This is a genomic window from Vibrio sp. E150_018 (assembly GCF_053544035.1).
In genome coordinates, this window is the sequence record NZ_JBHGNY010000010.1 from 57,672 (window position 1) to 115,342 (window position 57,671).

The window sequence follows — 57,671 nt, forward strand, 5'->3', positions numbered from 1 at the left end:
GTTTATTACCTTCAGTTAGAGCATTGATTGACTTCCTCGTTGATCGCTATGCCAGCTTTGATGAAGAGTAGAGTGATAGATTTTTTGAGGTGGTATTTTTTATTGGTTTATTTGATTAGGGACTTTAATAATTATGTGGTTAACATTCGCTCTAAAAAAGACGCGAAAATAAGAATATGACGAGAGTGGCCAATTAAAACGGTTATGGTTAAGTTGTAACTTGTTAATGGTCATAACTTCGTGAGAGTTGCCATTTAATTTAGTAAAAATGGATTAAATCAGGTATGGGAAAATCCATAATCACGGCTGACAGTGTGGTTGTTTATATAGCGTAGATTAATACTAGAACTCTCATCCGCATTGAATGAGAGTTCTATTGTATAAATTTAGTGGCTAGTTTTTAGAACAGAAATTTATAACCCAGTGAAATCATCAGTAGACTGAGTGATACTGAAATGGTTCTTTATTATTCGCACATACTCGTACTTTACTGTTTCAATATTTTTATATATTGGTTTGGGAGGTACTGGGTTCGCTATCGATATAACGATCAACAAGCTGTCGCCACTCATCAGGCCTACCATAAAACTCAGTGTGAGGAAGTTTTATCCACTTATTGTTCAGTTCAAGGATCAGAGTTGGGTATCCATGAACTTGTAGCTTCTGCATCAGCTGTTGGCTTTTATTTATTTCTTCCTGTTCAATGCCTAAATTTGCAGTCATAGTTTTACGCCACAGTTCATCATCTAGTCCCAAGTTTACTGATAGTTCCTTGAGTACTTCTGGGTGATTGACCGGCTTACCCTCAAAATAGTGAGCATGCTGAATGGCTTTCAACATTTCTAGCGGCGGGAGACCCAATTGTTCTGCCGTTAAAATTGCGCGTGCTGTAATGAAAGAGTCTAAGACTATTTCTTCGTTACTTTGCACCCGCTGAATATAACCATCTCCAAATGTTGCTCCCGTCAATTTATCAATTCGTTTGTCATGCTCGAGGATATGCTTACGAAAAGAGGGGTCGATAGCCTTGTTGTTAATCATGCCGCCAGGGTGAAACTCTAACTTAATTTCAGAGTTCGCAGCCATTGCGGATAATAGAGAAGTCGCACCATAGCACCAACCACACATCGGATCGAAAAAGTAGTGTACTTTTACCATTTCATTTCTCCCATATGTACCTTCGCACCCACTTGTAGAGCCATAGGCAGCTGTGCATCAGGGTAGATTGCCATCATTTTATCTATCACTTCAGTACTATTTTTACTGTGACTTTTCACCTCTTGGAAGTCTGTTAGGTATTGCAGCGAGTAACGGATAGTGCTCGCATTAAGCTTAGTTCCAGCTTTCATGTGTCCTGGAATGACTATCTCTGGATTTAGCTTTTGCATTTCTTTCAACTGTTTTACCCATGCTTTCTGACTATCGTTAGACTGCGCATCAGCCATCCATAAGTGCAGATTTCCATATATGGCAACATTGCCTACAATGGCTTTGCTAGAAGGAATCCATAGATATGGGCGGTGAGCTAACTCGCCTTGAGTGCCACGAATTTCGATTTTGTGTCCATCGACTGTCAATGTGTTGTTTTCAGTTGCTTGTGGAACGTATGGATTAACAGGAGCATTGGAGCCCATTTGTGGCGTCCAGTAAGCTAATTTACCTGCTAGCTTACTCTTAATTGTCTCTACAACTTCTGGGGTGCTTAGCACTTGTGCATTAGGGAATAATGCATGTAACTCTTCTGCACCAAAGTAATAATCTGGATCAGCCTGACTAATAAAAATAGTTTTGAGTTCTTTGCCACTATCAAGAACTTTTGCGGCGATACGTAGAGCATCAGCTTTGGTGAAGCCTGTGTCGACCACCATAACTTCACTCTCACCGATGATTAATGTTGAATTTACGTAGAAGCTATTCTCGTCAGCGTTATAAATATCAAAAGTTAATGGTGTGTTTTCGGCTGCAGTTGCGGTTGCTGCCAATAAGATAGATGCAGCCATTAGAATGAATTTTTTCATACCGTTCTCCTTTAGTGTGTTTGGGTATGAAAAGGATAATAAGGAATTGACATGTGCATATAAATACACCAAAGTGAACATCATTGTTTCTTAATTCGAACAAATGTATGGATAGACTAACAGCCGCAACCGTATTTGTTGAGGTTGCTAAGACGGGGAGTTTTACCGCTACAGCAGACAGGCTAAATATGTCTCGTCCTATGGTAACGAGATATATTGAGGCAATGGAAGCTTGGCTTAATACCCGCCTGTTACATAGAACAACACGAAAAGTGTCTTTGACAACCGCGGGCGAAACATGCCTTGATGAAGTTAAACAATGGCTTAGACAAGCAGAAAGCTTAAGCGGGCTGGCAGACATCAGTGGTCAATTATCAGGTACCGTTAGGTTGGCAACCAGCATGTCATTTGGTTATTCTCAATTGGTTCCCGCTATTCAAGCGTTTATGTCAGAACACCCCAATGTAAATGTCGATATTGATTTGCAAGATTCAGTAGCTGATTTGACTGAGAGGCAAATAGATCTCGCTATCCGAATTGCCTCGGCGCCTGATCCTTCTTTGATAGGTAAGCCTATATCGGTATGTGAGTCTGTTGTCGTGGCTTCTCCGGGATATTTAGGTAATAGTCGCACTATTTCAAAGCCACACGACTTAATGAATCATACTTGTCTTGGATATAAAAATTTCCAACAACATATCTGGCATTTGACGCAAGACAGTTCTCAACAATCAGTAGAAGTTAAGTGTAATCTCACCGCGAATGAAACAACAACCTTACTGCACGCAGTATTGTGTGGCGCAGGGATAGCTATTCAACCGACTTACCTCGTAAACCAATATCTTAAAAGTGGTCAGCTTAAGCAGGTTTTACCGAATTGGAAACCAGATGATTTAACCATTTACGCGCTCTATTCTTCCAGAAAGTACATGTCCCCCACTGTCCGTGCTCTGATTGATTATTTGTCAGATTATTTTTCTGAACCTCGTTGGTAATGTGTGGTTTGTTGTCATGACAAGATGCTCAGTGGATCTTTCTACATGGTGTCTCTTTCCAACTTATATTGATCATAATGCCCAACAGCATACCCTTATCTGATATTGCGATGGAGGTGGAGCAAACCCAAATTATACGGGTATGGCGGTTGATTAAGGTAATAAATCAGGTAAATAAAAAGGGGACGCAAACAAAATATCTAGTTCTCATAAATGCATTCTAAATAGGATTTATTATCAAAAAAGCATATTACTGATGTTAATGTCCTGTTATGATTTATACGTAATAGTCGGGGAGCCAATATTGGCTGAGATCGAAATTCGAGACCCGTAGAACCTGATTCAGTTAGCACTGACGTAGGGAACTATCACGCTTTGCCATTCGCCGAATCACTTCGGAAACCTTGGATAATCGGGTCTTCGATCTTTCCCAATGACGGCCAAAGCCAGTTCCTATACGTCGGTAATAGGAGTGGTAATGGCGAATTCTTCAATACAGTGTAATCCTCAAAAAATATCTTCATTAAAAGAATCTAATGCACCTGTGATTTCTGGATCCTACGACGTTGATTTTAATCACTTATCGCTCATCCCTAACACTATCGCGAGTAAGCTGGGCGTTAGCGATGTCTATTAAAGCTACGTCTTCTAGAGCAATGCCAGCTAAAACCATCGGCATCCAAATTACAAACGCTTGTTTGCAATATAAAGATAGTCAAACTCCGACGCTTTCAGGCATCAATATGCAGATCCCAGCCGGGCAATGGACGGTATTGCTAGGTCGAAGTGGTTGCGGAAAAACGACGATTCTTCGTTACTTAGCGGGTTTATTAGCTGACAAAGTGGAGTGGCAAGGCGAGCTGACGACTACCGATAACTTACTGTTAACCGAGCATATTGCTTATATGGCTCAACAAGATTTACTGCTGCCGTGGCTCAATGTGTTGGATAACGTTTGTTTAAGTTCGCGTTTTAATCATTCTCAAAGCGATTCACAGCAAGAACAGCAACGTGCGCTGAAATTATTGCAGCAAGTTGGGCTGGTGGATTATTGCTATGCCAAGCCGGACCAACTTTCTGGTGGAATGAAGCAACGTGTGGCACTTGCTCGTACTTTAATGCAAGACAAGCCAGTGGTATTGATGGATGAACCTTTCTCTGCGTTAGATGCCGTAACTCGCCATAAATTACAGACCTTGTCTGCCGAGTTATTGAAAGAGAAAACCGTGGTTTTGATCACCCATGATCCACAAGAAGCTGTCCGGCTAGCCAATCAATTGTATGTACTGCAAGGAACACCAGCTAAAGCGCAATCTCTTGCGGTGCCAGAATCGCCGACTCCCCGAGTATTGGATGGCGAATGCGCCGCGTTACAACAAGCCATTTTGCAGCAATTGGAGAAAGATTATGAGTGAGATGACTCAATACCAATCGCTTTCTTGCCGAGTGAATCAAAAAGAGCGTGTGACACATCCTGCGCTACGTTTGTTAGTTACGGTTGTGGTGATACTCGGCTTATGGCAGTTGGTTGTGGTTATGTTTGATATGCCAAGCTTTATTCTACCTGCGCCTGTCGATGTGCTGGATAAATTACTCACTCGATATGATGTGTTGCTTAAACACACTTGGGTAACCGCACAGGAAATCTTGTTAGGTCTTGCGCTTGGTTTATCGATGGGCCTGCTGTTCGCTTTACAAATGTTGATGTTTGAACCGTTCAAACGTTGGTTATTGCCGATTCTTATTGCCAGCCAGGCGATCCCAGTATTTGCTATCGCGCCAGTGTTGATGCTTTGGCTTGGTTATGGCATCGCATCGAAAGTGATGATGGCGGCCATCATTATATTTTTCCCGGTGACCACTTGTTGTTATGACGGCTTGCGTAATACCCCAACCGGTTACCTTGATCTTGCCAAAACCATGGGCGCTTCTAAGTGGCAATTGTTACGCCATATTCAACTACCGGCAGCCTTACCAACCTTAGCTTCAGGGATTCGTGTCGCGGTAGTGATCGCGCCGATTGGAGCCGTCGTGGGGGAGTGGGTCGGATCCAGTGAAGGCTTGGGCTATCTGATGTTACAAGCTAATGCCCGGATGATTATCGATGAAATGTTTGCCGCGTTATTTATTCTGGCAATGCTCTCGATCGCCTTGTATTTCATCACCGATAAATTATTGAAAGCTGCTATTCCTTGGGAGAGCAAATGATTAAGCCCTTGGGAAAGCAAATAACGCTCTCCAAGTATCGAAAGTTCAACAGAACCTAGTAAATCGTAAACCAACAGGACAATTTAAGAAGGAATGATTCGTGAAAATAAACAAATTGATTAGTGCTGTCACTTTAGTTACCTCGCTTATTTCGACTCATGCGCTGGCCGCAGACAAAGAAATGACCTTAATGCTAGATTGGTTCGTCAATCCAAATCATGGCCCCATAGTGATCGCCAAAGAGCGAGGTTACTTCAAGCAACAAGGTTTAAAAGTCAATATTCAAGAACCAGCCGACCCTAGCACTCCGGCCAAGTTGGTTGCAGCAGGTAAGGTGGATATGGCGATTTCATACCAACCTAGTCTAACCATTGATGTGGCAGCCGGTTTGCCCTTAATTCGCTCTGCAACCCTTATCGCAACGCCTTTAAATACATTGATGGTGCTGGATAATGGAAAGAATCAAAATCTTGCAGACCTTAAAGGTAAGAAGATCGGTATTTCGATTTCCGGTAATGAAGGGGCAACGGTGGGTACTATGTTAGCGCAAGAGGGCGTTGAGCTTTCTGATGTGCAAATGATCAATGTTGGCTGGGCGCTATCGTCTTCATTAGCGTCTGGCAAGGTAGATGCGATTTGGGGTGGCCTACGTAACTTTGAAACTAATCAGCTAGCACTAGAAGGTTATAAAGCGAAATCTTTCTACCCTGAAGAACATGGTGTGCCTGCTTATGATGAGTTGGTATTTGTTGCCAATGCTAAAAGCTACGATAAAGAGAAGATCCAAGCTTTCAATAGCGCATTACAACAAGCTACGACTTATATTGTTAATCATCCTGAAACCTCGTGGAAAGAGTTTGTCGCCTACGCACCGGATACGCTAGATAACGAGCTGAATCATCGTGCGTGGAAAGATACTTTAACTCGTTTTGCATTGCGTCCATCGGCGGTTGATCTCAAACGTTATGACGATTACGCCAAGTTTATGTTTGATAAAAAAATCATCGAGACGCTACCAAAAGCAAAAGATTACGTACCGAGCCTTTAAGCTAAAAAATTGAGTTTATTTAATATTACCCATTTGAGATAACCACTTATGAAATACCAAGATTTGATCGACGCTTGTCAGCAAGATTGGCAGCAATACACCGAACATGCTTTCGTTGAGCAATTGGCAAAAGGTACTCTGGAGCAACCTTGTTTTTTACATTATCTAAAGCAAGATTTCTTATTTTTAAAGCAGTATGCACGAGCTTATGCATTGGCGATTTACAAAGCCCGTACTTTGGATGATATGCGCCGTGCTCTACCGACGGTACAAGGTTTACTTGATTCTGAACTGTCGCATCATGTGACTTATTGTGGCCAGTGGGGATTAACCGAAAGTGATTTGGAAAATGAGCCAGAAGATTTTGGCACCGTTGCCTATACCCGTTATGTCCTTGATGCTGGCATGACCGGCGATCTCGTCGATCTTTATGCTGCTTTAGCGCCTTGTTCGATTGGGTATGCCGTGATTGGTAAAAGGTTGATAGAAGGTGCCGATACTGTTTTGGAAGGTAACCCTTATGCGAGCTGGATAAATTTATACGGCGGCGAAGAGTTTCAGTCTGGTGTAGCAAGTGGAGCGGAGCACTTTAATCAACTGCTAGATGAAATCGATATTAATAGTCAGCGTGGCCGAAACTTGATTGAAGTATTTAAAACTGCAACCCGTATGGAAGTAGCTTTTTGGCAACAAGGTTTAAACGTTAAGCAGGGCTAATTGGAGAACTCACATGTTAATTGAACAAATTACTCAAGCGCTAACTTCGTTACGAGAGCAGAAGCCATTGGTCGTGAACATTACGAATTATGTAGTGATGAATAATACGGCTAATGCGTTATTGGCAATTGGTGCCTCTCCCATCATGGCGCATTCAAAACAAGAAATGGCGGAGATGATGTCATTTGCAGGCGCGCTGGTGGTGAATATCGGCACGCTTGATAGTGCTTGGACAGAGCGAATGATGTTTGCCGTCGAGCAAGCCAATGCCAACAACAAAGTAGTGGTGCTTGATCCTGTGGGTTGTGGTGCCAGCCAGCTACGCACCAACACTTCACGTAAAATTGCTCAGTTAGCCAATAAGTTGATCATTCGTGGCAACGCTTCTGAGGTTATTGCATTAGCCGGTGAACAAGCGCAAAGCAAAGGTGTCGATGCTTTAGATAGTAGTGATGCGGCATTAAGCGCAGCCAGCTTCTTGGTTAATGAGTATGGTGCGAATGTGGTGATCTCCGGTGAAACCGACTACATAGTGAGTAATACACAAACCGTAAAACTCAACAATGGCCACTCAATGATGCCATGCGTAACAGGGATGGGGTGTACGCTTAGCGCTTTGACCGGAGCATTTGCCGCCGTCGGTGATGAGTCTGGTTTAGCAGCCACAGCGGTGCTTGGTGTAGCAGGTGAGATTGCTGCGGAGCAAGCGCGCGGTCCGGGTAGTCTGCAAATGGCATTGTTAGATGAGTTATATCAACTTGATGTGCAAACGCTGAGCCAGCGTCTTAAAGTAAAACGTCTTAAATGAGAATATCTAAACCTAGAGCGTGTTGAATAAGGAAGCGCAATGAGCGACTATCGTTTGTATTTGGTCACCGATGATCAACAAGATTTAGCCACACTGAAACGTGTCGTCAGTGAAGCAGTGTTAGGTGGCATTACCATGCTGCAAGTGCGCGAAAAACATGGTGATGTGCGTGCTTTTATTGAACGGGCACAAGCAGTAAAAGATATTTTAACCGGCAGCGGCGTTCCTTTAATTATCAATGACCGAGTGGATGTTGCACTGGCGATTGATGCTGATGGCGTTCATCTCGGTCAGTCGGATATGCCTGCTGACATCGCTCGTCGGTTAATTGGCCCAGATAAGATCCTTGGCTTGTCGATTGAAAACGAACAACAACTTGCACAAGCCGATACGTTACCAATTGACTACATTGGTTTAAGCGCCATTTTTGCCACCCCGACCAAAACCAATACGAAAAATCATTGGGGAATAGATGGTTTGCAAAAGGCGCTGAATACTACCTCGTTACCGATAGTCGGGATTGGTGGCATTAACCAAGGCAATATTCCTGAGTTAATGGCAACGGGCGTACATGGTTTGGCTTTAGTTTCAGCCATTTGTCATGCGCAAGATCCACAAGCTGCGGCCAAATACTTGTTAGGCTTAATGAGGTAACTGTTATTGAATAGACGTGCAGGTAATACTCTGTTACGTCTATTCACTTTGTTATACCAAGAATCCACTTATCATGATGTGAGTTAATAATACGAGACTCTTAAGGGATAAATTCTTGGAACAAACGTCTACCTTTTCGCACTTTCAGCGAGCTTTCAAACGCATCGATCAAAGCAAAAGCTTTCAATGGTTTGTCATTGCGGTGATCATCATTTCAGCCCTAACGGTTGGAGCCCATACCTATTCTTTACCTCCGACGATGGAGTCGGCACTCAACATTATGGATATCGCGATCACGGTATTCTTTTTAGTGGAATTAGTGATCCGCTACCTCGCCAGTGATGGTATCCGCGCTTTCTTTAAAAAGGGCTGGAATATTTTCGATACCATTATTGTTATCGGTAGCTTATATCCAGCGGCAGGCTCGACCATACTGATCGCGAGGCTACTACGCATCTTCCGTGTGTTGCGTTTGGTATCCATGGTTCCGGAGTTACGAGTACTGGTCAATGCATTGATAAAAGCGATTCCTCAGATGGGGTATATCGGGTTATTAATGTTTGTGATCTTCTACATTTATGCCGCAATAGGCAGCATGTTGTTCGCGCACATTAACCCAACCTTGTGGAGTGATGTGTCGATTTCAATGCTAACCCTGTTCCGAGTGGCGACGTTTGAGGATTGGACCGATGTGATGTATGAAACCATGGAAGTCTATTCACTGAGTTGGATCTACTACCTAACGTTCATCTTCCTTACCGCGTTCATTTTCTTGAATATGATGGTCGGTACGATTTTGGAAGTGATGTCAGAAGAGCATAAGCAACTACGTGAAGAGCAAAACCCGGATGCGGATACCATGGCAACTTCACAGGAAATGCAGATACTTAATGAAAAGTTGGATAAGCTACAAGCAACGCTAGCTGAAATGAATAAAAAGCAACCTTAGTTCAAGTGCTTATCTAAATAGTCGAGCAGTAAACGAACTTTAGTCGATAAATGATGGTTGTGAGGGTAGACCGCCCACACACCATCATTTTTTGTTTGGTGTTGAGGCAATAGTGAGATCAATTGACCTGACTCTAGATAACTTTCTACGTAGTAGTCGGGCAGTTGAACAATGCCAATCCCTTTGAGCGCCGCATCCAGCAATGCATAACCATTGTTGCACTTTAACGAGCCATTTACAGTTAACTTCCTATTATGAAAACGCCAATAGTCTAGGGTTCCTACTAGGCAATTATGATGCTTGAGATCGTTCAGTGATTCCGGTTTACCATATTGGCGTAAATATTTGGGCGAGGCGCAGAGATATTGCTGTCTTGGACGTAATTTTTTCGCCATCATACTCGAATCATCCAACGCACCTAAGCGGATCGCTAAATCGACTTTTTCTTCGGTAAGATCGACTAACTGATTGGTTAGCCAAAGCTCGATATTCAAGTCTGGATATAACAAACAGAAGTCATTAATTAACGGCGCAATATGACTTTCACCGTAGGCGATTGGTACCGAAACTTTAAGCTGACCTTGCAGGCTATGATTGAGGTTGGTGACGGACAGTTCAGCTTCTTTCAATTGCTCTAAAATAGCCTGACATTGTGCAAAGTAATTCTGACCAATGTCGGTAAGCTTAACTTGACGAGTCGTGCGATAAAACAATTTTACCGATAGGCGTTTTTCTAACTGATTCACCTGACGGCTGATTTGCGCTGTCGATACCGATAGGTGTTTGGCGGCCAAAGTAAAGCTGCCGGTTTCAGCGACTGCCACAAATTCCGATATTCCTTGCCACTGCATATTTATCACTTATATGTACTAATTGATGTTATATACTATTAATTATTACACATAAGTAAAAGTGTTTTGCAGATTAGACTCTTATCATTTTAAGTAAGCGGACTATACTGAAAGCATAAAGAATCAATCATTAAGTTATTTATTAATAATGCGATGTATCCCGTAATACAGAGGAATAGAAATGACAGCACAAGTAATTAAGTCACGCGCAGCCGTAGCGTGGAAAGCTGGTGAGCCTTTAAAAATGGAAACCGTTGATGTAATGCCTCCACAAGCAGGTGAAGTGCGCGTGAAAATCATTGCCACTGGTGTTTGTCATACCGATGCATTTACCTTATCGGGTGATGATCCAGAAGGCGTATTTCCAGCCATTTTAGGCCATGAAGGTGGCGGTATTGTTGAGTCTGTGGGGGAAGGGGTTACCTCTGTTCAAGTGGGCGATCATGTTATCCCGTTATACACCGCAGAATGTGGTGAATGTAAATTCTGTACTTCGGGCAAAACCAACTTGTGTTCTTCAGTTCGTGAAACGCAAGGTAAAGGGTTAATGCCTGATGGCACGACCCGTTTTTCTATTAATGGTGAGCCGATTTATCACTACATGGGCACTTCTACTTTCTCTGAATACACGGTTCTACCGGAAGTGTCGTTAGCGAAAATTAATCCACAAGCCGATTTAAAAGAAGTCTGCCTACTCGGTTGTGGCGTGACGACTGGCATGGGCGCCGTCACCAATACCGCAAAAGTTCAGCCGGGTGATACGGTAGCTATCTTTGGCCTTGGTGGCATTGGTCTATCAGCCATCATTGGATCGACCATGGCAAAAGCGGGCCGAATCATTGCCATTGATATCAATGAATCAAAATTCGATTTAGCTAAAAAACTTGGTGCAACCGACGTGGTGAATCCAAAAGATTTCGATAAGCCCATTCAAGAAGTGATCGTTGAAATGACCGATGGTGGTGTTGACTACTCATTTGAATGTGTCGGCAATGTACACCTAATGCGTTCTGCGCTTGAGTGTTGTCACAAAGGTTGGGGGGAGTCGATCATCATTGGTGTAGCCGGTGCCGGACAAGAGATCTCAACTCGTCCTTTCCAACTCGTTACAGGGCGAGTATGGAAAGGTTCAGCATTTGGCGGCGTAAAAGGTCGTTCACAGCTACCCGATTACGTAGAACGTTATATGAAAGGTGAGTTTAAGTTGAATGACTTTATTACTCATACTATGGGCCTGGAAGATATTAACGATGCTTTTGATTTGATGCATGAAGGCAAGAGCATTCGTAGTGTTATTCATTTCTAAAGTTCGTAGCTAGGAAACTCGTTGCTCGTGCCTCGAGGTGAAATACGAAAGATCGAGTTTCTATAATAAGAGTTTTCCTAGTGGTTAGTTCAATGAGTTTGAAGGTTAGATCGTAGTTAGGAAACTCGTTGCTCGTATCTCGAAGTGAAATACGAAAAATCGAGTTTCTATTATTAAGAGCTTTTCTAGTGGTTAGTTCAATGAGCTTGACGATTGAATCGTAGCTAGGACACTCTTTATCGAGACACGAGACACGAGACACGAGACACGAGACACGAGACACGAGACACGAGACACGAGACACGAGACACGAGACACGTAAAAATAACAGATGGATATTTATGAAACAGTTGAATTCAAATCAGTGTTTTGGTGGCCAACAACAGCAATTTGAGCATGAATCGCAAGTGCTTAATTGCAAGATGCGCTTTTCGATTTTTTTGCCGCCGCAAGCGTTAGAATCGAATAAAGTACCGGTGGTGTATTGGCTATCAGGCTTGACTTGTACCGATGAAAATTTTGTCCAAAAAGCCGGTGCGCAGCGTATGGCGGCAGAGTTAGGTATTGCGATTGTCGCGCCAGATACTAGCCCTCGTGGTGAGGATGTGGCGGATGATGAAGCGTATGATCTTGGTAAAGGGGCAGGGTTTTATCTCAATGCCACTCAAGAGCCTTGGGTTAAGCATTATCAAATGTATGACTACATTGCTTATGAACTCCCTGCTTTAATTGAAGCGCATTTTCCCATCACGGATAAGCGTGCAATCTCAGGGCACTCGATGGGGGGCCATGGTGCGTTAACGATTGGTTTGCGTAATGCGCCAAGGTTTAAGTCGATTTCAGCATTCAGTCCAATTGTTAGCCCATTGCATTGTCCGTGGGGGCACAAAGCTCTCACTGCTTATTTAGGAGATGACCAAGCATTGTGGGTCAAATATGATGCAGTAGAATTGATGAAAAAAATCAAAGGCAATGAAGCCTACCTACCGCCAATTAAAGTTGACCAAGGTTTAGCGGATAATTTCTTGGAAGAGCAATTAAAACCGCAACTTTTGGAAAATGCGGCGAACGATGTGAACTACCCATTTGAGATTAACCTTCGTGATGGTTACGATCATAGTTACTTTTTTATCGCTAGTTTTATTGATGAGCACTTGAAGTTCCATGCTCAGTATTTGAAGTAAATTTTGAGTAATAAAAAGGGCAGAATCAATCATCTGCCCTTGTTTGTATCTAAATGATTATTGCTTAGATTAACTTGCTGCTTTTTCTACTTCCACTGGTGGCGTAGAGTCACTTTGAGCTTCTTGCTCTTGTTTTTCTTTGATTAGATCATTGAAAGCAATTCGAGCTTCTTGCGCTTCTTGTGAGGCGGCAAGTTTCACTTCTTTCGCAGCCATAGCCTCAGTCGTGAGGGTATCTAATTGTTTTTGTAAATCTGCTGGCACATCACCAAGTTCAAGACCGTTATCACCATAAGTGAGAGCTTCTTCTCGAATTTGTTTTTTCAACTTCCAAATTGCTTTCAGTGCTTGACGTTCATCATCGGCAGCTTCAATCGCTGTCGATTTCAGCTCTTCAAATTTCGCCAGAGCGACACCTTCCGTTGACCAAGGATCGACATCTGGTAAGTCTTCAATGTTGATTACTGGATCTTCGTAACCTTCTTGGTTGGCCAGATCGAAGTTGGCCGCTTTAACGGTCGACATCATTAACATTGCTGAAATGGCAATCAATGGAATACCGGCCACAATTGAAGCGGTTTGTAGTGTTGTTAGGCCACCCATGAACATTAATACTGATGGCATGAATGATAGGGTAAATGCCCAGAATAAACGGTTCCAACGCATCGGCTCTTCAGTTACATCATTTTGTACAACAGAAGCCAAAATGTAAGAAATCGAGTCAAAAGTTGTTGCAGTAAAGATGATACATAGACCGGTAAAGACTACGATAATCAAAGTGCTCATTGGTAATTGATCTAATATTGCAAAGATAGCAGCAGTAGTACCTTGAGCATTTAGGACACTGATAACATCTAATTGACCTGATAACTGAAGTGATAAACCAAAGTTACCGAGAACCATGAAAAATAAGAAACAGCCTAAAGAGCCAAAAAATACTGAACCTGCAACCATTTGTTTAATGGTGCGGCCGCGAGAAATACGAGCAATAAATAGGCCCATGCTTGGTGCAAATACTAGCCACCACGCCCAGTAGAAAATAGTCCAATCTTGTGGGAAGTGGGTATTTTCAAATGAACCGTAACCACCAAAAGGTTCAGCCCAAGAGGCCATAATAAAGAAGTTTGATAGCATTCTTCCTAAAGAATCTAAACCCGTTTCAAGTAAGAATGTGGTTGGTCCAACCGCGAAGATGAAAATTAATAATGCTAAAGCTCCCCAGAAGTTTATGTTACTGAGTAATTGGATCCCTTTCGACATTCCGGCATAAGCTGAATAAGCAAAGATCATAGTACAAACTAATAAAACCATGAGTTGTACACCGGTGGTTTTCGGTGTGCCAAATAAGTGGTGCAGACCTTCGGTGATCAATGGTGAGGCTAAGCCTAGTGTCGTCGCACCACCGCCAAGTAAACCAAAGATAAACATAACGTCGATGGTTTTACCCAAACCACCTTGAGCGCGCTTTTCACCAATGATAGGCATCAGCGCAGCTGAAACCTTTAAAACGGGTTGTTTACGAACATAGAAGAAGTAGGCAATTGGAATTGCAGGTACAAGATAAATAGACCAAGCAATTGGACCCCAGTGGAAAATGCCATAAGTTGCTGCCCAACGGACCGCTTCTTCACTTCCTGGCGCTAATTGAAATGGTGGATTTTGATAATAAAACGCCCACTCGATAGTCCCCCAATATAAAATACTGGCACCGATACCACCACAAAATAGCATGGCAGCCCAAGATGCCGTTTTGAATTCAGGTTTTTCGTCAGGATCACCGAGTTTGATTTGGCCAATGTCTGAAAAAATGATGTAAATCATAAAGAAGAAAGAGGCAAGCCCAAGAATGAGATAAAGTGCCCCAACTTTATCGGTCATAAATGTTTTGGCTAGTGCGACCCAATTCTCTCCTTTTTCAGGGAAAATCATTAAAGGGATGATGGCACATAAAAGAACGATAATCGCACCAAAGAAGGTGGGGTTATCTATAAGTGAAAAAGAATTTTTTTGCGTGTTCATTAACTAACTCCTAAGCAAAATACAGCAATCCATTAACACATAAAACCATACTATATCTGTGTGTTTATATGAAAAATAAGCTTCTTTATATAGAAAACTAAGATCAAAGTCGAATAAATTGAATGTAGATAACATCTTTAATTTTAAAGTATTTATGTCAATGTAAGTTGGGTTTTTGTTATTGATGCAATGAATGGTTTTTATTCTTTGGGTGGTTTTATTTGTTAGCAGTACCAATTGTTAATTTTTATCTAGAATAAAACCGTGCGATTGCCTTCTATTGTTTCAGTGGTTACTTTTGCTCTCTTTTTTTGTTTTTACATTTGAAGTGGATTTTTATTGATAAACTTTGTTGCTAAAATTCATGAATTTTGACTTTATTGTCGCTAACTTTTGAAAATTTTAGTTATTTCTAACTTTTTCTTTTCTCAGTTTTCTTCCTTAAATTGTTCTCTACCTGTTTTTTGATCGGATAAAATTGGCTCGACCATCATACGAATTGTTGCTTTGTGAAAAGTTAGTTTTCATTTTTGCATGGTGAGTTGTTGTGTTTATGTAAGCATAATAGCCTAAATGTAACTGGATATTTTTAAATGTAATGTTTTAATTTTATTTGGTGAGATTTGTTGTTTTTGAAGTGTGTGTATTTTGTACATTATCAATGTGATAACGATATACATTTGAAACAATAGATTTAAAAAAAGCAGTAAATGTTAGCTAAAAGTCGCGAAATGTGATGATTAGTTAATAAAACTGCGTTGTTTACCACTTGGTTGTTTCGTTTATATCCACAATGTGACAGCAACCCTTAAACATCGAGAATTAGAATGGAAGCCTCAAGATATAGAAGTATCTTGGTGAGAGGAGGGATGTTTATTGCAGCTCTACTCTTGTCAGGATGCAAATCTGCTTTGCTTGATCCTAAAGGGGTCATAGGCATTCAAGAAAAAGAACTGATCATCACAGCGCTATTGCTGATGTTGATTGTGGTTATTCCCGTGCTCTTAATGACAGTATTTTTTTCATATAAGTATCGTGCGAGTAATACTGGTGAAAAATACGACCCAGAATGGGCACATTCAACCAAGATTGAAGTAGTGGTGTGGACCGTTCCAATTATTATTATTGCCATTTTAGGTACGATCACTTGGCGCACTACTCACGAGTTAGAGCAGTCTAAACCGTTAGTGAGTGATATTGATCATATGACGATTGAAGTCGTTTCTTTGGATTGGAAATGGTTGTTTATTTACCCCGACCAACATATTGCGACGGTCAATTATGTCGCTTTCCCTAAAGATATTCCGGTTAAGTTTAAAGTCACTTCAGACAATATCATGAACTCTTTCTTTATTCCTCGTCTTGGCAGTCAGATCTATGCTATGCCAGGCATGATGACTAGCGTCCACTTAATGGCTAATGAAGCGAATGACTACAAAGGTATTTCGGCTAGCTACAGTGGTGCTGGTTTCTCTGGGATGAAATTTACCGCTCATGTTACTGATACTACCGAGCAATTTAATGACTGGGTAAACAGCGTTAAAGCGGATAAGAATGCTTTAGTGATGAATGACTTTGATGGCTATCGTCAGCTTGCTAAACCAAGTGAAAATGTGCCAGTGACTTATTACTCCAGTGTTCCTGAGCATTTGTTTGCTGATGTGGTGAAGCAATACAAAGGTTCTCTGAATTCATCTGATGAAGAGATGAGTAAAGGACATCATATGGACATGGCACAAAATTAAAGGGTAGAAAATACTATGTTTGGAAGTATATTTGGAAGACTTTCCCTCGACAGCGTGCCATACCATGAACCTATTATTGTGGTGACATTGGCCGTTATCGCGTTGGTCGGGCTTGCGTTAGTTTCAGCCATTACTTATTACGGTAAATGGCAGTATTTATGGTCAGAATGGTTCACTTCTATTGACCATAAGAAAATTGGTTTTATGTATATCGCGGTGGCATTAATTATGTTGATTCGAGGTTTCTCGGATGCAGTAATGATGCGTAGTCAGCAGTTACTTTCTTCAGCAGGAGATGCTGGCTACTTACCACCAGAACATTATGACCAAATTTTTAGTGCTCATGGCGTAATCATGATTTTCTTCGTGGCGATGCCGATGATCATTGGTTTAATGAACATCGTAGTACCACTGCAAATTGGTGCGCGTGATGTAGCATTCCCGTATTTGAATAACTTGAGTTTCTGGTTGTTCGTTGTAGGGGTGATCTTAACTAACGTTTCTTTAGGGGTAGGTGAGTTTGCTCGTACGGGTTGGTTAGCATATCCACCTTTATCTGGCATTAAAGCGAGCCCTGGAACCGGGGTTGATTACTGGATTTGGGCGTTGCAAATATCCGGTGTCGGTACCACGTTATCTGGGGTGAACTTCTTCACTACCATTATGCGTATGCGTACGCCATCGATGCCAATGATGAAGATGCCGGTGTTCACTTGGGCTTCATTGTGCGCCAATATCTTAATTATTATCTCGTTCCCAATTTTGACAGTAACCATTGCGTTATTGACACTTGATCGTTACATCGGTACCCATTTCTTTACTAATGATATGGGCGGCAACATGATGATGTACGTCAACCTTATCTGGGCATGGGGACATCCGGAAGTTTATATCTTAGTACTGCCGATATTCGGTGTGTATTCAGAGGTAGTAGCGACCTTCTCTCGCAAGAAATTGTTTGGCTATACTTCATTAGTTTGGGCAACAGTTGTGATCACTATCTTAGCCTTTGTGGTTTGGTTGCATCACTTCTTTACTATGGGATCGGGTGCCAATGTAAATGCCTTCTTTGGTATTGCTACCATGATTATCTCCATTCCAACCGGGGTTAAGATCTTCAACTGGCTATTTACTATGTATCGTGGCCGTGTTGAGTTTACTTCTCCAATGCTTTGGACCATTGGCTTCCTAATAACCTTTACCGTTGGTGGTATGACAGGGGTATTGATGGCCGTTCCGGGTGCAGACTTTGTATTGCACAATAGTTTATTCCTGATTGCTCACTTCCATAATGTGATTATCGGTGGTGTGGTATTTGGTTGTTTTGCTGGTGTAACCTATTGGTTCCCGAAAGCGACAGGTTTTACCTTGAATGAAGCTTGGGGCAAGCGAGCATTTTGGTGTTGGATTATTGGCTTCTTATTTGCCTTTATTCCGCTGTATGCACTTGGTTTTATGGGCATGACTCGTCGTTTGAGCCAACATATTGATCCTGAATACTTCCCACTATTAGCAACCGCAGCATTCGGTACTTTCATTATTTTCTGTGGTGTTTTATGTCAAGCTATTCAATTTATTGTCAGTGTACGCGATCGTGAACAAAACCGCGATCTAACGGGTGACCCGTGGAATGCTCGTACTCTTGAGTGGTCAACATCATCACCACCGCCATTTTATAATTTTGCAAAAATCCCGAAAGGCGATGAAATTGATGCCTTCTGGTATCAAAAACAACGCGGTGAAGCTGGCGTAGAAGCGACATTGTCAGAGAAGGAAGAGTACTCTCCAATTCATATGCCGAAAAATACCGCAACGGGTATGGTTATCTCTGGTTTTGCTTTGATCTTTGGTTTCGCCATGATCTGGTACATGTGGTGGTTAGCTGCGGTTGGTTTCGTTGGCATTATCGTGACGTCGATTGTTCATAGCTTTAACGAAGATCGTGATTACTACGTATCGGTTGAAGAAATTAAAGCAATTGAGCAAGCTAATAAAGAGCAGCTTCGCAAAGCAAAAGCTCAGCAAAGTACATCAGCGGATGATGAAGATATGGGGGTTGATTATGCACGCTAATACTGCGGTTGAGCATGGTCATCATGATGATCACGATCATCATGATGCAAATGAAATGAAGCAATATGGCTTTTGGATTTACCTGATGAGTGACTGTATTTTATTTGGCTCGTTATTTGCCACTTATGCGGTATTGGTCAATGCCACTGCGGGTGGTCCAACAGGTAAAGATATTTTTGAACTGCCATTTGTATTTGTTGAAACCATGTTACTGCTTTTAAGTAGTATCACTTTTGGTTTTGGCATTATTGCAATGAAGCGTGAAGATGTAGCTGGTTTAAAGCGTTGGTTATTCATTACCGCTTTACTTGGACTTGGTTTTATCGCGATGGAAGTATATGAGTTCCATCATTTGATTGCAGAAGATTTTGGACCACAACGTAGTGCGTTTTTATCAGCATTTTTTACTTTAGTAGGGACGCATGGATTGCACGTGACTTTTGGCTTAATTTGGTTAGTGACTTGTTACTTCCAATTAAGCACTAAAGGTTTGAATGATTTAATGAAAGGCCGTTTTTACTGCTTAAGTTTATTCTGGCACTTCTTAGATATCGTTTGGATTTGTGTATTCACTATCGTGTACTTATTGGGGGTGATCTAATGTCTCATTCAGCTGTATCAAAAGAGCAGCCAAATTCAGGTGCTAAAGGTTACATCATTGGCTTTATTGCTTCGCTTATCTTGACTATTATTCCATTTTACTTTGCCTACACTGGAGTACTGTCTCGAGAAGTAACCATTGAGATTTTGATCATTACCGCAGTGTTACAATTACTGGTTCATTTAGTGTACTTCTTACATATGGATAGTTCAGAGAAAGGTCGATTTAATGCGCTTTCTTTTGCGTTTACTGCCGTGATTGTTTTCATCGTCATTGCTGGTTCGATTTGGATTATGTGGAACTTGAACAACAATATGATGATGTAGGTCTGCGGATGCTGAAAGAATACTTATCAATAACCAAACCAGGCATTATTGTTGGTAATTTAATTTCTGTTTTAGCTGGTTACTTTCTAGCGGCTAAATCAGAGCCAGCCACATTGAGTTTATTGTTATTCACTATGCTAGGCGTAGCTTTAGTCATTGCCTCTGGCTGCGTGATTAATAACATTTTTGATCGCGATATCGATTTTAAAATGTCACGAACTCAAAATCGCACCATGGTCAAAGGTGAAATTAAGGTTGATCATGCCTTTCTTTATGCTTTGGTGATGTTACTGGCTGGCACTGGATTACTTTATAAAATGGCTAATCCATTGTCGGCAGTGATGGTGTTATTAGGTTATGTGTTTTATGTGTTCTTTTACACCATGTGGTACAAACGCACCTCGGTATACGGCACTTTAGTGGGCAGTGTATCGGGGGCGATTCCACCACTGGTCGGTTACCTTGCGGTGACCAATTACATTAGCTTTGAAGCAGTATTGTTATTTAGTTTGTTCTGTTTATGGCAAATGCCGCATTCGTATGCAATTGCGATGTTCAGAATGCAAGACTACCAAGAAGCAGGTATTCCTGTATTGCCTGTGGTAAAAGGAATTCAGCGTGCTCGTCAACATATGATGGCATATGTGGTCGCATTTTCGTTGGTTGCACTTGGTTTGTATGTTTTTGGACACACAGGTTATGAATATTTAGCGGTGGCGGCATTAGCTTGCTTCGTGTGGTCAAAAGTCACCTTTAGAAGCATGGATCAATCGAATTACATTCAATGGTCTAAATCAGTATTCAAAACCTCGTTATTAGTTGTGATGGCATTTAGTACTGTATTAGGTTTGGAGTTAATCCCAATTTCAGTTTTGTAGTTTATTTTTCTAAAAATGCCAATTTTTTAAAGTGATGTTTCTAGTAAATTTATATTTCAAAAATGATGGTTTTATTTTTCATTAATGTATACATAATGTAACAAAAGATGTTGTGTTGTAGATGTTCTGTTTCTTTGTTGCCTTACATCTACCTCACGATAAATGTTTGCACTGCATGTAGCGTCGCTGAAATGAACTGAGGCATTAGGCTTTAGAATGTTTCAATTGGAATAGCGATGTATCTCCCGTGTAAACCTAGTTAAACTCCAAGTTAGCTAGTAAAAATGAAAAACACCAAGCCTCCCCTGCTTGGTGTTTTTTTATGTATGATTTCTCCTTTAAATGCACAAATAACACTCGCCTAAAAATCAAACACGCATTACACTCAGCGGCCGTTCTGACCTCTTTAGTTTTCTCTAGATTCCTCTTTTAGAGAAGAGAGGCAGCGTGTGTTTTTTTAAGGATAAAAATGAACGTTGTTTTGACTGAAGATGTGATTCATATATCTCAAGTTAATGAGTCACTATTTGATGCGATTGCCAAAAATATTGCTCACCAAGGTTACAGTATTCACTCTAATGCACTTCCTGCTGATTTAGTAAATCAACTGCATCAACATGTACATAGCATGCCAGATGATAACTTTAAGCGGGCAGGGATTGGACGTGAAGATAATATGATGCTCAACCAATTTATACGCAAAGATGAAGTGTGTTGGATTAATGGTGAAAGTTTAGCTGGAAAGGCATGGCTTGCTTGGGCTGATGAGTTACAACGCTATTTAAATCGACATCTATTTTTAGGCTTATTTTCATTTGAAAGCCATTTTGCACATTACTCACCTGGCGATTTTTATAAAACTCATAAAGATGCCTTTAAAGGTGAATCTAATCGTATCCTCAGTCTCGTAGTGTACTTAAATCAGAGTTGGACCAAAGAAGATCAAGGTGAGTTGGTTATCTATCAAGATGATACACGAGAGGAGTTGGTTAGAGTGACGCCGAACTTTGGTACGATTGTTCTTTTTCTTAGTGAAGATTTCCCTCATGAAGTCTTACCTGCAACTCGTGATCGATATTCAATCGCCGGTTGGTTTCGAGTGAATGGTTCTGGCGTTAATAAGGTCGATCCTCCTCGTTAATTCAAAGCTGTTGGTTTTTTAAATCTTAAGTGATTTATTTTTATAAAGAAATATTCCCATGACACCATTATTTTCTAATATGATTAGAAGATGAATTATAGAAGGGGGGCTAGAGTTGAAAATTACATGGATTGAAGAGTGGCTTCCTGGCTTATCTCAATTAAAAAACTATGACAAAGCTTGGCTTGGTGATGATCTTCGAGCTGCGCTTTCTGTGGTGGCAGTTGCCTTACCTGTTGCTATTGCTTATGCCGAATTAACTGGAGTCAGTGCGATTGTCGGGTTGTACTCTTGTGTGTTGCCTATGTTGGCATATGCTTTTATGGGGACTTCACGCCAACTCATTGTTGGTCCAGATACGGCAACTTGTGCGGTAATTGCGGCGGTTGTAACACCACTTGCTGCTGGCGATGCGGTAAGACATTGGCAACTCGTTATTACCATGACTGCCATGACTGGCGTGTGGTGTTTAATTGCCAGTAAGTTTAAGTTGGGTGTGTTTGCTGATTTTCTCTCTGGCCCAATTTTATTAGGCTTATTAAATGGTGTCTCAATTACTATTATAGTTGGTCAATTTTTTAAAGTTTTTGGTATTACTTATAACCAACCATACCTCATTGAGCAGATATGGGAGGCTCCTTCGCAATTAGTGAATATCCATTGGCAAACACTGTTGGTCAGTGCTGTGACGGTTGGGGTCTATATTTGTTGTAAGAAGTTACGCCCGGCTTGGCCTGCGGCAATGCTTGCTATTATTATCGCGAGTCTTTTTGTTTGGATAGGTGATCTTCAATCGGTTGGGGTGAGTATCGTTGGGATAGTCGAGGGTGGTCTACCTGTTTTTCAAGCACCAGAGTTTGATATTGGTTTAAGTCGTGAACTTGTGATGCCAGCGCTCAATTTAGCTATGGTGAGTTTTGTCAGTATGATGATTACTGCGCGCAGTTTTGCCGCCAAGAATGGTTATGATATTGATGCTGATAAAGAGTTTCGCGCACTTGGTATGATTAATATTGCCTCAGCATTTTCTCAAGGTTTTGTGGTGAGTGGCACTAGTTCAAGGACTGCCGTCAATGATGCTAATGGCGGTAAAACTCAGTTGGTCTCGATAATTTCTGCGATTATTATTGCCATTGTGGCGGTAGTGGCTTATCAGCCGTTGCAATTTATTCCAGTGGCAGCACTTGGTGTCATTTTGATTGTCGCTTCTATTTCTTTGATTGATTTAAAAGGGATTTGGGGGTTGCGCAAACGTGATAAAGACGCCTTTTATCTATCCTGTATTACTTTTATTGCTGTGTTGGTGGTTGGTGTTATTCCTGGCATCACCTTGGCAGTATTGCTCGGTTTGTTCCAGTTCTTGCGTATTGTGATGCGCCCAACTGATCAAGTGCTGGGTATCGATACCAAAGGCACAGTAAGAAGTTTAGGTAAATCAGGTAAAGCTAAAGCAATTCCTGGCTTAGTGATTTATCGTTTTAATTCACCTCTTACCTACTTTAATGCCGCACACTTTAAGCGTCGTTTATTACATAAGGTGGCGGAGGCTGGATCGAATGATGTCAAATACGTGATTATTGATGCGGTGGCCAGTTTCACGCATTTGGATCTTACTGTTATGTCGGTGATTAATGATATTCAAGCGATCTTAAAAAAGCGTGGTATTCGATTGGTACTGGCTGGTCATAAGAGACGCTTAAAGCGATGGTGTGATTTAGCCGGAGTTAAAGTCGGTGAAGATGGTATTCGGATCCGCGCCGATATGTACCTAGCTATTAAGATGAGCGGTTGTTATCAAGAAGCAGTGAATGAAGGGCAGGTTCCTGAAGTGAAGAAGGAGAAACTATCTGAAGAGCGAGAAAAACTTCAACCTGAAGTGTAGTTTTGTGCTTAAGTTATCTAGATATATATTCAATAAAAAACGAGCTCATGATGAGCTCGTTTTGGTATCAAACTATGGTTGTTTGAGGCTATGATTTCTTAAAGACTATGACTCTTAAAGATTAGGGTTATTCGAGATTAACCATCTTGGCGAATCAGGTAATCAAATGCGCTTAAGCTCGCTTTTGCGCCGTCACCCATTGCAATAATGATTTGCTTATAAGGTACGGTTGTTGCGTCACCTGCTGCAAACACACCCGGCATGCTAGTCTCACCGCGATCATTTACCATGATCTCACCACGCTCTGATAGTTTCACTTCGCTGTCTTTTAACCATTCAGTATTCGGTACTAGGCCAATTTGAACAAAAATACCCGCTAGTTCGATTTCTTTAATTTCATCGGTGTTGCGGTCTTTGTATTTTAGACTTGTAACACGTTTACCATCACCAATGACTTCTGTGGTTTCCGCCATGGTAATAATGTCGATGTTAGGCAGTGAGTTCGCTTTGTTAATGAGTACTTGGTCTGCGCGTAGACCATCAGCAAACTCCAGTACAGTTACATGCTCAACAATACCTGCCAGATCAATCGCGGCTTCAATACCTGAGTTTCCGCCACCGATAACCGCAGTTCTCTTGCCTTTAAACAATGGGCCATCACAGTGTGGGCAGTAAGCGACACCTTTGTTACGGTATTCCTGCTCACCCGGAACATTCATTTCACGCCAGCGAGCCCCAGGGCTAAGGATGATACTTTTACTCTTTAATGTCGCACCGCTTTCAAGAGCAACATGAATCAGGCCATCTTCATTATGTGACGCGCCCATGATTTTATCGGCTTGTTGTTCGGTTACGACATCAACATCGTATTCTTTTAGATGCTCAGCCAGATCAGTCGCTAATTTCGGCCCTTCAGTACGTTTTACCGAGATGAAGTTTTCAATCGCCATGGTATCCATAACTTGTCCACCAAAACGTTTAGCCACAACACCAGTGCGAATACCTTTACGTGCGGCGTATAGAGCAGCGGCACTACCACCAGGGCCACCACCAACTACCAATACATCGTATGGAGATTTTTCGTTTAAGCTTGCAGCGGCTTTTTCTGCTGCTCCATCGTCAAGTTTGCCAAGGATTTCATTTAGCGTCATACGGCCTTGGCCAAATAATTCACCATTCACAAATACACTTGGTACCGCCATGATATCTCGATTCTTCACTTCATCTTGGAAGAGCGCGCCATCAATCATGGTAGTACGGATATCAGGGTTGATGGCTGACATCATATTGAACGCTTGTACGACATCTGGGCAGTTTTGACATGACAGAGAAATAAATATTTCTACATCAAGCTTTTTACCTAGTTGACCAATTTGCTCTATCGTTTCGCTTTCTAACTTGATTGGGTGGCCGCCAGAGTGCAATAGAGCTAATACTAATGACGTAAACTCATGGCCCATTGGTAGACCAGCAAAACGTAACTGTGTACCTTTTTCTGGGTTAACCACAGACATGACAGGCTTACGGTCGCTAGCTGCGTCATCGCGTACCACGGTAATGAATGAGCTTAATTCAGCTATTTCATTGGCAAGGGCAAGAATATCCTGCGCGGCTTTGCTTTCATCTAGGCTAACCACTAATTGGATATCATGTTTTACATTGGCTAAATATTGTTCTAATTGTTGTTTAATCGCTTGTTCAAGCATGTTATGACACCTTACTTTTAAAAATGAGAGTTCTTTTAAAATGAGAGTGGTTACCCTGGATAAATTAAATTTCGAAAATAAAAACAGGGGTGAGAGCTAGCCAACGGTATAGGTCGTCAGAAGTAATACCATCAACTAGCTCTCAAATTAGCCGTCAATAATGGGGAGTTATTAACGGCTTATTAGGACTAGTGGCTAATTAAATTTTGCCTACTAGGTCAAGTGAAGGTGCTAGTGTTTCTTCGCCTTCTTTCCATTTTGCAGGGCATACTTCACCTGGGTGCGCTGCAACGTATTGTGCTGCTTTCACTTTACGAAGTAGGTCTTCTGCATCACGACCAATACCTTCAGCTGTGATTTCCATTGCTTGGATCGTACCTTCTGGGTCGATTAAGAATGTTGCACGGTCTGCAAGACCTTGACCTTCACGCATAACACCGAAGTTGTTAGTGATGTTGCCTGTTTGGTCACCTAGCATGTAGTACTGAATTTTACCGATAGTGTCAGAGCTATCGTGCCACGCTTTGTGAGTGAAATGAGTGTCAGTTGATACTGAGTAAACTTCTACACCACGTTTTTGTAGCTCTTCGTAATGATCAGCAAGGTCGCCTAATTCTGTTGGACATACAAACGTGAAGTCTGCTGGGTAGAAGAAAAATACTGCCCACTTACCTAGTACGTCTTTTTCTGAAACCTCAACAAATTCACCGTTTTTGAATGCTGTTGCGTTGAATGGTTTGATTTGTGTATTGATCATAATTTCTTTCCTTTATGTACAATCTAATAATTATTTAAATTTAATTAATCAGTGTGTTGCTTTCGGTTAGTATATTCACATTGTTTGATTGCTTTGAAAAATAGATTGTTCTTATTGTATTGATAGGTTAATCCTATTGAGTTTTTAAAAAAAACGAAGATTGTTTAATAACAGCAACAATATCTAATTAACGATAAATGAGATAAGCTAGACGTATACTTTCCTTTTCTATAAGTAGTCCCACCTCAGTAATGAAAATACCTAAACAAATGCAATCTTTGGTTGAAGATGGCGTCGTTGATGACGTAGTGAGCCAACTTATGAGTGGCAAAGAAGCGTCAGTCTATATCGTCCGTTGTGGTGACGAAATTCGTTGCGCTAAAGTGTATAAAGAAGTCAATCAACGTAGCTTTAAGCAAGCGGTACAATATCGAGAAGGGCGTAAAGTAAAAAACAGCCGCCGTGCTCGCGCCATGGAAAAAGGCTCAAAATTTGGCCGTGGTGAACAAGAAGCGGTTTGGCAAAGTGCCGAAGTCGATGCGCTCTATGCCTTGAAATCCGCCGGAGTGCGAGTGCCAGAACCTTACGGGGTAGTGGATGGCGTATTATTAATGGAGCTCATTACCGACGAAGAAGGCTTTGTTGCGCCGCGTTTGAATGATGTTTCTATGTCCGCTGAACAAGCGTTAGAAGATCATGATGAAATGATCGAGTACATCAAACGTATGTTATGCGCAGGGATTATTCATGGAGATTTATCAGAATTTAATGTGCTGGTGGATGAATATGGGCCAGTGATCATCGATTTACCCCAGGCTGTCAATGCCTCCGCCAATAATAACGCGGAATGGATGTTTGCCCGTGATGTAAACAACATGCGCAGCTACTACAGCCAATATGTACCAGAGTTAGAGCAGACCGAATACGCCAAAGAAATGTGGCAGTTATATCAAGCTGGCGAGTTATTTCCCGAGACTAAATTGACAGGGATGTTTGTCGAATCCGACAAATTAGCTGATGTAGAATCCATCTTAGATGAAATAGATGCTGCAAGGTTGGAAGCAGAAACTCGAGAATTAAGAAAGAGTGAATCAGAGCAATAATAAAAGAAAAGCGGGCGGTGGTTCAAATCCCGCCAGCATCTGAACTTGATTCTATTTTCTAAATTCCAAAAATCAAAAAGGCCGCTAAGCTTTAAACTTAGCGGCCTTTCCAATCGATTGGTGGAGCTGGCGGGAGTTGAAATGGTTTCTCACTTCTCATGAATTCAGTAACTTATATCGATGTTGCCAATTTGGTGTTGCATTGGATGTTACATCAATTTCCTGCTTCAAAAGGAACTGAACCCGCGTCCATGTATTACTAAATCATTTAAAAATGCTAACTTTTTATAGCAATTTAATCTAAAGCAATAGCGCTGATATTGAGTATTTTACCCAGCCTCACCATCTATTAGTAGCGATTTTAACACATCGGGAGAAGACGGTAGCATTCCGACTTTTAAGCCAAATGGTTTGAATACCTTGTTGAGAATCTCTGTATTGTAGCTGCCCCGATCATTCTCTATATCTGAGAGTGTTTTTCTTGAGACATCGACAAGTCTTGCGAACACATCCTGTTTGAGTCCCAGTATATTAATGCGTAAACTTTTCAACGCTTGGCCTTGTGTTAGCTCTCCAAGCAATAAGTGTTTGATGATTTTGTTTGCCTCGGTTTTGCGTTCTGCTGCACTTACTGCTTTGGCGTTTTTTGAGGTTTTCGATCTAGTCGGAGTATTAAGTTGCGATCGTTCTTTGGTTGAATGAGTTGTGTTCGTCCCAGTCTTGGGCTGATGTTGATTTCGGTTTGCTCTTAGACGAGCAACGGTATCTTGTACGGACTCTTTATTGCTTGGCTTATTCATAGTAGCCCCCATTTAGTGAGCTTTTCTGATATATGATTAAGTCCAACGGCTGGCATCTCTAAGATTTGTTCTGGTACTCCTCGTAATGCTAGTCTCTGCTTTAAATCAATGCATTTACTTGCAGTAACCTTTAGCTCTTGTAATAACACTTCTTTTGGCACGAGATCAGATAAGGTGTCCGCTATTCCTACGAAGTCGTAAGTTCCGCCAACCTCTAGTGGGGCTTTCCATTTTGTTGTTCTTGGAATGCCTTCAGGATCAGCTTTCATTGGTGCGAAGTCGTAAACGGGAGCAAGCTTTATGACTCCATCACCTTTTAAGAATGAAGTGTTTCTGCCATGGTTATCACTATTACCAAACAAGATGTTGAGTAGATCTCTCTTCACCCATTCAATGACGAAAGCTTGGGTATCAAACCTATACCCTTGGTGTTTAACCATATTGCTTTCAGTAATTTTTTCTATGAGAGTTCGGATTGTTGTTTCGTGATCAAGAGTGACCCCAGCGCCTTTGTTCAAAATGGAATACACAGATTCCATGCCAAATCTCTCTATTTGTTGCTCAATAATTTGAACATCAAATCGAGGAAGCCACAAGGAAGGGGAGTTTAATCCTTCCTCCAAGCGCATACCGTCGGTGGAGATCGTTTCAACTCCCATTTCAGTTAGCTCGTGGTAGAAGTAGAACTCAGCTCTTAGAATATTACAGTCGATGGTGCTTCTTGAGCCTCTAGGGTACTTTACTAAGTAATGTAAGTCGTGGTTGCTATTGTCATCTTGGTATGGGTCAATCCATATTTTTTCGCTGCCAGATCCATGATCGAAACCACATCGGAGGATCAGTTTTGGCGCTTCACCTCCAGCCCCTGTTGCACCACCTGCGGCTGCCCCTCTTTGCTGTGCATAGTCGAGGAAATCACCTGCTCGATTTTTAACATCATCAACAGAGAAGTAGAGGTTGTCTGCTACTTCGTAGCGCTCAGGAAGAGAGTCTTTTATTCTTAAGTTACCAATAGGCGACATTGTGCCAAACTTGAGCAAAACATAGTCTTGTTCATCAGAACTAAGGTCTTCAATATCTAGGTGTTTGACCCAGTATCGTCTACTCGCGCCACTAGGCATAATATCGTCTAGAAACTTTAACCATCCAGGTTTACCCATGTCATCAAAAAAGAATGAGACAGGGTGGTTTAGTGAAACAGCGTGAAAGTCATCTTTATCGTGATGTTCTAGCGCATAGTCGCTGAGGTAGTTGAGTTCAGTCACTCGGAAATTATGTTGGTTACTTTTAGGGAATGAGATGATACCAATATCTATCCATTCACCTCTGATAAAAGCTTGTACGGTTAGTTCTTCCATCGACAACACCTCTACTTACCAATGAGTAAAATTTTACTCGTAAAGTCATTTTTTTTCAAGTTATGAGTAAAACTTTACTCATAAATGTGTGGCAGGGCTCTTTATGAGTAAATGATTACGCATGGATTGGAATCCAGTAATAAAATGGGTGTAAGTATTTATGTTTAGCATAGTCAGACATAGAAAAAATACTGAATAAGTGCTCTTCTGTAAAAGGAAACACCGTCTTTACCTGAGTGGACTTTTTCATAGGTAGTTTGTAAAAAACATTGTCAGATACATAACCATGAGATTTAGCCCAAGCCATGAAGGTAGACATTTTTTGGATATGACCTTTGGCGGTTTCTAGTGAAATGTATTTTTTCTTTTGAGGAAGTGATTCATTTTTTGCAATTAAGTCAAAACCTTGTAAACCTTCTAGCTCAGGATACTTCTGTGGATTCTTCGGTCTATAACAGTATGCTTTGGCAATTTGTTCGGCACCACTACGGTCGAGTTCGTTGAGATCCAAAAAGTCCATAAAATTCAGAATCATTCGGATAATGTCATGATCCTGACAAATATTTTTTTTCTTTGATTTTCCGAGCTTTAGTCGGTATTCAGTATATTCATTGAGAATGTCAAAGCATGTTTTTGGCTCTACGGTTTTTTGACTTTTGGGTACAGGGCGTTCAAGCAGCAGAGGGTTAGAGCCTGTATCTGTCATGTTGTTATAGTGATGAACTGCTTCATTTGTAATAATGCAGGCAGTTGCATTTGAAGATGCCATATATAATCCTGTTTATTGTTTAATTTTGTGGCCTTCAATTAATGTAAAGAGGAAAGTATGTGTTCGTAAAACATTATCTTTCTGTTTTTAAGTTATTGTTTTTATTTATGAAAATCCAAATCAAGGTGATATCCTTTGTTTGTTAACATTGGTTTTTTATATTAAGTATATGTTTTTAAAGGTATTAATTTTTGTTTTCTGGGCGTGAATTCACGCCCGTTTTTTTGTGAACTATATCACTTTCTTGTGGAGTAAATATCTTGACCTGATAATGTGAGCATTTTTTGTGGGGTTAGGGTCTATTAAGTTAATAACTTCCCTAAGTTGATGGGTCTCTAGCCCTTTACCATATCGATCGTAAGTGATGTTGTTTTGAGCGTGACCGAGTAATTCACCAGCCACGATATGTGAAATCTGGTGCTTCTTGAATTGAGTGGCAACAGTATGTCTGAATGAGTGAAAATCATGCCCTCTACCAAACCCTAGTTTGCTTTTTAAGCGTCCAAACCACTTTGATGCAGGGGAGCCAAACCCATCCCTAGACTTTTTTAGTTCAGGAAAGACTCGCTCATGCTGCACTGATTGCACAAACTCAATGAAACCATGAGCAATTAATTGATCGTGGATTGGGACTATGCGGCGGCTGGTCTGATTTTTTAGTTTCTGTCCCTCAAACCTGTCATCGATTTGAATGACCTAGATGCCCTCAAATTGACAAATGTCGGCTCTATAAAGCTGGCAAAGCTCGTTTAGTCTTGCCCCAGTGAAATATCCCAACAATGGGAGCCAAAAGTAATAAGGGGGTCTGTGCTGGTGTTTGGTGCTAGCGATAGCACCAAAAATTTTCTCTAGCTCAATTGGGGTGTAAGCGTTTTTAGCTTCACTATCTCGACGAGTTTTTTTGAACCTGATGGCTTTGAATGGATTGATATCTGTGAGTTCATTTAATTGGCACCATTTAAAGAACCCAGACATTTTCTGGCAGTAGTCCTTGACTGACTCATCGCTTAAAGTCGGCAGTCCTAACTCGTTGTTTCGCTTAATCGCATCATGCCCTGATAGCCCATTAAATTGTTTGTGTTTTTTTAGGTTCGTTGGGTAGTTACGTAGGAGTGATGACACCGCTTCAGCATCAGAACGTCGAATTGCTCTCAAATGAGGCTTGCCAATAAGATCAAGAACAATCCTACATTTGGCTTCTAACATCGCTGCCGCTTTCGATGAGATGTGCTCGGCTTTGTACTTACAAAAGCGTTCTAGCGCGTCATATCACGAGGCTTCTTTTGTTGAGGGGGTCTTTACTTGTGAAATGGTAGAGGTGGAAGGGTGTTTCTCAAGTGATGTTGCTGCCAAGATAGTCTTGCGAATCTGAATTTCAAGCTCAAGAGCCATAACAGTTGCTTCGGCTTTATCTGAGGTTTTAAGGGAGCGTTTTATTTCTCGGCGATCACCAAATAGGTGACGATGATGAGGGGGACTTGGTAGCGAAATTGCCAAGTTCCTGACTTTGAGATGTGTAGGTAGCGCATGTTTTAGTACCAAACGTTAGTACAAACAGCCTAAACCCAAGTATTAAAGATACAAAAAGGGCGACAAATCAATGACTTGTCGCCCTTTCCAAACGTTTGGTGGAGCTGGCGGGATTTGAACCCGCGTCCGAAAATCATCCATCATTGGTACTACATGCTTAGTCGATCTTTAATTTCACCACCGACCTGCGAACCGACACGCTAGTTGATGACTATCCTGAATTAATTTTAATGCTTTGTCTCTCAGGCGGGAGACGCCACACGAGTTTGTTTGGGTTTGACTCTCTGTTATTCCCCGTCTTACAAACGGAAGCTAGGGCAGAAAGGCTCTCAGCAGGTTATTAAGCTGCTAGTGCGTAGTTTTCGTCGTTTGCGACTATTTTTTTGCGGCTTTTTACGTGGCCAACCGCCCCACGACATGCACCTCAGACTTACAAATTCCCGTCGAATCCTGAATCAGCCCCAAGGTTGTTTGATTGATTTTGAACTACTCATCAAAATGTCAAACTGCGCTTTCACGCTTTGTATCTTTACCAAATATTATGATAAACGATACTTTAAACGCATAGTAACATAAAACCTTTAAGAGTCTAGTGACTTGCGTTTAAGTGGTTAACATTAACTCACTTGATATTTGTTGCTTAAAAACGGAATGTTAGCGTAAGCTGCTCTTCATAATTCGAGCTTTATCACGCTGCCAATCTTGGTTCTTTTTATCATCACGTTTGTCGTGAAGTTTCTTACCTTTCGCGACCCCGATTTTCATCTTAACCCAAGACTTTGACCAGTAGAGTGATAGGGCAATCAAGGTCATGCCTTCGCGGTTTACGCGGCCAAATAGGTTATCGAGTTCACGACGGTTAAGTAATAGCTTACGAACACGAGTTGGGTTAGCCACAATGTGCGTAGAAGCTTGTTGAAGTGGTATGATTGACGCGCCACTTAGGAATGCTTCACCGTCGCGAAGAAAGACATAACTTTCTGCGATATTGGCTTTACCTTGACGTAAAGATTTGACTTCCCAACCTTGCAGCTCAAGACCAACTTCTATTTCATCATCGACGAAATATTCGTGTCGAGCTTGCTTGTTAAGAGCGATAGTATTACTACCGGCTTTTGATTTTGATTTTTTCTTTGCCATAATGGCCTCATTATACGGATTGCTTTTATTTTGGCGAATCCTTTTGTTCTAATTCTTGGTAATATTTTGTTTATTTTCGAGAATTTGCTTCATGGCTCAAATTAGGAAGAAGTATGCCTCAGGTTAATCGTTCAGCATTAGTCTCGTTTAGTGCTCAGCAAATGTATGATTTGGTCAATGATGTTGAAAAGTACCCTGAATTTTTACCAGGATGTTCAGGCTCTAAGCTGATTGACTCTACCGATACCGCTTTGGTTGCCTCGGTTGATGTCTCAAAAGCTGGGATTAAAAAAACCTTTACCACTGCGAATACAATGGATCCAGGCCGTCGGATTAATTTGGAGTTAGTGGATGGCCCTTTCAAGTCCTTAACTGGATTTTGGATGTTTACTCCATTAGATGACTTTGCTTGTAAAGTAGAGCTTTGTTTAGAGTTTGAGTTCAGTAATAAGCTCGTGGAGATGGCGTTTGGTAAAGTATTCAATGAACTCACTAACAATATGGTGAACTCTTTTACTCAACGCGCAAAGCAAATGTACAACAATTGATTGGCAAGTAGCCATACAGGTGACAAACAATGACAGAGCAAACTAGTGCTAATTCCCTGATCCATGTTGAGGTGGTGTATGCACTGCCGCATGAGCAAAAAGTGTTTGAACTTGCGGTATCAGAAGATTTAACCGTTCAAGAGATCATTGAACAGTCTGGTGTTTTGGCTAATTACCCTGAGATAGATTTAGCAAAGAATAAAGTTGGTGTATTTAGTCGAAATGTAAAACTAGATTCGACAGTGCGCGATAAAGATCGTATTGAGATTTACCGACCGTTATTGGCAGATCCAAAAGAAATTCGCCGCAAGAGAGCAGAGCAAGCAAAATTGGAACAAGCTAAGCAGAAAGCTTAATTGATTAAATTTAAGCGATGGCTATTGGGTTTTTAGAGGGGTAAAAAATGGCCTATCAAGTGAGACTTAATATCTACTTGATAGGCCATTTTGCGTTTATGATATATACCCAAGTCACTTGGTATACTTGTTATTAATTTAACGGAGTATTGAAGTCTGGGCTTAAGTCAAAATCACCCGATGCCTCAGTTAATCTTTGGGTTTGAGGATCAAACCTGACAATAAAGTTTTTCTGAACAGAGTCGTCATGGCCGTGAGTGAAATGGTAAATGTAATACCAAGTATCAGGGTAACCATTTTCAACTAACATTGGAGAGCCTAGAACAAATTGAACTTGTTCTTTGGTCATGCCAATGCGAAGTTTGTCGACATCTGGTTGCTCTATGTAGTTACCTTGAGCAATATCAATGCGATAAACCAAGCGCTCAAGCACGCTACAGCCAGATAAGATCGTTAAAGCGAAAGGGATAATGAGTATCCACTTTTTAAAATGCATAGTGGTTTCTTCGAGTTAAAGGCAAAAATCTTGCTCGATAATAAACAAGCCAAGCGAAGAAGTAAAAGCCCGTAGTGTTAAACATGCAAATTAAGACAGAAAACTTAGAGTTTAGTTGCAAAGTTTAAATGTAAACTAACAATCTCCCGAGACCCGAGACCCGAGACCCGAGACCCGAGACCCGAGACCCGAGACCCGAGACCCGAGACCCGAGACCCGAGACCCGAGACCCGAGACCCGAGACCTAAGCCGCCACTAACAATTCTTTTGCATTCGCTTTGGTTGAATCTGTAATCGTGCTACCGCCAAGTAAGCGAGCCAGTTCATCAATGCGCTGATTTTCATCTAATTGATGGATTCGAGTTTCCGTTTTGCCTGCTTTTGCTTGTTTCGCGACAAATAATTGTTGATGACCACTGCCGGCTACCTGCGGTAAGTGGGTGACACAAAGCACCTGAGTAGATTCACCCAGCTTACGTAGCATTCTTCCGACAACACTTGCTGTTGGGCCACTGATACCGACATCCACTTCATCAAATATTAGGCTTGGTGTTTGAACTTTTTGCGCCGTAATAACTTGAATCGCTAATGAAATTCGAGATAGTTCACCACCAGAGGCGACTTTGGCTAACGCTTGTAATGGCTGGCCAGGGTTGGTTGAAACTAAGAAATTGATTTGATCTATACCTAGTGGCGCAGCATGTTTTTCATCTTTAATCACATCAATACAGAATTGCGCTTTTTCCATGCTTAACTCATGCATACTTTGAGAGATCAGTTTATTTAGCTCTTTGGCATAGCGGCTACGGCTTTTACTCAGCTTTTCTGCAGCAGTTAAAAAGGTTTGATATTTATCATCGACATCTTTTTCTAATTGCTCTAATTTTTCATCTGAGCTGTCGAGCGCTTCAATTTGCGCTTTTACTTCTTGATGATATTGATATAACTCTTCTGGACGAACGTGATGTTTGCGTGCTGTAGTCATTACTTTGCTGAAACGTTCTTCGACTTCGGCTATTCGTGCGGGATCGACATCGATGTTGTCGGAGTAGTGTCTTAATTCTGAGTTAGTTTCTTCTAGCTGGATCATGGCTTCCGATAATAGATTAGGCAGGTGAGCCAATGATGGATCTAATTCTGCAAGTTCGCAGAGTGAATGACTGACAGAATGAAGTAGGCTAAGTGCATTCACTTCTTCGCCTTCATACAGTTCACTAATTGCTTGTTGGCAAATAACCGCAATCTGTCCACTACTTGAAAGAACTTTATGTTCTTGTTCGAGCTCTTCAAACTCGTTTTCTGATAATGCTAACTCGTCCAACTCTTTTACTTGATATTCAAGCAGTTGCTTTTGAGCTAAATTTTCTTGGCTATTGGCTCGCAAGTTCTTAAGTTGGTTGCGTAGTTGACGCCAATCTGAATAATGCTTTTTACTTGCTTGGATCAGTTGTTGGTGGCCGGCGTATTGATCTAACAATGTTAATTGGTGTTCAGGCTTCATCAATAGGTGATGAGCGTGCTGCCCATGAATATTGATTAAGTTTTGTCCTAGAGATTTTAATTGTGACAAAGGTACTGGATTACCATTGATAAACGCACGCGAACGACCTTCATTCGTGATGATGCGACGAATTATGCATTCTTCACCATCTAGTAATTCATTGTCTTCTAACCATCGGGTGGCATTAATGTTGTTATCCAGGATGAAAGAGGCGGTGATATCGGTTTTTTCTTCACCAGGACGTACCATATTGCTATCAGCACGACCACCTAAACAAAGGCTTAGTGCATCAATTGCAATGGATTTACCGGCACCTGTTTCACCGGTAATAGTTGTCATTCCTTTGAAAAGCTCTAGTTGTAAAGACTTAACAATTGCAAAATTATTAATACTTAAATGGGAGAGCATAAATCCACCTTGAAAAAAGACAAAATAAATTACTGTATGTAAAAATAGTATATACTGGCTTTTTATACAGTAAAGTTTTTTGTGTGGATTTTTATTGTTTGTAATAAAAGTGCCTTGCTGATCATAAAATCGACAAGGCATCATTATGTTTCGTGTTTCGTGTTTCGTGTTTCGTGTTTCGTGTTTCGTGTTTTATATCGGTTAAAACAGTTTACTCGACCAACCTAGTTTATGACGCAATACATGGTAGTAGCTGTAATCTTCAGGGTGAATAAGCTTTAAAATACTTGGACTTTGGAAGATTTGAATTTCATCGCCAGGTGATACTGGAAGTGATATTTGACCGTCACAACTGACTTCTTGAGTTCCTCTATTGTCTGGAGATACCAGTAATTTTATTTTTCTATTGCCATCAACAACTAAAGGTCGACTTGATAGTGTGTGCGGAAACATTGGGACGAGTGAAATAGCATTTAAGCTGGGTGATAAAATAGGACCACCGCCTGACAAGGAATAAGCAGTTGAGCCGGTTGGCGTTGAAACGATTAAGCCATCGGAGCGTTGTGAAAAAGCAAACCTGTCATCAATATAAACTTCAAATTCAATCATATGCGCGACTTTACCAGGGTGCAAAACCACTTCATTTAACGCAGAGTTATGACTTTTTATATGCCCACTACGATGTACTTCTGTCTCTAATAAAAAGCGTTCTTCAACTAGGTATTCACCCTTTAGTACCTTGAGTAGTGCATGGTGAAAATCTTCAGGGTTTAGATCGGTTAAGAAACCTAGGCTACCGCGGTTTACCCCAATAACTGAGATGTCAAAGCGAGATAAAATACGTGCCGCGCCTAGCATGTTGCCATCACCGCCAACTACAATCGCTAAATCCGCTTGTTCACCGATCCTAAGTAAGCTAGAAAATACATCTTTTGGAAGGTCATCTAATATATCAATCAAGCGATCATCTATTAATACGGTGTAATTTTGTTCTATCAGCCAATGGAAAAGCTCTTTATGCGTTTGCACAGCTTTATGGTCGCGAGGCTTACCAATAATGGCAATTACGTTAAAAGGCTTCTGCATAGGGTTCAACTCAACTGTAAAAAGGGGCGATAAGGTATTTTATCAGGCGTATTTATTAAGATAAACGCACTCTACGCTTGAATCATAAATCTTCATCCCCATAATAAGGGCAAGTGGAATGACTATGCGAGTATTTTGTGCCTATTTCGTTAGGACAAGCGCATGGTGTTGAATATATTCTTGGAGATATCATGACTACAGAACATAACAAACCGCAAGATGAAGAGCTAAAATCGGAAGATCTACAAGTTGAGCAAGAACTTGTTGAAGATGATGCCAATGCAGATGATGCTCAAACCATTGGTGGTGAAGGCGATATCGATTGGAATGAAGAAATTGAACAAGTGGAGCAAGAAGCTTCTCGTGTTATTGAATTAGAAGCGGCGTTAAATGCTGCGGAAGCTCAAATTAAAGAACAGCAGGATTCAGTTTTACGTGCGAAAGCAGAAGTGGAAAACATGCGCCGTCGTAGCGAGCAAGAAATTGATAAAGCTCGTAAATACGCATTGAATAAGTTCGCTGAAGAATTATTGCCGGTAATCGATAACTTAGAGCGTGCTCTAAAAGCGGCAAACCCTGAGGATGAAGTTGTTAAGCCGATTCTGGAAGGTGTTGATATGACGCATAAATCTTTTGTTGATACGGTAGCAAAATTTGGGTTAGTCGAGATTAATCCAGAAGGTGAAGCATTTAACCCTGAACTTCACCAAGCCATTGGTATGCAGGAAAGCCCAGATCACGAATCGAATACGGTTATGATTGTGATGCAAAAAGGTTATGAATTAAATGGCCGAGTAATTCGCCCTGCGATGGTGATGGTGGCCAAGTAACATAAAGCATAAGTTTTACTAAAAATGGAATGTCGAGTTATAAAAAACTCGGCATTTTTTTATTTTCCCCCTTGAAAAGCATTTTGCCGCCCTTATCTATTGTGCATACAGAAACACGTAATGCGAAATGCAAAACAAATTAGCTTACAGGGTTGAATCCCAATTCTGAGCCCCCATCTATTTGTTATCAAAAGTTGGGTATAGCAAAAACTGAATAACTGAAATTCTTTGGAGAATGTCAAATGGGTAAAATCATTGGTATTGATTTAGGTACAACTAACTCATGTGTTGCGGTATTAGACGGCGACAAACCACGCGTAATTGAAAATGCTGAAGGTGAACGCACAACAGCATCAGTAGTCGCTTACACAGATGGCGAAACATTAGTAGGTCAACCTGCAAAACGCCAAGCGGTAACTAACCCTGAAAATACATTGTTCGCAATTAAACGTTTGATCGGTCGTCGTTTTGAAGACGAAGAAGTTCAGCGTGATATCGAAATTATGCCTTATAACATTGTTAAGGCTGACAACGGTGATGCTTGGGTTGAAGCGAAAGGCCAAAAAATGGCTGCTCCTCAAGTTTCCGCTGAAATCTTGAAGAAAATGAAAAAAACCGCTGAAGACTACTTAGGTGAAGCGGTAACTGGTGCGGTTATTACTGTACCGGCCTACTTCAACGATGCACAACGTCAAGCAACAAAAGATGCTGGCCGTATCGCTGGTCTTGAAGTGAAGCGTATTATCAACGAACCAACAGCAGCTGCACTTGCTTACGGTCTTGATAAGAAAGGTGGCGATCGCACTATCGCAGTTTATGACCTTGGTGGTGGTACATTCGATATTTCTATTATCGAAATTGATGAGCACGAAGGTGAGCAAACTTTCGAAGTATTAGCAACTAACGGTGATACTCACCTAGGTGGTGAAGACTTTGATACTCGTTTGATCAACTACTTAGTATCTGAGTTCCAAAACGAGCAAGGCATTAACCTGAAAAACGATCCACTTGCGATGCAACGTGTGAAAGAAGCGGCTGAAAAAGCGAAGATTGAACTATCTTCTGCGCAACAAACAGACGTAAATCTTCCATATGTGACAGCGGATGCAACTGGTCCTAAACATATGAACGTAAAAGTAACTCGTTCTAAACTAGAATCGCTAGTTGAAGATTTAGTTCAACGTTCTCTTGAGCCGCTAAAAGTTGCTCTAGCAGATGCTGACCTATCAGTAAGCGAAATTACTGACGTTATCCTAGTTGGTGGTCAAACACGTATGCCAATGGTTCAAGCAAAAGTGGCTGAATTCTTTGGTAAAGAAGCACGTAAAGACGTGAACCCTGACGAAGCAGTAGCAATCGGGGCAGCGGTTCAAGGTGGTGTTCTTGCGGGAGACGTGAAAGACGTTCTTCTACTAGACGTAACTCCTCTATCTTTCGGTATCGAAACGATGGGTGGCGTTATGACTAAGCTAATTGAGAAAAATACAACGATTCCAACAAAAGCGAATCAAGTATTCTCAACAGCAGAGGACAATCAAAGCGCAGTAACGATTCACGTACTACAAGGTGAACGTAAGCAAGCGACTTACAACAAATCGCTAGGTCAATTTAACCTAGAAGGCATTAACCCTGCGCCACGTGGCATGCCACAAATCGAGGTAACGTTTGACCTAGATGCGGATGGTATCTTGAACGTTTCTGCGAAAGATAAAGCGACAGGTAAAGAGCAAAAAATTACGATCCAAGCGTCTGGTGGTCTATCAGATGAAGAAATCGAGAAAATGGTACAAGAAGCTGAAGCGAACAAAGAAGCGGATAAAAAGTTCGAAGAGTTAGTAACGACTCGCAACCAAGCTGACCAAATGATCCACGGTACTCGTAAGCAAATCGAAGAAGCTGGTGATGCACTTCCAGCTGATGAGAAAGAGAAAATTGAAGCAGCGATTACAGCACTTGAATCAGTGAAGTCTGGCGATGATAAAGAAGCCATCGATACTAAAGTTCAAGAGTTAGCAACAGCGGCTCAAAAACTGATGGAAATTGCTCAGCAGAAAGCTCAAGCACAGCAAGCAGAAGGTGGCGAGCAAGCTAAACCTGAAGATGACGTTGTTGACGCTGAGTTTGAAGAAGTAAAAGACGAAGACAAAAAATAATCGACATTGATTATTGTTAAGTCTGTCACCCTTAATTAATTGAGGGTGAGTGATATGAAACTGCGGGCGTTTAGAGTTTGTCTCTCACGCCCGCAATTTTCGATCTGATACTGGTTAATTTATTGAGGTATTGTCCTGCTAGATAATCACTTCTACCTAAGCGGTTATTGATAAAGGCTTAAGGTATATCGGATTATCTAGCTAGATATAGCTTTTCATAGTTTAAAACACACACTGATGAGCAATGCTTATTAGTAAAAGAAAATTGGTGAACCGAGCATGTCAAAACGTGATCTTTATGAAGTATTAGGTGTCAGCCGTGATGCATCAGAGCGCGATATTAAAAAGGCGTACAAACGTCTTGCGATGAAATATCACCCAGACCGCAACCAAGAAGCGGATGCATCTGACAAGTTTAAAGAAGTTAAAGAAGCGTATGAAGTTTTAACCGACCCACAGAAAAAGCAAGCTTACGATCAATATGGTCATGCAGCCTTTGAACAAGGTGGAATGGGCGGCGGTGGTGGCTTCGGTGGAGGCGGCGGCTTTGAAGATATGTTTGGCGATGTTTTCGGCGATATCTTTGGTGGTGGCCGTCGTGGTGGTCCACAGCGTGCCCAACGTGGTGCAGATTTACGCTACAACATGGAACTTTCTCTTGAAGAAGCGGTTCGCGGTTGTGAAAAAGAGATTAGTATTTCAACGCTAACAGAATGTGAAGTATGTGACGGTAGTGGCGCTAAAGCGGGTTCAAGTTCCCAAACCTGTGGCACTTGTCATGGTCATGGTCAAGTTCAAATGCGTCAGGGATTTTTTGCAGTGCAGCAAACTTGTCCTACTTGTAATGGCCGTGGTCAAATTATTAAGGATCCTTGTGATGCTTGTCATGGTGAAGGCCGCAAGAACAAGAGCAAGACATTAAATGTTAAGATCCCTGCTGGTGTTGATACTGGCGATCGCATTCGTCTAAATGGTGAGGGTGAAGCGGGTGAACGTGGCGCTCCTGCTGGTGACCTATACGTACAAGTACATTTAAAAGACCACCATATCTTTGAACGTGATGGCAATAACTTACATTGTGAAGTACCAGTAAGCTTTACTTTAGCGGCATTGGGCGGTGAAGTAGAAGTACCAACACTAGATGGTCGATTTAAGCTTAAAGTGCCTGCTGAGATGCAAACTGGCCGTATGTTCCGTATGCGTGGTAAAGGCGTGAAATCAGTACGCAGTGGCGCAACGGGTGACTTAATTTGTAAGTTAGTAGTCGAAACACCAGTGAAGTTAAGCTCTCGTCAAAAAGAACTATTACGCGAACTTGAAGAGTCTTTTGGTGGCGAAGAAGCAAGCCAAAAGCATAAGCCGAAATCAGACGGCTTCTTCAATGGCGTGAAAAAATTCTTTGATGATTTGACTAGTTAATAGTCAACTTTGATATGAATAACAAAGCCTCTGCTAGTGATAGTGGAGGCTTTGTTGGTTTACGAGTCTCGGTTTTCGGGCGTTTCACTGCTCGTTGCTCGGTAAAGAGCGATTTTCAGTAACGTGAAGATACTAAGACCAGCTATTTACAGAAATATTTCTCAGGAGTTGCTTTTATTCTTTTTCGAAAAACGAGCAGCGCAGTGTCCGAGACTCGAGCAACGTTCCTCAATTCCAACATCCATCTACATTAACGCCACCTTTCTTAGCGCTCCCTACAGAGCCTGCATTCATTTCTAGCGTGCCGCATTTGTCTTTATCTTGTCCCAAGGTGGATTGTGGTGTGGCTTTAATCACATAATAATCAATGCCACTGGCACCGGAAGTTATAGAAAACTTATAACGGTCACTGTCGGTTTGGCAGCCTAGGCTAGAGTCACATGTCCCCGCGGTATTATCGATAATAGTGTAATCGTAACTGCCATTTTGGGTGCGATGTTGCTCAAGCTCTAACTGAATTTTCATCATATCGGACATGACAGCAGAGCGGTGACTTTTTAACACATGCTGTTGATAGCTGGGGTAGGCGATGGCGCTCAAAACACCAATAATTGCTACAGCGATCAATAATTCGATCAATGTCATTCCTTTTTGTCTTGTGCTTCTTTTTTTGCATCGATTTATTCGAATCATTTCTATTACTTCCTGTTAGAGACTTATGCCATTTTTGATAAGTGTTAGCATCACTGCAAGTTGAAATATCAAGATGTAACTAGTTGCAGAGGATTTTGGGGAATGGCTCGAGGGTTTACGCTAATAGAAATGCTGATTTCATTAGTCGTGCTAGCGGTTTTGTTAGCTGCGGCCGTACCATCGTTTAGTGGGATGAATGAAAGAGCGAAAATGCAAAGGTTGGCAGAAGAATTACAGGGGTTTTTTATTCAAACTAAATCAGAGGCTGTGTTGAGAAATCAGCCTGTTTACCTCCATTTTGTTCAGACAGGTGGGCAATGGGGGTTAGCCACTAGAGATGATTCAACACCAACTACGTCACTTTCTTCGGCGCAGACAGGTGCTTTAGTTTATTTAGATGGAAATCCATTTAGAAGTCTGACAGTTAATTTTCCAATGGCAAACGCGAGTAGTTTTCTTTCAGTTGTGGAGTTTGAACCAGTGAATGGAAAGCCAGTTCAATCTTCTAGTTTGTCTTTTTTTATCGATGTTCATAAACCTCTTAAATTGGTATTCAGCAGTATTACAGGCCGAATTAGAGTTTGTGGTGATGGAGGTGAGTTTTATGGCTACCCAAAGTGTAAAAAAGTCGTTAAGTAATCAAAAGGGCCTATCGCTTATTGAATTAATGATTGCTTCAGCGATTGGTATTATTGCCTTACTTGCCGTGGGGAGTGTTTTTCTCTCTGGACAAAAATTAGCGGCAGAACGAACGCAACGCTTGTTGGTTATTCAAGGCATTAATGAAGCTTTGAGATATATAAAAGAGGATGCTCAACGGGCTGGTTTTAATGGTTCGCAAGGGAATTCTTTAATGTTATCTGGAGCGAGTAATGTAATCAGTACATCATCTTCAAGTTTAGCTTACACCTATCAAAAACCAGATGGTGAATACACTCAGGTGACATTTGCATTAGATGGTTCTCATTTGGAGGTTTGTGAAAACACAGACCCATCTCCTATCACTAGTATATGTACACCAGTTCAATCTCTATTGGATCAGCATCGCTTAATGGTTGATTCGTTTGTTGTAACAGAGGACCCACTCGGGAGTTCGGTGAGTTCAGCATTGATTACTCTATCTTTAACAGCATCCCTACTTGATGGTTCCCATTCCCAAACATTAAGCACTCAAATTAAGCAGAGGAATTGGAAGTAATGTTTGAACGTAGAGTTTCTTTTTATCTTTATTCGAAACAGCAAGGAGCTGCAACATTACTCGTAGCGGTGTTGCTACTTGCTGCTGCGTTGGTTATTTCACTGGCAAGCTACAAGGGTGTTTTTTTCCAAGCTAAGCGTGTGCAGAATGAGATTGAGGCTAGGCAACTACATTGGAAAGGTGAAGGAAGGTTAGAGTGTGTGATGGCCAAACTTATTGATGTGTCATCCAATCAACCAAATTCAGTTTCATACAATGATTGTGATCAGCCCAGTAATATTCATATCACAAGACAAGGCACTTCAAATTTGTATACGGTTGAATCGAATGAGAATGGTTATCGAGTTGTCAAAGCGTTGCGGATACCAGGTGCCGGAACATTAGGAGCTATTACAGCTACTGCTGATTTATTTATGATCGGAGCTTTTGATATAAAACCACAACCGATTCAACTTATTTCAGCCCCTGATACCTATAGCTGTGTAGCCGTTAAATATTCAAAAAATATTTATTTGAACGCGACAAGTAATCTTCAAACAACTATACCTACATCACCAGACTTTCCTAGTATAGGTAGATGTGATTCAAGTTATCAAACAAGTATTAGCAATCCATCTTCGGTTTTAAAATTATCAGAAGAAAATAACCAGCTTGATGAGGATGGTACTCAACTATTATCAGAAAATAATTTTAAAGATGACTTTTACTACGACTCAGATTTAGATCCATTTGAAGACCTATTTGGTGTACCTAAGTCTGAAGTATCATCCATAAAGAAGGAATTCACGGTTATAACTGGTGGCTTTTGTTCTGGCTCTGTATGTCCATGTGACAATAATATTGCTTCTGCAATTGAGAACAATAAGAGCTTGATTTGGGTGGATGGAACTTGTGATTTAGGTCCTGCGACACAAACTTTATCGAAAGATACGAGTGATGGGATTATCGTTGTCGTGCAAAATGGGTTACTAGGTTCTTCTGGGAGTGTGCCATTTAATGGTGTTTTATATCACTTAAATACAGCTTTTACTCCAAGCCTTAGTCTTTGGTCAAATATGGCTGAAAGTGCATGGGTGACTAGTTATTACACTCCTAGTATGCAAAGTGATGGTATACCACCGCCAAGCTTATTTATGACAGGTTCGAAAGTCCCTGATGGCGTTTTAATTGTTGATACTCCTGGAAGTTTAGCAATGATAAATGCCGCTATGGATGTCGCTTATGATGGTAAAAAAATTAATCATGCTCTGAGCAAACTATATAAACCCAAATGGCTAAAAGGATCATGGCATGATTTCTAAACAACAGGGCTTTAGCTTAATTGAAGTATTGATCACTTTTATCATTCTTATCGTTGGCATTATGGGGTTAATCAAACTGCAAACCTATATGGAAAGGCAAGCTGATTATGCTGAAAACAGTATTAAGGCCCTTCACTTAGCTGAGTCTCAATTAGAATATTTCCGTTCACGCTCAGTTAGTGGTGCGGATGGAACATTACCGTTTTCTTCTATTTCCGGTAGCTCCAGTATTTCAGGTGCTTATATGACTCGTTGGACTGTCACTGAGTCGTTATCTGGTGCCTTAAAAACCATCGAGATTGAAACTGGTTGGGATACACGTTGGAACGAGCGACAATCCGTTGCGCTGAAAACCATGATCTCTAAATATAATGAATTTGATAATTAAGTATTCTGGTCTGCATTTATTCAACATCGAGTGAATGTTCACGTATAATCTAGGCTCTACCCTAAAAGAGAGTCGATTGTGCTTGAAATAACCCCCTCTAATTTTACTGAACAAGATAAAGAATTTATGCGTAAAGCGATCGAATTGGCTGATATCGCGGAAGAGCATGGTGAAGTGCCTGTGGGCGCGGTATTAGTCAAAGAGGGCAAGATCATTGCCGAAGGGTGGAATGCTTCGATTAGTGAGCATGATGCCACCGCGCATGCGGAAATTGTTACCCTGCGCCAAGCGGGCCAAACATTACAAAACTATCGCCTGCTAGATACCACTCTGTATGTCACCTTAGAGCCTTGTCCTATGTGTGCTGGTGCATTATTGCATAGCCGAGTAGGTCGTATTGTTTTTGGTGCTTATGACTTAAAAGCTGGTGCGGCTGGAACGGTTTTGAATCTATTTGAAAGCCAAGCTTCTTATCATTACGCACAGGTAGAAGGCGGTTTATTAGAAGAAGAATGTCGTCATCAACTACAAGCTTTTTTTAAGCGTCGCCGAAAAGAGATTAAACAGACCAGAAAGGGAAATACAGAGGAGTGATATTTATCGACAAACAAAAATTCAATAAATTGTTTGTCGATATAGGGTGTGGCGGGTTTTTAAATTGTTAGTCTTGTTATTAGTGAGTATTACTAAACTACTTCTGACCAGAAAACATAAGAGCGATGACGCCATAGTACCTGTTTCTTATTGTTGGCTAGCATACGTTTTCTACGAGTGGTGTTCGCTTTATTACGAACAAGACGATTCATTGTTTTCTTTTTAGAGAACATAGTTATGCCTCCTTAATATCTATTTTCTATTATATTGATCTTCTTTATATCGTTATTTTATGACGTAACGATGACAGTTGTAGCACAGTTTATTTTTTCCAGCTAATCATTTTTCATAACCTAAATCACTCTTTCTAACGATGAATTCTATCTATGGTAAATAGCCCCAATCATTAGCGTTAACTAAGTCTTGGGGCTATTCTTGTTTTGTTACTTTATTTAGTCTATTTAATTAGTTGATGGTGACTCAGTTGTTTCGTCGGCGCTTGGTTCCGCTTCACTGACCGTTGCTGGAATAACCTGAAAATCATCCCCTTTCGCTGGATCAGAATTTACCGGTTGATTTTCCGCTTCGTAACCAATGATCGTTTGATAGTAGCGACGAATATTTTCTACGTAGTTTTTGGCTTCATCACCTCTAGCAAAGCCATAACGAGTATATTTGTAATAACTCGGAATGCGTAATTTAGGCAATCTCTCTTTAACATCGGTCCATGAGTCAGGGTTACCCTTTTCATGTTGGGTTATACGTCTCGCATCCATCACATGACCATAACCTACATTATAAGAGGCTAGAGCAAACCAAATTTTTTCATGCTTAGGAATGGAATCAGGAATACGTTTAATCATACGTCGTAAGTACTCAACACCACCACGAATAGATTGTGATGGGTCAAGACGATTTTCTACATCAACCATTTTGGCCGTCGACTGAGTTAACATCATCATTCCTCGTACACCAGTTGGGGATTTGGCGTAAGGATTCCAATGTGATTCTTGATAAGATAAGGCGGCAATTAAGCGCCAATCAAATTCTTTAGAATAAGTTTGGAATAACTTTTTATATTTTGGAAGCTTACTGTTTAACGAGCGAATGAAGGCTCGTGTATCGACATAATCAAAACTTTGAATATGACCAAAATATTTTTCTTCTAAGCTAGCCAGTTGCCCTGATTGGTTGAATTGACCAAAGAATTCTAGAATTAAAGCATATAAAGAGTCATCATTACTTTTGCGAATGAACCATGAAATAGGTTGATCGTCAGTTAATTCAAACGCTAACGCTAAGTTAGGATGAAGTCTTTGAGTGATCGAAAGTGATACTGAGTCCACTACCGTAAAATCAATTTTCCCTTCGGAAACATCCTTTAATAAGTCTGTATTATCTTCGGTATCGCTACTGCTCCATTTTAAGTCAGGATGTATTTTACTAAGCTGCTGCAAGGTGTATTCGTATTGAGCTCCTTTAACTACGTGAAGTTTGCCTTTTTTGTCGATCAATTGTTGTAAGTTTCTTGGTCGCCAAGAGCCTTTTTTATAGATTACTTGCTGACTGACGTAGTAATACGCAGGGCCTGCATTGAACTTTTTTAATCGTTCTGGCGTGTGACTTAACCCCGCGGCGACAATATCAACCTCGTGGTTTTCTAAAGCAGGTAGTAAGCCAGTAAGATGATAAGCGGGCTTTATTTCCAATTTTACACCAAGTTGATCGGCAAATTTTTTCGCCAATTCGTATTCCAAACCGGTTTGACCGTCAGGACCAATAAAATAAGAAAGTTGATTGTTTAAGGTACCCACTCGTAAAACGCCACGTTCTTGGATCTTTTCTAAGTCAGTCATTGATCGGCTATCTGGCTTACATGCGGTTACTCCAATAAGGATAAATAGCATGAAAACCAAACGCTTAAAGTTGGAACAAGAAAAAAGTTTTATCAAAAGGAAATCTCATAAAGCCATTAGTAGCTACTTTATACCAAATGGCGACCATATCAGCAAAATTGAAAGGAGTTTTATACCCTTCGTACTTGAAACTGTAGCTTTGTTGACGGCGTTCATTTACCCCAATCGAATAGACAAGCTATGCTCATGGGGCTGCATTCACTTGTCGTCTTACTACAACTTCAATTACTTTGAGTATATACAAATGACCTTTATTGAAAAAAATACGCAAACGGTTGCTTTTGGTGTTACGTCGACATGGAAATTACTCTATAATACGTCGCAAAAGGGCTAGGTGAAATTGAAATCCGCTTTATATGTCCTGCTGAAGAGCGGTGCCTTCTGAACGGATTTCAATATCACTTTTCTTTTTTAAACAACTGCTAAAGAGACCTAAGCACATGAGAATTTTGCGTGGTTCCCCCGCTTTATCCGAGTTTCGTGTCAACAAGCTTTTAGAGCTGTGTCGTGAATTGAACCTACCTGTGTCTGGCATCTATGCTGAATTTGCGCATTTTGCAGACCTCACTTCTGAACTAGATTCCCAAGAGTTAGAAAAACTCGAAAAGTTGCTTACTTATGGTCCAACGATTGAAGATCATGAGCCACAAGGTCAACTACTTTTAACGACTCCTCGTCCTGGTACTATTTCACCTTGGTCATCGAAAGCGACCGATATTGCTCATAACTGTGGATTAGACAAAATCAAACGTCTTGAGCGCGGTACTGCGTATTATGTTGAATCTTCGGTTGAGCTATCTGAGCTGCAATTCGTTGAGTTAAAAGCATTACTGCATGATCGCATGATGGAAGTAGTGTTTACCAACTTTGAACAAGCACAAGCGTTATTTCAAGTGGCAGAGCCTGCACCGTTAACTGAAGTTGATTTGCTTTCTGGTGGTCGTTCGGCACTTGAAGAAGCGAACGTGACTCTTGGTTTAGCGTTAGCTGAAGAAGAAATTGATTATCTGGTTGAAAGCTTTACTGAAAAACTAAAGCGTAACCCAACTGATATTGAATTAATGATGTTTGCTCAAGCGAACTCAGAGCACTGTCGTCATAAGATTTTCAATGCAGGTTGGACCATTGATGGTGTCGAGCAAGAGAAATCTTTGTTCAAAATGATCAAAAACACGATGGAAGTGACCCCTGATAACGTGTTGTCGGCTTATAAAGATAACGCAGCGGTGATGACAGGTTCTACTGTAGGCCGTTTCTTCCCTGATCCGCAAACACGTCAATATGGTTACCATCAAGAGCAAGCACATATCTTGATGAAGGTTGAAACTCATAACCATCCAACCGCAATTTCACCTTGGCCGGGCGCTTCAACGGGGTCTGGTGGTGAAATTCGTGATGAAGGTGCAACGGGTGTTGGCGGTAAACCAAAAGCAGGTTTAGTTGGCTTCTCTGTTTCAAACCTTAAAATCCCTAATTTCGTACAGCCTTGGGAAACCGATTTTGGTAAACCAAGCCGTATCGTGACGGCGTTAGATATTATGCTAGAAGGCCCATTAGGTGGCGCGGCATTTAACAACGAATTCGGTCGTCCTAATTTATTAGGTTACTTCCGTACTTATGAAGAGAAAGTGAATTCTCATAACGGTGAAGAGATCCGTGGTTACCATAAACCAATCATGCTCGCTGGTGGTATGGGTAATATCCGTGATGAGCATGTTCAGAAGAAAGAAATTCCAGTTGGTGCGAGCTTAATTGTATTAGGTGGCCCAGCGATGAACATCGGTCTTGGTGGCGGTGCGGCTTCTTCAATGGCGTCGGGTCAATCAGCAGAAGATTTAGACTTTGCGTCTGTACAACGAGAAAACCCAGAAATGGAACGCCGTTGTCAAGAAGTGATCGACCGTTGTTGGCAGTTAGGTGATGCGAACCCAATCGCCTTTATCCATGATGTGGGCGCAGGCGGTATTTCTAACGCATTACCTGAGTTGGTTGATGATGGTGAGCGTGGCGGTATTTTCCAATTACGTGACGTGCCGAACGATGAGCCAGGAATGAGCCCATTAGAAATTTGGTGTAACGAATCTCAAGAGCGTTACGTAATGGCGGTTGCACCAGAAAATATGGACGCGTTTGATGCGATTTGTAAGCGCGAACGTGCGCCTTATGCGGTAGTGGGTGTGGCAACAGAAGAGCGTGAATTGAAACTAGAAGATTCTCATTTCGACAATACGCCAATCGATATGCCAATGGATGTGCTTTTAGGTAAAACGCCTAAGATGCACCGTGATGCGAAAACGCTAAAAGCCAATAACCCAGCGATTGATCGCAGTGGTATTGAGTTAAATGAAGCGGTTGATCGTGTACTACGTCTTCCAACGGTTGCTGAGAAAACTTTCCTTATCACCATTGGTGACCGCTCGGTAACCGGTCTTGTTGCTCGCGATCAGATGGTTGGTCCTTGGCAGGTGCCGGTAGCAAACTGTGCTGTGACGGCAGCAAGTTACGATTCTTACCACGGTGAAGCGATGTCGCTTGGTGAGCGTACACCTGTTGCTTTATTGGATTTCGGTGCTTCAGCGCGTTTAGCGGTAGGGGAGTCAATCACTAACATTGCAGCCACTGATATCGGCGATATTAAACACATTAAATTGTCTGCTAACTGGATGTCTCCAGCTGGTCACCCAGGTGAAGATGCGGGTCTATATGAAGCAGTGAAAGCGGTCGGTGAAGAGCTTTGTCCTACATTAGGTCTTACTATCCCAGTGGGTAAAGACTCAATGTCAATGAAGACTAAATGGCAACAAGATGGTGAAGAGCGTGAAGTGACTTCTCCGTTGTCATTGGTGATCACCGCCTTTGCTCGTGTAGAAGATGTTCGTAAAACGGTTACGCCACAACTGCAAATCAACAAAGGCGAGACTAGCCTGGTTCTGATTGATTTAGGTAATGGTAAAAACCGTATGGGTGCGACGGCACTGGCGCAAGTTTACAAGCAACTAGGTGACAAACCTGCGGATGTGGATAACGCTGAGCAACTAAAAGGTTTCTACTTTAGTATGCAATCTTTGGTTCGTGAGAATAAGCTTCTGGCTTACCACGATAAAGGCGATGGTGGTTTATTTGTTACACTAGCTGAGATGGCGTTTGCCGGTCATTGTGGAGTAAATGCGGAGATTGCTGCTTTAGGTGATGATGCTCTCGCGGCTCTATTCAATGAAGAGCTAGGTGCGGTGATTCAAGTTCGCAATGAAGATCTTGAAGCGGTTCAAGCGGTATTAGCTGAAAATGGTCTCGCAGCGTGTTCACACGTGATTGGTTCGGTTGAAGCTTCTGATAGCCTTCGTATTACTTCTGGTAATACGGTAGTCCTTGAGCGTAATCGCACTGAACTTCGCACTATTTGGGCTGAAACGACTCATAAGATGCAAGCGATGCGTGATAACCCAGCTTGTGCCGACCAAGAGCATGCCGCAAAAGCAGATAACAGCGACCCTGGTCTGAACGTAAAACTAAGTTTTGATATTAACGAAGATGTTGCCGCGCCTTATATCGCAACTGGCGCGAAACCTAAAATGGCTATTTTACGTGAACAAGGTGTTAACTCTCACGTAGAAATGGCGGCAGCATTTGATCGCGCAGGCTTTGAAGCGAATGATATCCATATGAGCGATATCTTAACGGGACAAGCAGTATTAGAAGAATACCAAGGTCTTGTGGCTTGTGGTGGTTTCTCTTACGGTGACGTATTGGGTGCTGGAGAAGGTTGGGCTAAATCGATTCTGTTTAACGACAATGCTCGTGAGCAATTTTCTGGTTTCTTTGAGCGTGAAGATACTATTGCACTAGGTGTGTGTAATGGTTGTCAGATGCTATCGAACCTACGCGATTTAATTCCAGGTGCAGATTTATGGCCTCGTTTTGTTCGTAATGAATCTGAGCGTTTTGAAGCTCGCTTTAGCTTAGTGGAAATACAAGAATCTCAATCTGCCTTCTTTAATGGTATGGCGGGTTCTCGTATGCCTATCGCAGTTTCTCACGGTGAAGGTCGTGTAGAAGTTCGTGATAATCAGCATCTACAAGCGATTGAAGATTCATGCACTGTGACATTACGTTATGTGGATAATATGGGTAACCCAACTCAGCAATATCCAAATAACCCGAATGGTTCACCAAATGCGATTACTGGTTTAACGACGACGGATGGCCGTGTGAGTATTATGATGCCTCACCCTGAGCGTGTATTCCGTACGGTAGCCAACTCTTGGCATCCAGAGGAATGGTCAGAAGATAGCCCATGGATGCGCATGTTCCGTAATGCACGTAAGCATATAGGGTGATCGACTTTCGTAGCTTGAGCGCTTCGTTTCTCGTTACTTGAAAAAGATAAGAATAATACGGTCACTTCGGTGGCCGTTTTTTATATTGTCATAAAATTAATAATGCTCTGACATTGTTAATACTCAATCTTTACAAAAAAGGCATACACTATTAGAGAAACTCAACGAATAGATACCATGTTGTATTGAATGATAGGGAAGATAGTATGAAAACGTCAGTGAGTCAGTTTCTCTCAAAAACCAAAGTTTTCTCCAAAGTTACAGGGATCGCTTTAGGTTTAGCTTTTTCTCAGCAAGCTTTAGCATCGTGGCATTTAGATCCATTACATTCAGAGTTGCATTTTGTCACGGTTAAAAATACAGCTGTGACCGAAGTCCATAGTTTTCGTACCATTGATGGAATGATTAATAATCAAGGTGTGGTGGTCGTTGATATTGATTTAGCCAGTGTGAATACGCATATTGAAATTCGCGATGAACGGATGAAAGATATGTTGTTTAATGTGGTGAATTATCCAGAAGCGAGTTTAAGCGCTCAAGTCGATTTACAAGTGCTCAATGACATGAAAGTGGGCGAAATCAAAACCGTTCCATTGACTGTTGATCTTTCTTTGCATGATCACCAACAGAAGATTGACACTAAAGTCTCGGTTACCGCGTTAAGTGATGGTGCATTTCAAGTGAATACCCTTAAGCCCATTGTTGTAGACACGGCATTATTTGAGCTTACTGATGGAGTAAAAGCACTACAAGATGTCGCCAAGCTAGATTCGATAGCAACGAGTATTCCTGTCACGGCTCAATTTGTTTTTCAGCCTGAGTGAACAGTAGTAAACGTATATTAATATTTGCATCTTTTTAGCTGGATTTGTGCTCTAATGCGCACCTAATTTAATCCTATGTCAGAGCGAATGTTTCCTTGTTTGAGGTAGGATAGGTCAAAAGAGTCTTATGAGTAAAAAATACAGCTTTCAATTAATCGAGAAGCGTAATGGTTGGGCAGCAGAAATCATTCGTCATATTACTTCTCGCAGAACGATAGTTTCTAAACGTCAACTAGGTTTTGCGACAGAAGCTGAAGCAACTGAGTGGGCAGAAAAAGAGTTAGTGGAATTTCAAAAGATTCAAGCGGAACGCAATAAACGTCGTTCTGCTAGTAAGCGTAAAGACCAAGAGTAATATACCCGTCGTACTTGAAGCTACAGTTTTGTTGTCAGTGTTCATTCGCCCCAATCACATAGACAAGCTATGCTCATAGGGTCTCATTCACTTATCGCCTCACTGTAACTTCAATTACTTAGGGTATACGATGATTTATCGTGATTATTTGAGCCAAGCTTAGGTAGTTCGAGTCCAATAAAAACGGCCACTTCAAATGAAGTGGCCGTTTTTGTTACTTACAAGTTAATCTTAAGCGCAGCTTTCTACCCACTGTCTGACTTGTGCAAATGGGTACTGTTCGAGCTTGCCATAACCATCCATTTTGCTTGCTTTAAGTTGAGTGCTTAATGGCGTGGCAATTCCACAAAGAAAGCGAGTTTGAGCCTCGAGGGTTAAAGTCCATTGTTGTGATTTTTCATGTTCGCTAAATGCTTCTCGGTAAGGTTTTAGCCAGTAATTAACTTTCTCGATCTCAACGTCATCTAGATAAGGTGAAGGCAGTGTTGCAAGCTTTCCACGACAAACACTACAGTGACCACAAGCATTTGGAACATCATGATCTAAAAAGTAGCTGGCGAGCTTAGAGCTTAGGCATGACGGGCTTTCAAACAAATTAATCAGAGTTTGAATCCGGTTTAGATCACCATGTTCCTTTTGCTTAAATAGCTGAGATAACTCTTGTGCGATCACCTGATGGTCATGTGTTATTTCTGGAGAGTTGAGAACCTGATAGACATCGGTAATTTGTTTGCTTTCTAACTCAATCAGTCCTTGTTCATGGAAATAATCTAAGGCTGCTACCACTCGAGAACGCTCGGCTTGATAACCCATCCACAGCGCATCAAAGTCAACACTGCGCCATGTCTTAGCGATTTTGGAACAGTTAAAAATCGCTTGTATAAACTGGCGTCTTTCAGCATGTTTTCCTTGCTCGGGGAAACGCGACAAAATTTCACTTTCACTGGCAATATGCTTGAAACGATAATCGGCAAAGTAGCTATATTTGGCTTGAATGACTTGTTGTAGTTCGAGGTAAACCAGCAGCGTTTTTAGCGGGAGTTGGCGGATATTGGAATCGCGAGATAAACGAGTTAGCATCACTTCCCAGAGTCCAGAAGCACTTTGTTCATCAAAGATCAATTCCAGTAACCATTGAATCGATTGTGGATCTGGTGTGTCACCATAGACAAAGTTTTCTAGTACATTAATGCCCGATTTATTGGCAAGCACAGTACAGTAAGATGATTGCCCATCTCGCCCCGCACGGCCAATTTCTTGCGAATAGTTTTCTATCGATTTGGGTAGGTCGTAGTGCACGACTCGACGAATATCTGATTTATCTATTCCCATACCAAATGCAATGGTTGCCACAATACAAGGTACATCACCATTCATAAACTGTTGTTGAATATTTTGCCTAATGTCAGAATCTAAACCTGCGTGGTAAGCTAGAGCATTAAGACCATGGTGTTGTAAATGCTTAGCGACTTGTTCCGCTGTGTGCTGCAAGGTGACATAAACAATGGTTGGTAAACTTGCTTCGGTACAAAGAAGATCAACTAATGCTTGAGGTTTTTCATCTTCTTCACAAGGTAGCACGCTGAGATCGAGGTTAGGACGATAAAAGCCCGTTACCGTGATGTGCTGCTTATCAATATGAAACTTACGACTCATGTCCTCAATAACACTTGGTGTAGCGGTGGCGGTAAGCAATAAAACTTGTGGGATGTTTAAACTTTGGCAATAAAAAGGTAGCTTAAGGTAGTCTGGTCGGAAATTATGCCCCCACTCAGAAATACAGTGCGCTTCATCAACTACGAGCATTGAAATGGGAACTTGTGAGATAAATTGACGGAAACGTTCATTTTTAAGCCGTTCAACCGAGATCATCAAAATTTTTATCTCACCATTGCGAACTTGCTGCATAATGCGGTTGGTGGTTTCTCTATCTTGGCTTGAATCCACCGATGCGGCGGCAATGCCTTTACTATGCAAAAACTCGAGCTGATCTTTCATTAGCGCTAGTAGTGGTGAAATTACTAACGTTAGATGTGGCAATAATATGGCTGGCAACTGGTAACATAGTGACTTACCTGAGCCGGTAGGAAAAATCGCCGCAGCAGAATGACCTGATAAAATAGTGTCGATGACTTGTTGTTGACCACCTCGAAGGTGTTCAAAACCAAAGTACTCTTTTAACGCTTGTTGAATCGGGCTCATAAAAATCCATCTGTAATACTGTCGTAAAGCGATGATGAATAGTAGCTCATTTAAAATAATTAATGAAAAAGGTTATCGAGCTTTTCTATGAATAAAGAAACTTTACATCAAGCGATCATAAAAGTTCTGATAGATATCCATGATGTTGCGTATCAAGCCACTCAAACTGCAATTAATGCGGCAACTGATAAGCAAAACATACCAGAGCATAAATACGATACCTTAAGCTTAGAGGCGGCGTATTTAGCACACGGCCAAGCGCAAAGAGTTCAGCAGTGCATACAAGATCTTCAAGTATTTAAGGCTTTGCCGATTAAAAGCCTATCCAGTCAAGATCCCATACATTTAGGCGCATTAGTTGAGCTGTACGAAGAACAAGCTGATATCAATAAATGGCTCTTTGTCAGCCCTGTTGCTGGTGGATTGACGTTGGAATTTGAAGATCAAACCATTCAGATGATCACCCTTGATTCACCGTTAGGAAAGGCATTGAAAAATAAGCGGCTAGGAGATGAGTTTGAATTAAACATTGCAGGAAAAGAAAGGGGTTATGAAGTGGTGGCATTATTCTAATTAGAGGTATAGCTTGAAGTGGTTTGGATATATGAACATTTCACTTATTCTTGACGTTAAGCATCATAATCTTGTTATAGTTTATTTATATACTCATCGAACCTGAAACTTTGTTGACGGCATTTATTCATCCCTTTATCTCTTTGTTAAAAGAAGTCATAGGCGAGCTATGTCCATGGGGCTTCCTTCACTTGTCGTATCACTGTAACTCCAATTACTTCGGGTATACAATTCGATAACAACTGTATTTACTCATCTCTAATGAGGTTATTTAAATGAAAAAAACACTTTTGGCGACACTACTGGCACTGTATTCGTTTTCTGCTTTGGCTCAAGCGCCACGTTGCGATATTAATATTAATAATGAACTACACCTTAAAGATGATGTGGTTTCGGTTTATCAGCAAGGTAAGCCTAAAGTGGTAATTGATCAAAAAAATCAATTATTTATTAATGGTAAAAAAGTCGATTTGAACCAGATGCAGCAACAAATGGTTAAAACGTATCGTGAAAAAGTTAGCTTGTATGTACCAAAAGCCAAAGACATTGCTGATCAGGGTATTGAGCTAGCTAATGAAGTGATTGATGATGTGAGTGAATCTTTTAATGCTCCAGATTCATTCAATAACTTGAAAAAAGCCATGGGTGATTTCTACTCTGACGTTGAATCTCGCTACTACAATGATGGAGAGTGGGTATTGAAAAAAGATGCCGTAAGCGAAGCGATTGCTAATTGGAAAGCGGATTCTTCTGCAGCGATGCAACGTTTTAATGGGGAGTTTTTCTCAAGTGCATTTGCGGTGCTATCTGAAAAAATGAAAGCTGGTGGTAGTGTGAATTTAAGTGAACTACAAAACCAGTTGATTGATTTAAAAGCGAAAGTTGAAACGAAATTACAATCGCAATCTGTAGAACTACAAAAAGAAGCGGCAGGTTACTGTGTTGATTTGCAAGGTATCGCAAAAGATGAAGAAACTCTCCGTCAGCAAATTCCTGAATTAAAAGGCTATGAAGTGTTTGTGATCTAACCTTTCAGAACACAGCTTACTATTTTAAAAGCAATTCACTAATGCTAACTATTGAAAGGTAGTTGGCATTTTTTATGAGACTTAATAAGCAATTTAGTCTGTGGTTCAGGTATTCTATTTGTAGTTTTTTAGTAACTCAGTTATAACTTTTATGCGGTCAATGGATTTGCTTGATTTTAAAGAACATTATCTAAGGAATAGATATGAAAATTCAGCACGCTCTTGCTGCTATCTTATTACTTTCTTCATCGACAACCTATAGTGCTGAAGTAAAAGGAAAATGGCAGGAAGGCTTCTCTGGTAATGCAATGTTACTGTTTGGTGTGATTCAATCGGATTCTCAATCAGATTCAGGTAGTGAGACTTTAAATTCGTTAAATGATAAAGGTGAGACTAAATCAGAAGCTTTTATTTATCCGGTGGCTGCCAGTCAGGTTAATTACACCTTTCTGGGGGGAAATCAACAATTCTTCATGGGTACCAGTAATGCGGATATAGTCCTCGGCCGGCCGCATTTTGAAGTTGGTTATGGTCAGTATTTTGAGCAGATAGGCACTTTCAAACTGTCATATATTCCTGGCCTATTGAAGAGTTCGACTTGGGAAGACCCATTCTTAGTCGGCAGTAAACGACAAGAAACAGATCAACGTATTAAAGGTGTTCGGTTTCGATATCAAGAGATTTTAGGGACCAGAATTGGCTTTGAGTTGGCAGTGGGCCAGCGAAAAATTGATGATGAATTAAGTGCGAGCAATTATAGCTCGGATGTTCAATCTCAATTGGAGCGAGAAGGTGACCTTTATTACAGTGAATTTTCCTATTTGACGCCACTTACGCAACGATTATTCTTGCGAAGTTCTGTCGCTTATTTAAAACAACATACCAAAGGCGAAGCCATG

The 57,671-nt window shown here is 41.2% G+C and carries 55 protein-coding genes, 1 other RNA gene, 1 pseudogene and 1 riboswitch (2 of these 58 cut by a window edge); of the genes and pseudogenes, 36 read left to right on the forward strand and 21 right to left on the reverse strand.

The genetic code is table 11. The features are described from left to right. Window positions 1-71: the 3' portion of a LysR family transcriptional regulator gene (locus ACE3G9_RS11010; RefSeq protein ID WP_449219132.1), read on the forward strand. It extends 835 nt beyond the left edge of the window; 71 of the gene's 906 nt are visible here — the last part of the coding sequence; the start codon falls outside the window, past its left edge; its stop codon occupies window positions 69-71. Window positions 72-504: 433 nt separating this feature from the next. On the opposite strand, the gene ACE3G9_RS11015 is transcribed toward ACE3G9_RS11010, so the two are convergent. Further along, window positions 505-1,158 carry a DsbA family protein gene (locus ACE3G9_RS11015; protein WP_449219133.1) on the reverse strand — a complete coding sequence of 218 codons (654 nt, stop codon included), beginning with the start codon at window positions 1,156-1,158 and terminating at the stop codon, window positions 505-507. Further along, window positions 1,152-2,018: an MBL fold metallo-hydrolase gene (locus tag ACE3G9_RS11020; RefSeq protein WP_449219134.1), complete on the reverse strand. Its 867-nt coding sequence runs from the start codon at window positions 2,016-2,018 to the stop codon at window positions 1,152-1,154. The genes ACE3G9_RS11015 and ACE3G9_RS11020 overlap by 7 nt, the downstream gene beginning before the upstream one ends. Before the next feature lie 107 nt (window positions 2,019-2,125). On the opposite strand from ACE3G9_RS11020, the gene ACE3G9_RS11025 reads away from it, so the two are divergent. From ACE3G9_RS11025 to ACE3G9_RS11060, 8 genes and pseudogenes are all read left to right on the forward strand, one after another. Next, a complete protein-coding gene (locus ACE3G9_RS11025; RefSeq protein ID WP_449219135.1) occupies window positions 2,126-3,013 on the forward strand; it encodes a LysR family transcriptional regulator in 888 nt (295 codons plus the stop codon). A gap of 281 nt (window positions 3,014-3,294) precedes the next feature. Next, window positions 3,295-3,394, forward strand: a riboswitch (TPP riboswitch). Between the two features lie 275 nt (window positions 3,395-3,669). Continuing rightward, the gene (locus ACE3G9_RS11030) at window positions 3,670-4,428 is read left to right on the forward strand and encodes an ABC transporter ATP-binding protein (RefSeq protein WP_449219169.1); all 759 of its coding nucleotides are present in this window, start codon (window positions 3,670-3,672) and stop codon (window positions 4,426-4,428) included. Between the two features lie 58 nt (window positions 4,429-4,486). After that, a pseudogene (locus ACE3G9_RS11035) lies at window positions 4,487-5,221 on the forward strand (ABC transporter permease); the annotation flags it as partial. Window positions 5,222-5,321: 100 nt separating this feature from the next. Continuing rightward, on the forward strand, window positions 5,322-6,269 hold the full coding sequence (locus ACE3G9_RS11040; protein ID WP_417879391.1) for an ABC transporter substrate-binding protein: 948 nt from the start codon (window positions 5,322-5,324) through the stop codon (window positions 6,267-6,269). A gap of 48 nt (window positions 6,270-6,317) precedes the next feature. Beyond that, window positions 6,318-6,986: a thiaminase II gene (gene tenA / locus ACE3G9_RS11045; protein ID WP_417879390.1), complete on the forward strand. Its 669-nt coding sequence runs from the start codon at window positions 6,318-6,320 to the stop codon at window positions 6,984-6,986. 13 nt (window positions 6,987-6,999) lie between these two features. Then, a complete protein-coding gene (gene thiM, locus ACE3G9_RS11050; protein ID WP_449219136.1) occupies window positions 7,000-7,794 on the forward strand; it encodes a hydroxyethylthiazole kinase in 795 nt (264 codons plus the stop codon). Between the two features lie 39 nt (window positions 7,795-7,833). Further along, window positions 7,834-8,448, forward strand: a complete 615-nt coding sequence (gene thiE / locus ACE3G9_RS11055; RefSeq protein WP_449219137.1) for a thiamine phosphate synthase — start codon at window positions 7,834-7,836, stop codon at window positions 8,446-8,448. Window positions 8,449-8,563: 115 nt separating this feature from the next. Then, the gene (locus ACE3G9_RS11060) at window positions 8,564-9,397 is read left to right on the forward strand and encodes an ion transporter (protein WP_449219138.1); all 834 of its coding nucleotides are present in this window, start codon (window positions 8,564-8,566) and stop codon (window positions 9,395-9,397) included. Here ACE3G9_RS11060 and ACE3G9_RS11065 read toward each other — a convergent pair. Continuing rightward, on the reverse strand, window positions 9,394-10,248 hold the full coding sequence (locus tag ACE3G9_RS11065; protein ID WP_449219139.1) for a LysR substrate-binding domain-containing protein: 855 nt from the start codon (window positions 10,246-10,248) through the stop codon (window positions 9,394-9,396). The genes ACE3G9_RS11060 and ACE3G9_RS11065 overlap by 4 nt on opposite strands. 181 nt (window positions 10,249-10,429) lie before the next feature. Between ACE3G9_RS11065 and ACE3G9_RS11070 the strand changes: the two genes are divergently transcribed. Next, on the forward strand, window positions 10,430-11,554 hold the full coding sequence (locus ACE3G9_RS11070; RefSeq protein WP_267135511.1) for an S-(hydroxymethyl)glutathione dehydrogenase/class III alcohol dehydrogenase: 1,125 nt from the start codon (window positions 10,430-10,432) through the stop codon (window positions 11,552-11,554). Between the two features lie 335 nt (window positions 11,555-11,889). After that, window positions 11,890-12,738: an S-formylglutathione hydrolase gene (fghA, locus tag ACE3G9_RS11075; protein ID WP_449219170.1), complete on the forward strand. Its 849-nt coding sequence runs from the start codon at window positions 11,890-11,892 to the stop codon at window positions 12,736-12,738. A 69-nt stretch (window positions 12,739-12,807) separates the two neighbouring features. On the opposite strand, the gene ACE3G9_RS11080 is transcribed toward fghA, so the two are convergent. Further along, on the reverse strand, window positions 12,808-14,757 hold the full coding sequence (locus ACE3G9_RS11080; RefSeq protein ID WP_449219140.1) for a BCCT family transporter: 1,950 nt from the start codon (window positions 14,755-14,757) through the stop codon (window positions 12,808-12,810). A gap of 827 nt (window positions 14,758-15,584) precedes the next feature. Here ACE3G9_RS11080 and cyoA point away from each other — a divergent pair. From cyoA to ACE3G9_RS11115, 7 genes are all read left to right on the forward strand, one after another. After that, window positions 15,585-16,502, forward strand: coding sequence for a ubiquinol oxidase subunit II (gene cyoA / locus ACE3G9_RS11085; protein ID WP_417879384.1), 918 nt, complete (start codon window positions 15,585-15,587; stop codon window positions 16,500-16,502). A 27-nt stretch (window positions 16,503-16,529) separates the two neighbouring features. Beyond that, window positions 16,530-18,575, forward strand: a complete 2,046-nt coding sequence (gene cyoB / locus ACE3G9_RS11090; protein WP_417879503.1) for a cytochrome o ubiquinol oxidase subunit I — start codon at window positions 16,530-16,532, stop codon at window positions 18,573-18,575. Beyond that, entirely contained in the window at window positions 18,565-19,176 is a 612-nt protein-coding gene (gene cyoC, locus ACE3G9_RS11095; protein WP_417879383.1) for a cytochrome o ubiquinol oxidase subunit III, read from the forward strand. The genes cyoB and cyoC overlap by 11 nt, the downstream gene beginning before the upstream one ends. Then, the gene (gene cyoD, locus ACE3G9_RS11100) at window positions 19,176-19,502 is read left to right on the forward strand and encodes a cytochrome o ubiquinol oxidase subunit IV (protein WP_417879382.1); all 327 of its coding nucleotides are present in this window, start codon (window positions 19,176-19,178) and stop codon (window positions 19,500-19,502) included. Before cyoC ends, cyoD begins: the two co-directional genes overlap by 1 nt. A gap of 8 nt (window positions 19,503-19,510) precedes the next feature. Then, window positions 19,511-20,380: a heme o synthase gene (cyoE, locus tag ACE3G9_RS11105; RefSeq protein WP_417879502.1), complete on the forward strand. Its 870-nt coding sequence runs from the start codon at window positions 19,511-19,513 to the stop codon at window positions 20,378-20,380. A gap of 469 nt (window positions 20,381-20,849) precedes the next feature. Next, window positions 20,850-21,521 carry a 2OG-Fe(II) oxygenase gene (locus ACE3G9_RS11110; protein ID WP_449219141.1) on the forward strand — a complete coding sequence of 224 codons (672 nt, stop codon included), beginning with the start codon at window positions 20,850-20,852 and terminating at the stop codon, window positions 21,519-21,521. Between the two features lie 115 nt (window positions 21,522-21,636). Then, window positions 21,637-23,403 (forward strand): SulP family inorganic anion transporter, encoded by a 1,767-nt coding sequence (locus ACE3G9_RS11115; RefSeq protein WP_449219142.1) that lies wholly within the window; start codon window positions 21,637-21,639, stop codon window positions 23,401-23,403. A 137-nt stretch (window positions 23,404-23,540) separates the two neighbouring features. Here the strand turns inward: ACE3G9_RS11115 and ahpF are convergent, their stop codons facing one another. After that, window positions 23,541-25,109 carry an alkyl hydroperoxide reductase subunit F gene (ahpF, locus tag ACE3G9_RS11120; protein ID WP_449219143.1) on the reverse strand — a complete coding sequence of 523 codons (1,569 nt, stop codon included), beginning with the start codon at window positions 25,107-25,109 and terminating at the stop codon, window positions 23,541-23,543. 199 nt (window positions 25,110-25,308) lie between these two features. Further along, complete coding sequence (gene ahpC, locus ACE3G9_RS11125; RefSeq protein WP_027696829.1) at window positions 25,309-25,866, reverse strand: alkyl hydroperoxide reductase subunit C; 558 nt, start codon at window positions 25,864-25,866, stop codon at window positions 25,309-25,311. Between the two features lie 251 nt (window positions 25,867-26,117). Here ahpC and ACE3G9_RS11130 point away from each other — a divergent pair, with 251 nt between their 5' ends. Further along, complete coding sequence (locus ACE3G9_RS11130) at window positions 26,118-26,969, forward strand: PA4780 family RIO1-like protein kinase (protein WP_449219144.1); 852 nt, start codon at window positions 26,118-26,120, stop codon at window positions 26,967-26,969. A 329-nt stretch (window positions 26,970-27,298) separates the two neighbouring features. Here ACE3G9_RS11130 and ACE3G9_RS11135 read toward each other — a convergent pair whose 3' ends face one another. The 8 genes from ACE3G9_RS11135 to smpB all read right to left on the reverse strand — a co-directional run bounded on the left by ACE3G9_RS11135 (window position 27,299) and on the right by smpB (window position 32,566). Beyond that, window positions 27,299-27,781, reverse strand: a complete 483-nt coding sequence (locus tag ACE3G9_RS11135; RefSeq protein WP_045604471.1) for a helix-turn-helix transcriptional regulator — start codon at window positions 27,779-27,781, stop codon at window positions 27,299-27,301. Then, the gene (locus ACE3G9_RS11140; RefSeq protein ID WP_449219145.1) at window positions 27,766-29,127 is read right to left on the reverse strand and encodes a type II toxin-antitoxin system HipA family toxin; all 1,362 of its coding nucleotides are present in this window, start codon (window positions 29,125-29,127) and stop codon (window positions 27,766-27,768) included. Before ACE3G9_RS11140 ends, ACE3G9_RS11135 begins: the two co-directional genes overlap by 16 nt. Window positions 29,128-29,242: 115 nt before the next feature. Continuing rightward, window positions 29,243-29,896, reverse strand: coding sequence for a hypothetical protein (locus ACE3G9_RS11145; RefSeq protein WP_449219146.1), 654 nt, complete (start codon window positions 29,894-29,896; stop codon window positions 29,243-29,245). A gap of 231 nt (window positions 29,897-30,127) precedes the next feature. Then, window positions 30,128-30,484 carry a tyrosine-type recombinase/integrase gene (locus tag ACE3G9_RS11150; RefSeq protein WP_449219147.1) on the reverse strand — a complete coding sequence of 119 codons (357 nt, stop codon included), beginning with the start codon at window positions 30,482-30,484 and terminating at the stop codon, window positions 30,128-30,130. Between the two features lie 108 nt (window positions 30,485-30,592). Beyond that, the gene (locus ACE3G9_RS11155; RefSeq protein WP_449219148.1) at window positions 30,593-31,102 is read right to left on the reverse strand and encodes a hypothetical protein; all 510 of its coding nucleotides are present in this window, start codon (window positions 31,100-31,102) and stop codon (window positions 30,593-30,595) included. Between the two features lie 63 nt (window positions 31,103-31,165). Continuing rightward, window positions 31,166-31,438 (reverse strand): DUF6538 domain-containing protein, encoded by a 273-nt coding sequence (locus ACE3G9_RS11160; RefSeq protein ID WP_449219149.1) that lies wholly within the window; start codon window positions 31,436-31,438, stop codon window positions 31,166-31,168. A gap of 84 nt (window positions 31,439-31,522) precedes the next feature. Continuing rightward, window positions 31,523-31,889, reverse strand: a transfer-messenger RNA (tmRNA) gene (gene ssrA / locus ACE3G9_RS11165). Window positions 31,890-32,080: 191 nt separating this feature from the next. Then, the gene (gene smpB / locus ACE3G9_RS11170) at window positions 32,081-32,566 is read right to left on the reverse strand and encodes an SsrA-binding protein SmpB (RefSeq protein WP_027696831.1); all 486 of its coding nucleotides are present in this window, start codon (window positions 32,564-32,566) and stop codon (window positions 32,081-32,083) included. Window positions 32,567-32,679: 113 nt separating this feature from the next. Between smpB and ACE3G9_RS11175 the strand changes: the two genes are divergently transcribed. Next, window positions 32,680-33,114 carry an SRPBCC family protein gene (locus ACE3G9_RS11175; RefSeq protein WP_417879373.1) on the forward strand — a complete coding sequence of 145 codons (435 nt, stop codon included), beginning with the start codon at window positions 32,680-32,682 and terminating at the stop codon, window positions 33,112-33,114. 29 nt (window positions 33,115-33,143) lie between these two features. Beyond that, window positions 33,144-33,470, forward strand: coding sequence for an RnfH family protein (locus ACE3G9_RS11180; protein WP_417879372.1), 327 nt, complete (start codon window positions 33,144-33,146; stop codon window positions 33,468-33,470). A 133-nt stretch (window positions 33,471-33,603) separates the two neighbouring features. Here ACE3G9_RS11180 and bamE read toward each other — a convergent pair whose 3' ends face one another. The 3 genes from bamE to nadK all read right to left on the reverse strand — a co-directional run bounded on the left by bamE (window position 33,604) and on the right by nadK (window position 36,961). Then, window positions 33,604-33,966 carry an outer membrane protein assembly factor BamE gene (gene bamE / locus ACE3G9_RS11185; protein ID WP_449219150.1) on the reverse strand — a complete coding sequence of 121 codons (363 nt, stop codon included), beginning with the start codon at window positions 33,964-33,966 and terminating at the stop codon, window positions 33,604-33,606. Between the two features lie 244 nt (window positions 33,967-34,210). Continuing rightward, the gene (gene recN / locus ACE3G9_RS11190; protein ID WP_449219151.1) at window positions 34,211-35,875 is read right to left on the reverse strand and encodes a DNA repair protein RecN; all 1,665 of its coding nucleotides are present in this window, start codon (window positions 35,873-35,875) and stop codon (window positions 34,211-34,213) included. Window positions 35,876-36,076: 201 nt separating this feature from the next. Then, a complete protein-coding gene (nadK, locus tag ACE3G9_RS11195; protein WP_449219152.1) occupies window positions 36,077-36,961 on the reverse strand; it encodes an NAD(+) kinase in 885 nt (294 codons plus the stop codon). Between the two features lie 191 nt (window positions 36,962-37,152). Here nadK and grpE point away from each other — a divergent pair, with 191 nt between their 5' ends. From grpE to dnaJ, 3 genes are all read left to right on the forward strand, one after another. Then, window positions 37,153-37,791 carry a nucleotide exchange factor GrpE gene (grpE, locus tag ACE3G9_RS11200; protein ID WP_417879367.1) on the forward strand — a complete coding sequence of 213 codons (639 nt, stop codon included), beginning with the start codon at window positions 37,153-37,155 and terminating at the stop codon, window positions 37,789-37,791. Window positions 37,792-38,033: 242 nt separating this feature from the next. Further along, on the forward strand, window positions 38,034-39,944 hold the full coding sequence (dnaK, locus tag ACE3G9_RS11205; protein ID WP_417879366.1) for a molecular chaperone DnaK: 1,911 nt from the start codon (window positions 38,034-38,036) through the stop codon (window positions 39,942-39,944). 279 nt (window positions 39,945-40,223) lie between these two features. Continuing rightward, on the forward strand, window positions 40,224-41,363 hold the full coding sequence (dnaJ, locus tag ACE3G9_RS11210; protein ID WP_417879365.1) for a molecular chaperone DnaJ: 1,140 nt from the start codon (window positions 40,224-40,226) through the stop codon (window positions 41,361-41,363). Between the two features lie 228 nt (window positions 41,364-41,591). Here dnaJ and ACE3G9_RS11215 read toward each other — a convergent pair whose 3' ends face one another. After that, complete coding sequence (locus tag ACE3G9_RS11215; protein ID WP_449219153.1) at window positions 41,592-42,056, reverse strand: type IV pilin protein; 465 nt, start codon at window positions 42,054-42,056, stop codon at window positions 41,592-41,594. A 102-nt stretch (window positions 42,057-42,158) separates the two neighbouring features. Here ACE3G9_RS11215 and ACE3G9_RS11220 point away from each other — a divergent pair, with 102 nt between their 5' ends. The 5 genes from ACE3G9_RS11220 to tadA all read left to right on the forward strand — a co-directional run bounded on the left by ACE3G9_RS11220 (window position 42,159) and on the right by tadA (window position 45,537). Next, entirely contained in the window at window positions 42,159-42,695 is a 537-nt protein-coding gene (locus ACE3G9_RS11220; RefSeq protein ID WP_449219154.1) for a GspH/FimT family pseudopilin, read from the forward strand. Further along, window positions 42,661-43,254: a prepilin-type N-terminal cleavage/methylation domain-containing protein gene (locus ACE3G9_RS11225; RefSeq protein WP_449219155.1), complete on the forward strand. Its 594-nt coding sequence runs from the start codon at window positions 42,661-42,663 to the stop codon at window positions 43,252-43,254. Before ACE3G9_RS11220 ends, ACE3G9_RS11225 begins: the two co-directional genes overlap by 35 nt. Continuing rightward, a complete protein-coding gene (locus tag ACE3G9_RS11230; RefSeq protein WP_449219156.1) occupies window positions 43,254-44,555 on the forward strand; it encodes a hypothetical protein in 1,302 nt (433 codons plus the stop codon). Before ACE3G9_RS11225 ends, ACE3G9_RS11230 begins: the two co-directional genes overlap by 1 nt. Next, window positions 44,545-44,943: a type IV pilus modification PilV family protein gene (locus tag ACE3G9_RS11235; RefSeq protein WP_449219157.1), complete on the forward strand. Its 399-nt coding sequence runs from the start codon at window positions 44,545-44,547 to the stop codon at window positions 44,941-44,943. Before ACE3G9_RS11230 ends, ACE3G9_RS11235 begins: the two co-directional genes overlap by 11 nt. A gap of 75 nt (window positions 44,944-45,018) precedes the next feature. Beyond that, on the forward strand, window positions 45,019-45,537 hold the full coding sequence (gene tadA, locus ACE3G9_RS11240; protein ID WP_417879501.1) for a tRNA adenosine(34) deaminase TadA: 519 nt from the start codon (window positions 45,019-45,021) through the stop codon (window positions 45,535-45,537). Window positions 45,538-45,629: 92 nt separating this feature from the next. On the opposite strand, the gene ACE3G9_RS11245 is transcribed toward tadA, so the two are convergent. Together ACE3G9_RS11245 and mltF are read right to left on the reverse strand one after the other, a co-directional pair. After that, window positions 45,630-45,770, reverse strand: a complete 141-nt coding sequence (locus ACE3G9_RS11245) for a hypothetical protein (RefSeq protein WP_160117486.1) — start codon at window positions 45,768-45,770, stop codon at window positions 45,630-45,632. A 228-nt stretch (window positions 45,771-45,998) separates the two neighbouring features. Beyond that, entirely contained in the window at window positions 45,999-47,444 is a 1,446-nt protein-coding gene (gene mltF / locus ACE3G9_RS11250) for a membrane-bound lytic murein transglycosylase MltF (RefSeq protein ID WP_449219158.1), read from the reverse strand. On the opposite strand from mltF, the gene ACE3G9_RS11255 reads away from it, so the two are divergent. The 4 genes from ACE3G9_RS11255 to ACE3G9_RS11270 all read left to right on the forward strand — a co-directional run bounded on the left by ACE3G9_RS11255 (window position 47,443) and on the right by ACE3G9_RS11270 (window position 52,969). Beyond that, the gene (locus ACE3G9_RS11255; protein WP_417879359.1) at window positions 47,443-47,787 is read left to right on the forward strand and encodes a hypothetical protein; all 345 of its coding nucleotides are present in this window, start codon (window positions 47,443-47,445) and stop codon (window positions 47,785-47,787) included. The two genes, mltF and ACE3G9_RS11255, sit on opposite strands and share 2 nt — an antisense overlap. 106 nt (window positions 47,788-47,893) lie before the next feature. Further along, window positions 47,894-51,790, forward strand: coding sequence for a phosphoribosylformylglycinamidine synthase (gene purL, locus ACE3G9_RS11260; protein ID WP_449219159.1), 3,897 nt, complete (start codon window positions 47,894-47,896; stop codon window positions 51,788-51,790). Between the two features lie 206 nt (window positions 51,791-51,996). Then, window positions 51,997-52,614, forward strand: coding sequence for a YceI family protein (locus tag ACE3G9_RS11265; RefSeq protein WP_449219160.1), 618 nt, complete (start codon window positions 51,997-51,999; stop codon window positions 52,612-52,614). 127 nt (window positions 52,615-52,741) lie between these two features. Continuing rightward, a complete protein-coding gene (locus ACE3G9_RS11270; protein ID WP_193001572.1) occupies window positions 52,742-52,969 on the forward strand; it encodes a DUF3622 domain-containing protein in 228 nt (75 codons plus the stop codon). A gap of 231 nt (window positions 52,970-53,200) precedes the next feature. Here ACE3G9_RS11270 and ACE3G9_RS11275 read toward each other — a convergent pair whose 3' ends face one another. Beyond that, complete coding sequence (locus ACE3G9_RS11275; protein WP_449219161.1) at window positions 53,201-55,171, reverse strand: RecQ family ATP-dependent DNA helicase; 1,971 nt, start codon at window positions 55,169-55,171, stop codon at window positions 53,201-53,203. Between the two features lie 87 nt (window positions 55,172-55,258). On the opposite strand from ACE3G9_RS11275, the gene ACE3G9_RS11280 reads away from it, so the two are divergent. From ACE3G9_RS11280 to ACE3G9_RS11290, 3 genes are all read left to right on the forward strand, one after another. Continuing rightward, the gene (locus tag ACE3G9_RS11280) at window positions 55,259-55,744 is read left to right on the forward strand and encodes a GreA/GreB family elongation factor (RefSeq protein ID WP_417879355.1); all 486 of its coding nucleotides are present in this window, start codon (window positions 55,259-55,261) and stop codon (window positions 55,742-55,744) included. A 275-nt stretch (window positions 55,745-56,019) separates the two neighbouring features. After that, complete coding sequence (locus ACE3G9_RS11285; RefSeq protein ID WP_417879354.1) at window positions 56,020-56,772, forward strand: DUF2884 family protein; 753 nt, start codon at window positions 56,020-56,022, stop codon at window positions 56,770-56,772. Between the two features lie 203 nt (window positions 56,773-56,975). Then, window positions 56,976-57,671: the 5' portion of a DUF2860 family protein gene (locus ACE3G9_RS11290; RefSeq protein ID WP_449219162.1), read on the forward strand. 294 nt of this gene lie beyond the right edge of the window; 696 of the gene's 990 nt are visible here — the first part of the coding sequence; it begins with the start codon at window positions 56,976-56,978; its stop codon lies off the right edge, out of view.

Excerpts from the sequence above, each read along its gene's own strand:
- ACE3G9_RS11015 (WP_449219133.1), bottom strand. The coding sequence starts at position 1,158 with ATGGTAAAAGTACACTACTTTTTCGATCCGATGTGTGGTTGGTGCTAT.
- ACE3G9_RS11020 (WP_449219134.1), bottom strand. The coding sequence starts at position 2,018 with ATGAAAAAATTCATTCTAATGGCTGCATCTATCTTATTGGCAGCAACC.
- ACE3G9_RS11025 (WP_449219135.1), top strand. The coding sequence starts at position 2,126 with ATGGATAGACTAACAGCCGCAACCGTATTTGTTGAGGTTGCTAAGACG.
- ACE3G9_RS11030 (WP_449219169.1), top strand. The coding sequence starts at position 3,670 with ATGCCAGCTAAAACCATCGGCATCCAAATTACAAACGCTTGTTTGCAA.
- tenA (WP_417879390.1), top strand. The coding sequence starts at position 6,318 with ATGAAATACCAAGATTTGATCGACGCTTGTCAGCAAGATTGGCAGCAA.
- thiM (WP_449219136.1), top strand. The coding sequence starts at position 7,000 with ATGTTAATTGAACAAATTACTCAAGCGCTAACTTCGTTACGAGAGCAG.
- thiE (WP_449219137.1), top strand. The coding sequence starts at position 7,834 with ATGAGCGACTATCGTTTGTATTTGGTCACCGATGATCAACAAGATTTA.
- ACE3G9_RS11065 (WP_449219139.1), bottom strand. The coding sequence starts at position 10,248 with ATGCAGTGGCAAGGAATATCGGAATTTGTGGCAGTCGCTGAAACCGGC.
- ACE3G9_RS11070 (WP_267135511.1), top strand. The coding sequence starts at position 10,430 with ATGACAGCACAAGTAATTAAGTCACGCGCAGCCGTAGCGTGGAAAGCT.
- ACE3G9_RS11080 (WP_449219140.1), bottom strand. The coding sequence starts at position 14,757 with ATGAACACGCAAAAAAATTCTTTTTCACTTATAGATAACCCCACCTTC.
- cyoA (WP_417879384.1), top strand. The coding sequence starts at position 15,585 with ATGGAAGCCTCAAGATATAGAAGTATCTTGGTGAGAGGAGGGATGTTT.
- cyoC (WP_417879383.1), top strand. The coding sequence starts at position 18,565 with ATGCACGCTAATACTGCGGTTGAGCATGGTCATCATGATGATCACGAT.
- cyoD (WP_417879382.1), top strand. The coding sequence starts at position 19,176 with ATGTCTCATTCAGCTGTATCAAAAGAGCAGCCAAATTCAGGTGCTAAA.
- cyoE (WP_417879502.1), top strand. The coding sequence starts at position 19,511 with ATGCTGAAAGAATACTTATCAATAACCAAACCAGGCATTATTGTTGGT.
- ACE3G9_RS11110 (WP_449219141.1), top strand. The coding sequence starts at position 20,850 with ATGAACGTTGTTTTGACTGAAGATGTGATTCATATATCTCAAGTTAAT.
- ahpF (WP_449219143.1), bottom strand. The coding sequence starts at position 25,109 with ATGCTTGAACAAGCGATTAAACAACAATTAGAACAATATTTAGCCAAT.
- ahpC (WP_027696829.1), bottom strand. The coding sequence starts at position 25,866 with ATGATCAATACACAAATCAAACCATTCAACGCAACAGCATTCAAAAAC.
- ACE3G9_RS11130 (WP_449219144.1), top strand. The coding sequence starts at position 26,118 with ATGAAAATACCTAAACAAATGCAATCTTTGGTTGAAGATGGCGTCGTT.
- ACE3G9_RS11135 (WP_045604471.1), bottom strand. The coding sequence starts at position 27,781 with ATGGGGGCTACTATGAATAAGCCAAGCAATAAAGAGTCCGTACAAGAT.
- ACE3G9_RS11140 (WP_449219145.1), bottom strand. The coding sequence starts at position 29,127 with ATGGAAGAACTAACCGTACAAGCTTTTATCAGAGGTGAATGGATAGAT.
- ACE3G9_RS11145 (WP_449219146.1), bottom strand. The coding sequence starts at position 29,896 with ATGGCATCTTCAAATGCAACTGCCTGCATTATTACAAATGAAGCAGTT.
- ACE3G9_RS11155 (WP_449219148.1), bottom strand. The coding sequence starts at position 31,102 with ATGTTAGAAGCCAAATGTAGGATTGTTCTTGATCTTATTGGCAAGCCT.
- smpB (WP_027696831.1), bottom strand. The coding sequence starts at position 32,566 with ATGGCAAAGAAAAAATCAAAATCAAAAGCCGGTAGTAATACTATCGCT.
- ACE3G9_RS11175 (WP_417879373.1), top strand. The coding sequence starts at position 32,680 with ATGCCTCAGGTTAATCGTTCAGCATTAGTCTCGTTTAGTGCTCAGCAA.
- ACE3G9_RS11180 (WP_417879372.1), top strand. The coding sequence starts at position 33,144 with ATGACAGAGCAAACTAGTGCTAATTCCCTGATCCATGTTGAGGTGGTG.
- bamE (WP_449219150.1), bottom strand. The coding sequence starts at position 33,966 with ATGCATTTTAAAAAGTGGATACTCATTATCCCTTTCGCTTTAACGATC.
- recN (WP_449219151.1), bottom strand. The coding sequence starts at position 35,875 with ATGCTCTCCCATTTAAGTATTAATAATTTTGCAATTGTTAAGTCTTTA.
- nadK (WP_449219152.1), bottom strand. The coding sequence starts at position 36,961 with ATGCAGAAGCCTTTTAACGTAATTGCCATTATTGGTAAGCCTCGCGAC.
- grpE (WP_417879367.1), top strand. The coding sequence starts at position 37,153 with ATGACTACAGAACATAACAAACCGCAAGATGAAGAGCTAAAATCGGAA.
- dnaK (WP_417879366.1), top strand. The coding sequence starts at position 38,034 with ATGGGTAAAATCATTGGTATTGATTTAGGTACAACTAACTCATGTGTT.
- dnaJ (WP_417879365.1), top strand. The coding sequence starts at position 40,224 with ATGTCAAAACGTGATCTTTATGAAGTATTAGGTGTCAGCCGTGATGCA.
- ACE3G9_RS11215 (WP_449219153.1), bottom strand. The coding sequence starts at position 42,056 with ATGATTCGAATAAATCGATGCAAAAAAAGAAGCACAAGACAAAAAGGA.
- ACE3G9_RS11220 (WP_449219154.1), top strand. The coding sequence starts at position 42,159 with ATGGCTCGAGGGTTTACGCTAATAGAAATGCTGATTTCATTAGTCGTG.
- ACE3G9_RS11225 (WP_449219155.1), top strand. The coding sequence starts at position 42,661 with ATGGCTACCCAAAGTGTAAAAAAGTCGTTAAGTAATCAAAAGGGCCTA.
- ACE3G9_RS11230 (WP_449219156.1), top strand. The coding sequence starts at position 43,254 with ATGTTTGAACGTAGAGTTTCTTTTTATCTTTATTCGAAACAGCAAGGA.
- ACE3G9_RS11235 (WP_449219157.1), top strand. The coding sequence starts at position 44,545 with ATGATTTCTAAACAACAGGGCTTTAGCTTAATTGAAGTATTGATCACT.
- ACE3G9_RS11245 (WP_160117486.1), bottom strand. The coding sequence starts at position 45,770 with ATGTTCTCTAAAAAGAAAACAATGAATCGTCTTGTTCGTAATAAAGCG.
- ACE3G9_RS11255 (WP_417879359.1), top strand. The coding sequence starts at position 47,443 with ATGAAAACCAAACGCTTAAAGTTGGAACAAGAAAAAAGTTTTATCAAA.
- mltF (WP_449219158.1), bottom strand. The coding sequence starts at position 47,444 with ATGCTATTTATCCTTATTGGAGTAACCGCATGTAAGCCAGATAGCCGA.
- purL (WP_449219159.1), top strand. The coding sequence starts at position 47,894 with ATGAGAATTTTGCGTGGTTCCCCCGCTTTATCCGAGTTTCGTGTCAAC.
- ACE3G9_RS11265 (WP_449219160.1), top strand. The coding sequence starts at position 51,997 with ATGAAAACGTCAGTGAGTCAGTTTCTCTCAAAAACCAAAGTTTTCTCC.
- ACE3G9_RS11270 (WP_193001572.1), top strand. The coding sequence starts at position 52,742 with ATGAGTAAAAAATACAGCTTTCAATTAATCGAGAAGCGTAATGGTTGG.
- ACE3G9_RS11275 (WP_449219161.1), bottom strand. The coding sequence starts at position 55,171 with ATGAGCCCGATTCAACAAGCGTTAAAAGAGTACTTTGGTTTTGAACAC.
- ACE3G9_RS11280 (WP_417879355.1), top strand. The coding sequence starts at position 55,259 with ATGAATAAAGAAACTTTACATCAAGCGATCATAAAAGTTCTGATAGAT.
- ACE3G9_RS11285 (WP_417879354.1), top strand. The coding sequence starts at position 56,020 with ATGAAAAAAACACTTTTGGCGACACTACTGGCACTGTATTCGTTTTCT.